Annotated in this window: 49 protein-coding genes, 1 pseudogene and 1 riboswitch (2 of these 51 running past the window's edge); of the genes and pseudogenes, 22 read left to right on the top strand and 28 right to left on the bottom strand. The window is 77.7% G+C overall.

What is annotated here, in order from left to right:
• Together ligD (BLS82_RS11170) and ligD (BLS82_RS11165) are read left to right on the top strand one after the other, a co-directional pair.
• Positions 1-719 carry the 3' portion of a non-homologous end-joining DNA ligase gene (gene ligD / locus BLS82_RS11170; RefSeq protein WP_369811088.1) on the top strand. 250 nt of this gene lie to the left of the window's left edge, so only the last 719 of its 969 coding nucleotides appear in the window; its start codon lies beyond the left edge, outside the window; its stop codon occupies positions 717-719.
• On the top strand, positions 716-1,681 hold the full coding sequence (gene ligD / locus BLS82_RS11165) for a non-homologous end-joining DNA ligase (protein ID WP_092865741.1): 966 nt from the start codon (positions 716-718) through the stop codon (positions 1,679-1,681). The genes ligD (BLS82_RS11170) and ligD (BLS82_RS11165) overlap by 4 nt, the downstream gene beginning before the upstream one ends.
• A gap of 88 nt (positions 1,682-1,769) precedes the next feature.
• Here the strand turns inward: ligD (BLS82_RS11165) and BLS82_RS11160 are convergent, their stop codons facing one another.
• The 3 genes from BLS82_RS11160 to BLS82_RS16625 form a co-directional block, all read right to left on the bottom strand.
• Positions 1,770-2,273: an HNH endonuclease gene (locus tag BLS82_RS11160; RefSeq protein WP_092865739.1), complete on the bottom strand. Its 504-nt coding sequence runs from the start codon at positions 2,271-2,273 to the stop codon at positions 1,770-1,772.
• A 210-nt stretch (positions 2,274-2,483) separates the two neighbouring features.
• Positions 2,484-3,362, bottom strand: a complete 879-nt coding sequence (locus tag BLS82_RS11155) for a C40 family peptidase (RefSeq protein ID WP_218123845.1) — start codon at positions 3,360-3,362, stop codon at positions 2,484-2,486.
• 80 nt (positions 3,363-3,442) lie between these two features.
• Positions 3,443-3,605, bottom strand: a riboswitch (cyclic di-AMP (ydaO/yuaA leader).
• Positions 3,606-3,738: 133 nt separating this feature from the next.
• Entirely contained in the window at positions 3,739-4,464 is a 726-nt protein-coding gene (locus tag BLS82_RS16625) for a metal-dependent transcriptional regulator (protein WP_092865735.1), read from the bottom strand.
• A gap of 93 nt (positions 4,465-4,557) precedes the next feature.
• Here BLS82_RS16625 and BLS82_RS11145 point away from each other — a divergent pair, with 93 nt between their 5' ends.
• The gene (locus BLS82_RS11145) at positions 4,558-5,922 is read left to right on the top strand and encodes a cryptochrome/photolyase family protein (RefSeq protein WP_092865733.1); all 1,365 of its coding nucleotides are present in this window, start codon (positions 4,558-4,560) and stop codon (positions 5,920-5,922) included.
• A 487-nt stretch (positions 5,923-6,409) separates the two neighbouring features.
• Entirely contained in the window at positions 6,410-7,840 is a 1,431-nt protein-coding gene (locus BLS82_RS11140; RefSeq protein WP_143028823.1) for an FAD-dependent oxidoreductase, read from the top strand.
• 24 nt (positions 7,841-7,864) lie between these two features.
• On the opposite strand, the gene pdxH is transcribed toward BLS82_RS11140, so the two are convergent.
• Positions 7,865-8,554 (bottom strand): pyridoxamine 5'-phosphate oxidase, encoded by a 690-nt coding sequence (gene pdxH, locus BLS82_RS11135; RefSeq protein ID WP_255378288.1) that lies wholly within the window; start codon positions 8,552-8,554, stop codon positions 7,865-7,867.
• A gap of 103 nt (positions 8,555-8,657) precedes the next feature.
• Here pdxH and serC point away from each other — a divergent pair, with 103 nt between their 5' ends.
• Entirely contained in the window at positions 8,658-9,785 is a 1,128-nt protein-coding gene (serC, locus tag BLS82_RS11130) for a phosphoserine transaminase (RefSeq protein ID WP_255378287.1), read from the top strand.
• An 11-nt stretch (positions 9,786-9,796) separates the two neighbouring features.
• On the opposite strand, the gene BLS82_RS11125 is transcribed toward serC, so the two are convergent.
• From BLS82_RS11125 to BLS82_RS11110, 4 genes are all read right to left on the bottom strand, one after another.
• Complete coding sequence (locus BLS82_RS11125) at positions 9,797-13,228, bottom strand: ATP-binding cassette domain-containing protein (protein ID WP_092865731.1); 3,432 nt, start codon at positions 13,226-13,228, stop codon at positions 9,797-9,799.
• A 207-nt stretch (positions 13,229-13,435) separates the two neighbouring features.
• Positions 13,436-14,659: a class I SAM-dependent methyltransferase gene (locus tag BLS82_RS11120; protein ID WP_092865729.1), complete on the bottom strand. Its 1,224-nt coding sequence runs from the start codon at positions 14,657-14,659 to the stop codon at positions 13,436-13,438.
• A gap of 3 nt (positions 14,660-14,662) precedes the next feature.
• Entirely contained in the window at positions 14,663-16,219 is a 1,557-nt protein-coding gene (locus BLS82_RS11115; RefSeq protein ID WP_092865726.1) for an MFS transporter, read from the bottom strand.
• A complete protein-coding gene (locus BLS82_RS11110) occupies positions 16,216-16,695 on the bottom strand; it encodes a MarR family transcriptional regulator (protein WP_092865723.1) in 480 nt (159 codons plus the stop codon). Before BLS82_RS11110 ends, BLS82_RS11115 begins: the two co-directional genes overlap by 4 nt.
• Positions 16,696-16,799: 104 nt before the next feature.
• Here BLS82_RS11110 and BLS82_RS11105 point away from each other — a divergent pair, with 104 nt between their 5' ends.
• Positions 16,800-17,048, top strand: coding sequence for a DUF2530 domain-containing protein (locus BLS82_RS11105; RefSeq protein ID WP_255378342.1), 249 nt, complete (start codon positions 16,800-16,802; stop codon positions 17,046-17,048).
• Here the strand turns inward: BLS82_RS11105 and BLS82_RS11100 are convergent.
• The 5 genes from BLS82_RS11100 to BLS82_RS16090 form a co-directional block, all read right to left on the bottom strand.
• The gene (locus BLS82_RS11100; RefSeq protein WP_092865717.1) at positions 17,045-20,245 is read right to left on the bottom strand and encodes a sacsin N-terminal ATP-binding-like domain-containing protein; all 3,201 of its coding nucleotides are present in this window, start codon (positions 20,243-20,245) and stop codon (positions 17,045-17,047) included. The genes BLS82_RS11105 and BLS82_RS11100 overlap by 4 nt on opposite strands.
• Before the next feature lie 68 nt (positions 20,246-20,313).
• Positions 20,314-21,075, bottom strand: coding sequence for a DUF3027 domain-containing protein (locus BLS82_RS11095; protein WP_092865714.1), 762 nt, complete (start codon positions 21,073-21,075; stop codon positions 20,314-20,316).
• Positions 21,076-21,078: 3 nt separating this feature from the next.
• The gene (locus BLS82_RS11090; protein ID WP_092865711.1) at positions 21,079-21,462 is read right to left on the bottom strand and encodes a cold-shock protein; all 384 of its coding nucleotides are present in this window, start codon (positions 21,460-21,462) and stop codon (positions 21,079-21,081) included.
• A gap of 157 nt (positions 21,463-21,619) precedes the next feature.
• A complete protein-coding gene (locus BLS82_RS11085) occupies positions 21,620-22,321 on the bottom strand; it encodes an HAD family hydrolase (protein WP_218123844.1) in 702 nt (233 codons plus the stop codon).
• Positions 22,318-22,500, bottom strand: a complete 183-nt coding sequence (locus tag BLS82_RS16090) for a hypothetical protein (protein WP_218123843.1) — start codon at positions 22,498-22,500, stop codon at positions 22,318-22,320. The genes BLS82_RS11085 and BLS82_RS16090 overlap by 4 nt, the downstream gene beginning before the upstream one ends.
• A 47-nt stretch (positions 22,501-22,547) precedes the next feature.
• Between BLS82_RS16090 and BLS82_RS11080 the strand changes: the two genes are divergently transcribed.
• The 4 genes from BLS82_RS11080 (at position 22,548) to BLS82_RS11065 (ending at position 28,673) form a co-directional block, all read left to right on the top strand.
• Positions 22,548-24,974, top strand: coding sequence for a helicase-associated domain-containing protein (locus BLS82_RS11080; protein WP_218123842.1), 2,427 nt, complete (start codon positions 22,548-22,550; stop codon positions 24,972-24,974).
• 55 nt (positions 24,975-25,029) lie between these two features.
• Positions 25,030-25,704 (top strand): hypothetical protein, encoded by a 675-nt coding sequence (locus tag BLS82_RS11075; protein ID WP_092865706.1) that lies wholly within the window; start codon positions 25,030-25,032, stop codon positions 25,702-25,704.
• 76 nt (positions 25,705-25,780) lie between these two features.
• Positions 25,781-27,436 carry a DNA repair helicase XPB gene (locus tag BLS82_RS11070; RefSeq protein ID WP_092865703.1) on the top strand — a complete coding sequence of 552 codons (1,656 nt, stop codon included), beginning with the start codon at positions 25,781-25,783 and terminating at the stop codon, positions 27,434-27,436.
• Between the two features lie 280 nt (positions 27,437-27,716).
• On the top strand, positions 27,717-28,673 hold the full coding sequence (locus BLS82_RS11065) for a type IV toxin-antitoxin system AbiEi family antitoxin domain-containing protein (RefSeq protein ID WP_092865700.1): 957 nt from the start codon (positions 27,717-27,719) through the stop codon (positions 28,671-28,673).
• A 156-nt stretch (positions 28,674-28,829) separates the two neighbouring features.
• Here the strand turns inward: BLS82_RS11065 and BLS82_RS11060 are convergent, their stop codons facing one another.
• Both BLS82_RS11060 and BLS82_RS11055 read right to left on the bottom strand, forming a co-directional pair.
• Positions 28,830-29,216 (bottom strand): TFIIB-type zinc ribbon-containing protein, encoded by a 387-nt coding sequence (locus tag BLS82_RS11060; RefSeq protein WP_092865697.1) that lies wholly within the window; start codon positions 29,214-29,216, stop codon positions 28,830-28,832.
• Between the two features lie 62 nt (positions 29,217-29,278).
• Positions 29,279-30,841, bottom strand: a complete 1,563-nt coding sequence (locus BLS82_RS11055; protein WP_255378286.1) for a gluconokinase — start codon at positions 30,839-30,841, stop codon at positions 29,279-29,281.
• A 139-nt stretch (positions 30,842-30,980) separates the two neighbouring features.
• On the opposite strand from BLS82_RS11055, the gene BLS82_RS11050 reads away from it, so the two are divergent.
• Positions 30,981-32,321 carry a S1C family serine protease gene (locus BLS82_RS11050; protein ID WP_176819058.1) on the top strand — a complete coding sequence of 447 codons (1,341 nt, stop codon included), beginning with the start codon at positions 30,981-30,983 and terminating at the stop codon, positions 32,319-32,321.
• A 75-nt stretch (positions 32,322-32,396) separates the two neighbouring features.
• Here the strand turns inward: BLS82_RS11050 and BLS82_RS11045 are convergent, their stop codons facing one another.
• Together BLS82_RS11045 and BLS82_RS11040 are read right to left on the bottom strand one after the other, a co-directional pair.
• A complete protein-coding gene (locus tag BLS82_RS11045) occupies positions 32,397-33,461 on the bottom strand; it encodes an NAD(P)-dependent alcohol dehydrogenase (protein WP_092865691.1) in 1,065 nt (354 codons plus the stop codon).
• A gap of 40 nt (positions 33,462-33,501) precedes the next feature.
• Positions 33,502-34,530 (bottom strand): LacI family DNA-binding transcriptional regulator, encoded by a 1,029-nt coding sequence (locus BLS82_RS11040; RefSeq protein ID WP_092865688.1) that lies wholly within the window; start codon positions 34,528-34,530, stop codon positions 33,502-33,504.
• A 203-nt stretch (positions 34,531-34,733) separates the two neighbouring features.
• On the opposite strand from BLS82_RS11040, the gene BLS82_RS11035 reads away from it, so the two are divergent.
• Positions 34,734-35,927: an endo-1,4-beta-xylanase gene (locus BLS82_RS11035; RefSeq protein WP_092865685.1), complete on the top strand. Its 1,194-nt coding sequence runs from the start codon at positions 34,734-34,736 to the stop codon at positions 35,925-35,927.
• 1 nt (position 35,928) lies between these two features.
• A complete protein-coding gene (locus BLS82_RS11030) occupies positions 35,929-36,723 on the top strand; it encodes a polysaccharide deacetylase family protein (protein WP_092865682.1) in 795 nt (264 codons plus the stop codon).
• 99 nt (positions 36,724-36,822) lie between these two features.
• Here the strand turns inward: BLS82_RS11030 and BLS82_RS11025 are convergent, their stop codons facing one another.
• Genes BLS82_RS11025 through BLS82_RS11010 form a run of 4 tightly spaced genes read right to left on the bottom strand, consistent with a single transcriptional unit; the run spans position 36,823 to position 42,449 of the window.
• Positions 36,823-39,171, bottom strand: a complete 2,349-nt coding sequence (locus BLS82_RS11025) for a beta-xylosidase/alpha-l-arabinosidase (protein WP_092865679.1) — start codon at positions 39,169-39,171, stop codon at positions 36,823-36,825.
• A gap of 53 nt (positions 39,172-39,224) precedes the next feature.
• On the bottom strand, positions 39,225-40,115 hold the full coding sequence (locus BLS82_RS11020; protein WP_092865677.1) for a carbohydrate ABC transporter permease: 891 nt from the start codon (positions 40,113-40,115) through the stop codon (positions 39,225-39,227).
• Complete coding sequence (locus tag BLS82_RS11015) at positions 40,112-41,146, bottom strand: carbohydrate ABC transporter permease (protein WP_092865674.1); 1,035 nt, start codon at positions 41,144-41,146, stop codon at positions 40,112-40,114. The genes BLS82_RS11020 and BLS82_RS11015 overlap by 4 nt, the downstream gene beginning before the upstream one ends.
• A 16-nt stretch (positions 41,147-41,162) precedes the next feature.
• Positions 41,163-42,449, bottom strand: a complete 1,287-nt coding sequence (locus BLS82_RS11010) for an ABC transporter substrate-binding protein (RefSeq protein WP_092865671.1) — start codon at positions 42,447-42,449, stop codon at positions 41,163-41,165.
• Positions 42,450-42,611: 162 nt separating this feature from the next.
• Here BLS82_RS11010 and BLS82_RS11005 point away from each other — a divergent pair, with 162 nt between their 5' ends.
• Together BLS82_RS11005 and BLS82_RS11000 are read left to right on the top strand one after the other, a co-directional pair.
• Positions 42,612-43,589 carry a LacI family DNA-binding transcriptional regulator gene (locus BLS82_RS11005; RefSeq protein WP_369811087.1) on the top strand — a complete coding sequence of 326 codons (978 nt, stop codon included), beginning with the start codon at positions 42,612-42,614 and terminating at the stop codon, positions 43,587-43,589.
• Between the two features lie 79 nt (positions 43,590-43,668).
• Positions 43,669-44,964 (top strand): endo-1,4-beta-xylanase, encoded by a 1,296-nt coding sequence (locus tag BLS82_RS11000; RefSeq protein WP_092865665.1) that lies wholly within the window; start codon positions 43,669-43,671, stop codon positions 44,962-44,964.
• On the opposite strand, the gene BLS82_RS10995 is transcribed toward BLS82_RS11000, so the two are convergent.
• Positions 44,961-46,199, bottom strand: a complete 1,239-nt coding sequence (locus BLS82_RS10995) for an ROK family transcriptional regulator (RefSeq protein ID WP_218123839.1) — start codon at positions 46,197-46,199, stop codon at positions 44,961-44,963. The two genes, BLS82_RS11000 and BLS82_RS10995, sit on opposite strands and share 4 nt — an antisense overlap.
• A 132-nt stretch (positions 46,200-46,331) precedes the next feature.
• On the opposite strand from BLS82_RS10995, the gene xylA reads away from it, so the two are divergent.
• Both xylA and xylB read left to right on the top strand, forming a co-directional pair.
• Positions 46,332-47,531, top strand: a complete 1,200-nt coding sequence (xylA, locus tag BLS82_RS10990; protein ID WP_092865662.1) for a xylose isomerase — start codon at positions 46,332-46,334, stop codon at positions 47,529-47,531.
• Positions 47,532-47,561: 30 nt separating this feature from the next.
• The gene (gene xylB, locus BLS82_RS10985) at positions 47,562-49,013 is read left to right on the top strand and encodes a xylulokinase (protein WP_092865661.1); all 1,452 of its coding nucleotides are present in this window, start codon (positions 47,562-47,564) and stop codon (positions 49,011-49,013) included.
• Between the two features lie 138 nt (positions 49,014-49,151).
• On the opposite strand, the gene BLS82_RS10980 is transcribed toward xylB, so the two are convergent.
• The gene (locus BLS82_RS10980) at positions 49,152-50,054 is read right to left on the bottom strand and encodes an endonuclease domain-containing protein (protein WP_092865658.1); all 903 of its coding nucleotides are present in this window, start codon (positions 50,052-50,054) and stop codon (positions 49,152-49,154) included.
• 310 nt (positions 50,055-50,364) lie between these two features.
• On the opposite strand from BLS82_RS10980, the gene BLS82_RS10975 reads away from it, so the two are divergent.
• From BLS82_RS10975 to BLS82_RS10955, 5 genes are all read left to right on the top strand, one after another.
• A complete protein-coding gene (locus tag BLS82_RS10975; RefSeq protein ID WP_092865655.1) occupies positions 50,365-51,099 on the top strand; it encodes a response regulator transcription factor in 735 nt (244 codons plus the stop codon).
• Complete coding sequence (locus tag BLS82_RS10970) at positions 51,096-52,631, top strand: sensor histidine kinase (RefSeq protein WP_218123838.1); 1,536 nt, start codon at positions 51,096-51,098, stop codon at positions 52,629-52,631. The genes BLS82_RS10975 and BLS82_RS10970 overlap by 4 nt, the downstream gene beginning before the upstream one ends.
• Before the next feature lie 187 nt (positions 52,632-52,818).
• Positions 52,819-53,109 carry a WXG100 family type VII secretion target gene (locus BLS82_RS10965; RefSeq protein ID WP_092865652.1) on the top strand — a complete coding sequence of 97 codons (291 nt, stop codon included), beginning with the start codon at positions 52,819-52,821 and terminating at the stop codon, positions 53,107-53,109.
• Between the two features lie 109 nt (positions 53,110-53,218).
• Positions 53,219-54,319, top strand: coding sequence for a GTP 3',8-cyclase MoaA (gene moaA, locus BLS82_RS10960; RefSeq protein ID WP_218123837.1), 1,101 nt, complete (start codon positions 53,219-53,221; stop codon positions 54,317-54,319).
• Positions 54,319-54,573: a MoaD/ThiS family protein gene (locus BLS82_RS10955; RefSeq protein ID WP_176819101.1), complete on the top strand. Its 255-nt coding sequence runs from the start codon at positions 54,319-54,321 to the stop codon at positions 54,571-54,573. The genes moaA and BLS82_RS10955 overlap by 1 nt, the downstream gene beginning before the upstream one ends.
• A gap of 54 nt (positions 54,574-54,627) precedes the next feature.
• Here the strand turns inward: BLS82_RS10955 and BLS82_RS10950 are convergent, their stop codons facing one another.
• The 5 genes and pseudogenes from BLS82_RS10950 to BLS82_RS10935 form a co-directional block, all read right to left on the bottom strand.
• Positions 54,628-55,020, bottom strand: a complete 393-nt coding sequence (locus BLS82_RS10950; RefSeq protein WP_092865646.1) for a VOC family protein — start codon at positions 55,018-55,020, stop codon at positions 54,628-54,630.
• 99 nt (positions 55,021-55,119) lie between these two features.
• Positions 55,120-55,575, bottom strand: a complete 456-nt coding sequence (locus BLS82_RS10945) for a molybdenum cofactor biosynthesis protein MoaE (protein ID WP_092865643.1) — start codon at positions 55,573-55,575, stop codon at positions 55,120-55,122.
• Entirely contained in the window at positions 55,572-56,150 is a 579-nt protein-coding gene (locus BLS82_RS15360; RefSeq protein ID WP_369811086.1) for a nucleotidyltransferase family protein, read from the bottom strand. The genes BLS82_RS10945 and BLS82_RS15360 overlap by 4 nt, the downstream gene beginning before the upstream one ends.
• A pseudogene (locus tag BLS82_RS16800) lies at positions 56,133-56,393 on the bottom strand (DUF4031 domain-containing protein); the annotation flags it as partial. The pseudogene BLS82_RS16800 and the gene BLS82_RS15360, both read right to left, overlap by 18 nt.
• Positions 56,394-56,467: 74 nt before the next feature.
• Positions 56,468-56,518: the end of a hypothetical protein gene (locus tag BLS82_RS10935; protein WP_143028821.1), read on the bottom strand. The gene runs 573 nt beyond the window's last position; only the last 51 of its 624 coding nucleotides appear in the window; the start codon falls outside the window, past its right edge; the stop codon is at positions 56,468-56,470.

The raw sequence follows: 56,518 nt of genomic DNA, 5'->3' as shown, positions 1-56,518 counted from the left end.
GGCCGTCCTTCCCCGTGCTGCAGGAGCGCCTGCACGTGCGCGACGCGGCCCGCGCCCGCGCGCTGGCGGGCGCGGTGCCGGTGGCGTACGTCGTCTTCGACGTCCTGCGCCTGTACGGCGCCGACCTCACGCGCCGCCCCCTGGAGGCGCGGCGCGCGGCCCTGGAGCAGCTGGACCTCGGCTGCGGCCGCTACGGGCCCCTGCAGGTCTCCTCCTGGCACGACGACGGCGCCGCGCTGCTGGCGGCCACGGCCGAGCAGGGCCTGGAGGGCGTGGTCGCCAAGCGCCGCTCCTCCGCCTACGCCCCCGGACGGCGCGCGCCGGCGTGGGTGAAGCAGGCGCACCGGCTCTCGCGCACCTGCGTCATCGGCGGGTGGCGCCCGGAGGTCGGGACGACGTCGCGGGTGGGCTCCCTGCTCGTGGGCGCCCCCGACGCCACGGGGGCGCTGCGCTACCTCGGCCGCGTCGGCAGCGGGGTGGCCGGGGCGGCCGCGACCGACCTGGGCCGGCTGCTGGGGCCGCTGCGCACCAACGCCTCCCCGTTCGCGGCGGCGGTGCCGCGCATCGACGCCGCGGGCGCCACGTGGGTCCACCCCACCCTGGCGGTGGAGGTGCGCCACCTCGGCTGGACGACGGGCGGGCGGCTGCGCCAGCCGTCCTACCGCGGACTGCGCCTGGACGCCGGTCCGGACGCCGTCGCCCGCGCCGCCTCGCCGTGACGCCGTCCGCGGGCCCGTCCGCGGGCACGGCGCAGGTCGTGGACGTCGGCGGGCGCCGGCTGCGGCTGACGTCGCTGGAGAAGGTGCTCTGGCCCGCGAGCGGCACCACGAAGGCCGAGCTCGTGCAGTACCTGGTCGCGGTCTCCGAGCCCCTGCTGGCCCAGCTGGCCGGGCGGCCGGTCACGCGCGTCCGCTGGCCGCACGGGGCGAGCTCCCCGCAGGGCTTCTACGAGAAGAACGCGCCCGCCGGGGCGCCGCCGTGGCTGCGCACCGTGCGCCTGCCGACGTCCGGCTCGCGCGCCGCCGCCGCGGGCTCGGCGAGCTCGCGCGAGGTGCTCGTGCAGCCGGTGCTCGAGGACGTCGCCGGGCTGGTGTGGGCGGCGAACCTCGCGGCCCTGGAGCTGCACACGCCGCAGTGGCGGGTGGGGCCGCGCGGCGCCGTCCGCTGCCCCGACCGGCTCGTCGTCGACCTCGACCCCGGCCCGGGCGCGGGGCTGGCGGAGTGCTCGACGCTCGCGCTGCTGGTGGCCGAGCGCCTCGGGGACGACGGGCTGCAGGCCGTGCCCGTCACGAGCGGCGGCAGGGGCCTGCAGCTGTACGCCCCCGTCTCCGGCCGGCAGGAGGCCGCGGTCGTCTCCGCCTACGCGCGGCGCCTGGCGCAGGGCCTGGCGCGCGACCACCCGCGCCTGGTGACCGCCGTCATGACGAAGGCGCTGCGGCCCGGGCGGGTGCTGCTGGACTGGAGCCAGAACTCGGCCGCCAAGACCACCGTCACGCCGTACTCCCCGCGCGGGCGCGAGCGCCCCACCGCGGCCGCCCCGCGGCGCTGGTCGGAGCTGGGCGAGCACCTGGTGCAGCTGGAGCTGGACGAGGTCGTCGCCCGACTGGCCGCGGACGGCGACCTGCTGGCCGCCGCCCTGCGGCCGGGCTCCCCGCCGGGCCCGCGCCTGCCGGAGCGCTGACCCGCCCGCTCCTCGTGGTGATCTTGCAGGTCCGGACCGCCGGCGGTCCGGACCTGCAAGATCACCACGAGGTGACGGGGTGGGCGGGTCAGGCGGCGTCCGGGACCTCGGGCAGGTAGTCCAGCCACAGCGGGCTGGAGTGCTCGGCGCCGCGCAGCAGCCACGCCGCGCCGCGGGGCGTGCGCGGGCGGTGGCGCAGCGACCAGCCCATCTCCTCCGGCGTCCGGTCGCCCTTGGCGCCGTTGCAGCGCAGGCAGCAGGCGACGAGGTTCTCCCAGGTGTCGGTGCCGCCGCGGCTGCGCGGCAGCACGTGGTCGACCGTGCTGGCGCTGCGGGCGCAGTAGGCGCAGCGGGAGCCGTCGCGGCGCAGCACCCCGCGGCGCGAGACGGGCACCGCGCGCCCGAACGGCACGCGCACGTACCGGGTCAGCACGATCACCGCCGGGCGGGGCACCTCGCCGCCGGGGGAGGTCACCGGCAGGTCCTCGGCGACGAGCACGCTGGCCTTGTCGGTGAGCACGAGCACGATCGCGCGGCGCAGCGGCACCACGGCCAGCGGCTCGTAGCCGGCGTTCAGCACCAGGGTGCGCACGGCGCCCTCCTCCCCCGCGCCGGGCCCGGGACGCCGACAGGCGCCGTCCCGGGCGGGACGGCGCCTGTCGGCGGTGCTGGGGAGGGCCGGCTCGGGGCCCCGGCATGCGCGCCGGGACCACCCCCGCGAGGGGCTGGCGAGGGTGGCACGACCACGGGCAGAGCGTACGACGCGCGGGAGCCGGCGATCATCCCCGTTCCCGCGGCGCCGTCAGCCGACGCGGGTGAACGTGACGTCCGAGGACCAGATGGAGCGGACGTCGATGCTCTTGCCGCTGCGCGGGGAGTCGATCATCATGCCGCCGCCGACGTAGATGCCGTTGTGGTAGACGCCGCCGGAGCCGGTGAAGGAGACGATGTCGCCCGGGCGCGCCGCGGCGGCGGACACGCGCGTGCCGGCGGCCTGCTGCGCGGAGGCCGTGCGCGGCAGGGAGACGCCGAGCTGGCCGTAGACGTACTGGATGAAGCCGGAGCAGTCGAAGCCGGCCGGCGTGGTGCCGCCGTAGCGGTACGGCGTGCCGATGTAGCGCTTGGCGAGGTCGACGGCGGCGCCGGCACCCGCGCCGGCGCCGGTCACCGCGGCGACGGTCTCGGCGCCGTCGTCCTCGGGCTCCTCCGCGGGCGCCTGCGAGGAGCGGCTGCTGCGGCTCGCGGTCTGCGCGGCGGCGCGCTCGCCGGAGGCGGCGGCCTCGCGCTCGGACTCGCGCTCCGCCTCCCGCGCGGCCTCCTGCTCGGCCTGGCGCCGCGCCTCGCGCTCGGCGGCGCGGGAGGCGCGGGCCTCGGCGGCCTCGCGCTCGGCCCGCTCCGCGGCCTGCTGGGCCTCGAACTGCGCGGTGTCGACGGTGGTCACGGCGCTCAGGGCGAGGCTGACCTGCGCGTCGGCGGGGACGCTGATCGGCGCGGCGGGCGCGGGCGGGGCCGGCGGCGCGGCGGGCACGGCGGCCAGCTGCTGCGTCGTCCCCGCGGCGGCGGGTGCGGACGCCTCGAAGACGGTGGCTCCCGCGGCCGGCAGCCCCATCGTCACCAGCAGCCCGGAGGAGGCGGCCAGGACGGCGGAGCGGCGGCTCACGTTCGTCGCGTTGGCGGACACCGCCTCACCGATGGTGGTGAGGGGGGTCTTCGGGCGGACCGCAGCGCGGTGCCGGCCGAGCGTCCGAGTCGTCACGTGGTCAGACCTCTCCAGTCGCCTGCGAGGTGAGCTGTCGGGTTCGGGCGGGGTCGCGCCCGGCGCCGTCCCGGCCGCCGAGCGGCCGTGCTGCGCGCTTCACCCCGAGGAGCTCCGCCTGTGGAGCCCCGGAAGTGGGTCCCCCGCCCCTGCCGGCGGTGTCGATCGGCCTCTCGCCGGCGGCAGGGCTAGGCGTCCGGCAGAGCGTCTCCGGAGGAGGGGCCCGAAGACGTCGCCGACACTAACGGAGCCCGACCCCGAACCAGCAAACAGACACAGGCCCGATGAAACGTGATCTGCATCACATGTCGTGGGAGGGCTGTGACGCTCCGGAGCCGTTGATGACGAACACGTGAGCAGCCACCTCGTCCGCCAGCTCCAGCGAGCCGCCGCCGTCCAGGGAGCTGACGACCACCGCCCCCCGCTCGGGGCGGTGCACGCGCACGCTGCGCCCCGGGCGCAGCCCCACGTGCGCCAGGCGGGCCATCGACGCCGGGTCGGTCTGCGCGGGCTCGCCCAGGCGCCGCACCCGCACCTCCTGCGGCTCGGTGGTCGCCGCCTGGGTCAAGGGGACCAGGCCGGCGCGGAAGTCCTCGACCTCGGCCTCCTCCCCGATCTCCCCCAGGCCCGGGATCGGGTTGCCGTAGGGGGACTCGACGGGGTGGTCCAGCAGCGCCACGATGCGCCGCTCGACGCGCTCGCTCATCACGTGCTCCCAGCGGCACGCCTCCTCGTGCACGTACTCCCACTCCAGGCCGATGAGGTCGGTGAGCAGGCGCTCGGCGAGGCGGTGCTTGCGCATCACCCGCGTCGCCTTGCTGCGCCCGTCCTCGGTCAGCTCCAGGTGGCGGTCGCCGCTGACGACGAGCAGGCCCGCGCGCTCCATGCGCGCCACGGTCTGGGAGACCGTCGGCCCCGACTGCCCGAGCCGCTGGGCGATGCGCGCCCGCAGCGGCACGACGCCCTCCTCCTCGAGCTCGTAGATCGTCCGCAGGTACATCTCCGTGGTGTCGATGAGGTCGCTCACGACCGCCGTCCTCTCCCTCGTGCCGGGGTGGTGGACCCTGTCGACACCGTATTGCGACGGGCCGCCGTCGGCACCGAGGACTAGCCTTCGCAGGTGCCGCCGACCGTGCTGTGGTTCCGCCGCGACCTGCGCCTGGGCGACCACCCCGCCCTGCTCGCCGCCGCGCGGGCCGGCGGGGACGGCGTCCTGGCGCTGTTCGTCCTCGACCCGGCGCTGCTCGACCCCGCCGGGGCGCCGCGCACCGCGTGGCTGTTCCGGTCGCTGAGGGCGCTGCGCGAGTCCCTCGGCGGGGCGCTGGTGGTGCGCTCGGGCGACCCGGCGCGCGTCGTCCCGGCCGTCGCGGAGGAGGTCGGCGCGCAGGAGGTGCACGTCACCGCGGACACCGGGCCGCACGGGCGCGCCCGCGACGAGCGCGTCGACGCCGCGCTGTCCGCCGCCGGCCGGCGGCTGGTGCGCACCGGCACGCCCTACGCCGTCGGTCCCGGCACGCTGCTGACCAGCAGCGGGACGCCGTTCAGCGTCTACACGCCCTTCTCCCGCGCCTGGGAGGAGCACGGCCGGCCCGCTCCCGCCCCGCGCCCGCAGGGCGTGCGCTGGCTGTCGGTGCCCGGCGAGGACGTCCCCCCCGACCCGGACCTGCAGGGGATCGTGCTGCCGCCCGTCGGCGAGGCGGCGGCGCTGGAGCGCTGGCGCGCGTTCTCGGGCTCGGTGGCCGGCTACGGCGACGCGCGCGACCGCCCGGACGTCGCCGGCAGCTCCCAGCTGTCGGCGCACCTGAAGTACGGGGAGGTCCACCCGCGCACGCTGCTGGCCGACCTCGACGCGGCCCCCGACCCCCGATCGCCGGGCGCGCAGGCCTACCGCCGCGAGCTGGCGTGGCGCGAGTTCAACGCCGACGTGCTGTGGCACCGCCCGGACGCCGCGCGCCGCTCCCTGCGCCCCCGCATGGACGCGATGCGGTTCGCGAGCGAGGCCGAGGCCGCGCGCGAGGTGGCGGCGTGGGAGGAGGGCCGCACGGGCTACCCGTTCGTCGACGCCGCGATGCGGCAGCTGCGCGCCGAGGCGTGGGTGCACAACCGGGCCCGCATGGTGGCGGCCAGCTTCCTCGTCAAGGACCTGCACGTGCACTGGCGGGTCGGGGCGCGGTACTTCATGCACTGGCTGCGCGACGGCGACCTGGCGAGCAACCAGCTCGGGTGGCAGTGGGTGGCCGGCACGGGCACGGACTCCGCGCCGTACTTCCGGGTCTTCAACCCCGTCACCCAGGGGGAGAAGTCCGACCCGGACGGCGAGTACGTGCGCCGCTACGTGCCCGAGCTGCGCCACCTGGCCGGGGCGGCGGTGCACGAGCCGTGGGCCGCGCCCGACGGGTACGCGCACGGGTACCCGCAGCGGATCGTCGACCACGCGGCCGAGCGGGCGGAGGCCCTCGCCCGCTACCAGGCCGTCAAGGACTGAGGCGCCGTCCGCCGTCCTGCGCTCCTCGCGCTGCACGTCGCGGGCGGAGTGCAGCGCGAGGGGCCTCCTGGAGTGCGCTTCGCCGGCGGAGTGCGCTCGGGAGGGCGTGCGGGCACGGGAACGCCCGCGGGCTCCCCTCCGCAGAGGGGGCGTCGCGCTGGACGAGGGCGCGACTCCCGCGGGCGCCGGTGACTGCCAGGGATTCACTGGCCGTCCGGGTGGCTCTCGCTGCCGGATCGGCTAGCGGGCAGTCACCTCACGAGTCCGAGAATCACACACTGTTCGGACCACCTCCTCTCCCGTGTGCATCGAGGGTACGTCGCGGCGCGGAGCCGGTCCACGGCTTTTCGCCCACGGCGTGACGGCGACGGCGCACCGGGTCCTTGGTCCCCTCTGCCCCCGCGGGGGTGTCCCTCGGCCCTCCTCCTCGGGATCATGGTCGCGCCCGGTGGCGGGAGGGCCACCGGCCGCGAGGAGCGGGGGCGAGATGGCGCAGCAGCAGGCCGTGGTCGTCGGGAGCGGACCGGGCGGGACCACCGCCGCCCTGGGCCTGGCCCGTCAGGGGTGGTCGGTCACCGTGGTCGAGCGGGACGCCTCGGGGCCGCCGCAGGGCGGGGACGTCGAGGCGTGGGAGCGCAGCGGCGTGGCGCAGTTCCACCACCCGCACGCCTTCCTCGCCCGGCTCTTCGCCGAGCTGCAGCGCGAGCTGCCCGACGTCCTCGACGCGCTGTCGGCGGCCGGGGCCGTCCCGGTGCCGCTGCCCGGACCCGTGAGGGCGGCCTGGTGCCGGCGCAGCACCCTGGAGCGGGTGCTGCGGGAGGTGCTCGCGGCCGAGCCCCGCGTGGGCCGGGTGGCCGGGAGCGCCGCCGCGGTGGTGCGCTCCGGCGGGCGGGTGACGGGCCTGCGGCTGCGCACCGGGGACGTGCTGCCGGCGCGGCTCGTCGTGGACGCGGGGGGCCGGCGCGGGCGGCTGACCGAGGACCTGGTCGGCGACGAGGTCGACGAGCCCTCGAACGAGGTCTACGCCTCCCGCCGCTACCGGCTGCGCCCGGGCGCCTGCGCGCCCCGGGCCAACCGGAGGATCATCGCCGTGGCCGAGAGCGACGGGTACGCCGTCCTCGTCTTCCCCCACGACGCCGGCACGTTCACCGCGGCCCTGGCCCGCCTGCCCGAGGACGACGAGCTGGCGCAGGCCCGCCACGGCGAGGTCTTCGACGCGGCGCTGGCCGCGGTGCCGATGGCGCTCGAGTGGATCGCTCCCCAGCAGGCCGAGCCGATCTCCGCGGTCCGGGTCATGGGCGGGCTGCGCAACACCCACCGGGTGCTGCGCGAGGACGCCCCGCTCGGCCTGCACCGGGTGGGGGACGTCGTGTGCACCACGAACCCCCACTTCGGGCGCGGGACGGCGCTGGCCGTGGCCTCGGCGCTGCGCCTGGCCTCCGCGGTGGCGGCCGACCCCGGCGACGCCCGCTCCTGGCGGGAGGCCACCGACGCGTGGGAGCGCGGGGAGCTGCGGGAGTGGTTCGAGGACGGCTGCGAGCTCGACCGCTCGCGCACCGCCGTGTGGCGGGCGGGGATCGCCGGGCGGCCCGCCGGCCCGGCCCTCCTGGCCTCCGTCCCGCCGGGGCAGCTGCCCCGGCTGGCGGTCCTGGCCGCGGCCGGCGCGGATCCGGTGATCGCGCGGACCGTCCTGCGCCACATGCACATGGTCGACGCGCCGCAGGCGCTGCTGACCGCGGCGCCGCGCGTGCAGGACCTGCTCGCCCGCGGCTGGCGACCCGGCGCCGACGCGGAGGGGGCTCCCGCCCCGGCCCGCGCCGACCTCGTCGAGCGGCTGCGCCGCCACGCGCGGGGCGCCGCGTCGTCCAGCGGCGCCGGCGTCAGCACCACGGCGACCCCGAGCACGTCCTCGTCCTGACACAGGGCCGAGGCGGACGGCGCGTCAGGGCTGGCGGCGGACGACGCGCCAGGCGCCCGCGTCGTCCAGCGGCGCCGCCGCCCCGGTGCGCGAGACGTAGACGAGCCGGTCGTGCAGCCGGGAGGAGCGCCCGACCCAGAACTCGACCTCGACCGGCCGCACGAGGTAGCCGCCCCAGTGCTCCGGCAGCGGCACCTGCGCCCCGCCGTCGGGCCAGCGGGCGGCGGCCGCGTCCCAGGCCGCCTCCAGCTCCCCGCGCGAGCCGACCTCCTGCGACTGCTGCGAGGCCCACGCCCCGATCCGCGACCCCCACGGGCGGGACGTGAAGTAGGCGGCGCTCTCCTCCCGCGGCACGTGCTCCACCGCCCCGCGCACGCGCACCTGCCGCTGCACGCCGTGCCAGGGCAGCACGAGCGCGGCCGCCGGCACGGCCGCGAGCTGGGCGCCCTTGGCCGAGCGGTGGTTGGTGTAGAAGGTGAACCCGCGGGCGTCGACGCCCTTGAGCAGCACGGTGCGCGCGTCGGGCAGCCCGGCGGCGTCGACCGTGGCCAGCACCACCGCGTTCGGCTCGGGCACGGCCGGGGCGTGCTCGACCTCGGCGTACCACGCCTCGAACTGGGCCAGCGGCGCGGCGGCGAGGTCGGACTCGAGCAGCCCGGCGTCCGGGCCGCGCCCGTAGTCCACGCGGCGGTCGGCCAGAGAGCGGGTGTCCACGGCCCGCACGCTACGTCCGCGCCGTCCCCGCCACCCGCGCCACCCGCTCCGTGCCCGCCGCCCGCGCCGCTCGCGCCGCCCGGGTGCGGGAGGATGGCCCGTCGTGAGCACCGTGCCCGCCATCACGATCCCGGTCGACCTGCTGCCTCGGGACGGGCGGTTCGGCTCCGGTCCCTCCAAGGTGCGCCCCGCGCAGGTCGAGGCGCTGGCCGCGGCGGGCACGACCCTGCTGGGCACCTCCCACCGGCAGGCGCCCGTCAAGGGCCTGGTGCGGCGCGCGCGCGAGGGGCTGCGCGCCCTGTTCGAGGCCCCCGACGGCTACGAGGTCGTCCTCGGCAACGGCGGGTCCACCGCCTTCTGGGACGTCGCGGCCCTGTGCCTGGTGCGCGAGCGCTCCCAGCACCTGGCGTTCGGGGAGTTCGGCGACCGCTTCGCCGCGGTCACCGCGGGGGCCCCGTTCCTCGCCGATCCCGACGTGCGCCGCGCCGAGCCGGGCACCCGGCCCTCGCCGTCCGCGGTGGCCGGCGTCGACGTGTACGCGTGGCCGCACAACGAGACCTCCACGGGCGTCGTGGCCCCGGTGCAGCGGGTGGCGGGCGCGGACGACGGCGCGCTCGTCGTCGTGGACGCCACCTCGGCGGCCGGCGGGCTGGCCGTGGACGTCGCCCAGACCGACGCGTACTACTTCGCGCCGCAGAAGTCCTTCGCCTCCGACGGCGGGCTGTGGCTCGCGCTGCTCTCCCCCGCCGCCGTCGAGCGCGTCGGGGCGCTGGCGGGCGCGCGGTGGGTGCCGCCGAGCCTGGACCTCGGCGTCGCGCTCGCGAACTCCCGCCGGGACCAGACGCTCAACACGCCCGCCGTCGCGACGCTGCTGCTCCTGGCCGAGCAGGTGGACTGGCTGCTCGAGCGCGGCGGCCTGGCGTGGGCGGCGGCCCGCACGGCGGACTCGGCCTCGCGGCTGTACGGCTGGGCCGAGGCCAGCGCGCACGCCCGGCCCTTCGTCGCCGATCCCGCGGCGCGCTCGAGCGTGGTCGGCACCATCGACCTGGACGCGTCGGTGGACGCCGCCGCGGTCGCCGCCGCGCTGCGCGCCAACGGCGTCGTCGACCTCGAGCCCTACCGCGGCCTGGCCCGCAACCAGCTGCGCGTGGGCATGTACCCGGCCGTCGAGCCGGACGACGTCTCCGCGCTGACCGCCTGCGTCGACTTCGTGCTCGAGCGCCTGGCCTGACCCCCTGCGGGTCAGCCGGCCAGGTGGCCCCAGGCCGGGGCGAGGTCCTCCCAGCGCCCGGTCGCGGCGACCCGCCCCTCGTCGAGGACGACGACGCAGTCGGCGCGCGCCAGGGCCGAGCGCTTGGAGCTGGCGCCGACGACGGTGGCGCCGCGGTGGCGCAGCGCCTCCCACAGCTCGATCTCGGTGCGCGCGTCGAGGGCGGAGGAGACGTCGTCGGCGACGATCAGCTCGGCGTCCGTGGCCAGGGCCCGGGCGAGGGCGACGCGCTGCACCTGCCCGCCGGACAGCCGCACCCCGCGGTGGCCCACCAGGGCGCCGTGGCCGCCGGCCTCCTCCACGTCGCGGCCCAGCCGCGCGTCCTCGACGGCGGCCTGCACGGCGCGGTCGTGGTCGAGGGCGATGTTGTCGACGAAGGAGCCCGACAGCACGCGCGGCACCTGCCCGACCCAGGCGACCTGGCCGGGGCGCAGGAACAGCTGCGGGTCCTCGACCTCGAGCTCGTTCCACCGGATCGAGCCCTCGTGGTCCACCAGCCCGGCCAGCGCCGCCAGCAGGCTCGACTTGCCCGACCCGACGCGCCCGACGAGCAGCACCAGCTCGCCGGCGTCGACGCTCAGGTCGACGTCCGCGACCCCGACGGTGCCGTCGTCGTGGACGGCGGTCACGCGCTCCAGCACCAGGCGCTCCAGCGGCACGCGCCCGGTGAGCGGCGGGGACGGCGCCGCGCCGGTGACGAGGTCGACGCCGTCCGGCGGCGCCACCAGGTCGGTGCCGCCGGCCAGCTCCGAGGACGCCTGCAGCCACCGCCGCGCCACGGGGGCCTCGGTGATGGCGGCGCCGGCGACCGTGCCGAACCAGTCCGACCCGCTGACCGCGGTCGTCACGAGCAGGGTCGTCGGAAGGTCCCACACCCCGGTCAGGTGGGCGGCCCACGCCGCGACCACGCCGGTCCGCACGAGCAGGTTCGGCACGCCCTCCAGCAGGGTCCGCACCCGGAACTCGCGCACGGACGCCGCGACCCGGCGCGCGTCGACCGCCGCCAGGTGCGCGAGCACGGCGGACGTCGCGGCCGCCAGCTTCACGGTGCGCGCGGCGTCCAGCGCCGAGACCAGGGAGCGCCCGAAGCGGGCCCGCTCGTCGCCGGCCTCGCGGGCGGAGGACCCGGCCAGCGGCGCGCCGGCCACGGACACCAGCGCCGAGAGCACCAGCACGCCGCCGACCACGGCACCGGCCAGCAGGCTCTGGCCGGCGACCGCGGTGGCGACCACGACGAGGACGCCGATGGTGACGTCCACCCAGCGGTCGACGTAGACGACGAGGCGGTCGGTGTCCAGGGCGCGGGCGGCGACCTCCCCGGGCGGGGTGCGCGCCAGGCGCCGCTGCATCGTCTGCCCGCGCAGCACGCCCAGGCGCAGCCGCAGCGTGACCGCCGACCACCACGGGAAGTAGGTGCGGAACGCCACGGCGAGCAGCAGCGGCGCGGTGAGCACCGCGGCGGCCAGCAGGCCCGCGGTGCTCCACGGGGCGCGCCCGGCCTCGAGCCCGCCGACCACGCGGCCCCACAGGTACCCGGTCACGGCGCCGTAGGCGCTCAGCAGCGACACGCCGAGGAAGCACAGCGCCCCGAGCAGCCCCCACTGCGGGTGCACGGCGATCAGCCGCACGACCGTGCGGGCCAGGCCCGGGGGCCGCACCGGCGGCGCGGGCGGCAGGGCGCGCCGCTCGGCGCGCACCGACAGCGCCCGCCCCGCGGCGGGGGCCGGCGGGGCGTGCCCGGCCGCGCGCAGCAGCTCGGCGAAGGGGCCGGGTGCGGCGGCGAGCTCCTCGCGCGGCCCGGACTGCACCACGCGGCCGCGCTCGAGCACCGCGACGGAGTCCGCGCGGCGCGTCGTCGACAGCCGGTGCGCGACGACGACGCCGGTGCGCCCGGCGAGCAGGCGCTCGGCGGCGCCGGTGACGAGCGCCTCCGTCTGCGGGTCCATCCGCGCGGTGGCCTCGTCGAGGACGACGACCGCGACGTCCCGCACGAGCAGCCGGGCGAAGGCGACCAGCTGCTCCTCCCCCGCCGACAGCGTCGTGCCCCCCGTGCCGAGCCGGGTGGCCAGGCCGTGCGGCAGGGAGGCGACCCAGTCGGGAAGGCCGAGCGCCTCGACCGCGTCCTGCACGGCGCCGGGCGGGACGTCGGCGAACAGGGTGATGTTCTCCTCCAGCGTCGCCGCGAGCAGCTCCGTGCGCTGGGTGACGACGCCGACCGTGCGGCGCAGGTCGTCCACCGCGGTCGCGGTGACGTCCTGCCCGCCGACGAAGACCGTGCCCGGCGGCGGCTCGACCGCGCGCGAGAGCAGCTTGGCGAGCGTGGACTTGCCCGCCCCGGTGCGCCCGACCAGCGCGCACGTCGCCCCCGCCGGCACGAGCAGGTCGACGTCGGAGAGCGCGAAGCCGCCCGGGTAGGCGAACGTCAGGTGCCGCACCTCGACGTCCGCGGGCCCGGGCGGCACCGGGGCGCCGCCGTCCGGCTCCTGCGGCGCGGACAGCAGGGACCGGATGCGGGCGAGCGCCCCGAGGCCCGCCTGCAGCTCCGGCAGGTGGTTCGTGACCTGGCTCAGCTGCCCCGCGAAGGCGGTGACCAGCAGCCACAGGGTCACCAGCTCGGCCGTGCCGAGGCGGCCGCCGCTGACCAGCCCCACGCCGGCCACCGCGAGCGCGGCCAGCATCGCGTGCACGACGAGCCCGGTGCGCAGGCTCACGGCGGTCGAGGCGCGGGCGGTGGCCTGCACCCGGCGCAGCACCTCGGCGGCCTGGCGGGCGTAGGTGCGGACGACGTGCGGCTGGCCGAGCGAGGAGCGCACGTCGTCGCGCCCGGCCACGGCCTCCTCCAGCTGGGCCGAGTGGTCGGACCAGGCGGCCTCCTCGGCGAGCTTGCGCTCGGCGACGACCCGCGCCAGGCGCCGGGAGACCGCCACCGCCGCGAACGCCACGAGGGGGAAGGCGAACCACGCCGGCCACCAGGTCAGCCCCGCCACCACCCACGCCAGCACCGAGCGCAGCACCGAGCGGCCGAGCTCCCAGCCGGTGCGCCGCAGCAGCTCCCCGACCTGGCGGGGGTCGTCGTCCACGCGGTCGAGGACCTCCCCGACCGCCTGCTCCTCCAGCACCGGCAGGGGCTGGCGCAGCGCGGCGCGCACCAGGTCGGTGCGCAGGCGGCCCTCGGCGCGGCCGACGACGCCGGAGAACGCGGTGCGCCCGGCGGTGTCGAGCAGGGTCGCGCCCAGCAGCAGCACGGCCAGGGCCGCGAGCAGGTCGGGGGTGGGGGCGTCGGCGAGGCGGCCGGCGACGACCGTGGCGAGGGTCTCGCCGACGGCGGCGACCGCGGCCGCGGCGACGGCGAGCGCGCTCGGGCGTCCGGCGAGCCGGCGCCAGGTCAGCGGCGCAGCGCGCACGGCACTCCTGTCCGCGCCGCGGGATCGCCGCGGCGGTGTGGTCCTGGGCGGGGGAGGGCCGACGCTAGCGCCGGGCACCGACGTCCCGCCCCCGGTTTTCGCCGCGCCCGGTGCCGCACCTGGCTCATCGCTGTCGTGCGCCCGATTGCGGTCCTACGGCGCCCAGGACCGCTGTCGTGCGCCCTATTGCGGTCGAGAGGGGGCGCCTCAGGCGGCGGGGACGGCGGCCAGCGCGGCGTCCAGCTCGGGGCGCAGGCGCTCGGCCAGGGCCGGGACGACGCCCCACGCCCGCGTCAGCTCCCGGTGCTCGGCCACCAGCGCGGGCGTCGGCGGGGCGCCGGTGCGCACCGCGCGCAGCAGCGCGTTGCGCGGCGTGTGCCGGGAGTCGACGAACTCGACGACGTCCACGCGGTAGCCGAGCAGGCGCAGCACCTGCGCGCGCAGGGCGTCGGTGAGCACGTCGGCGAAGCGCTCGCGCAGGATCGCGTGCCGCACCAGCGCCGCGTACGGCTCCGGCGCGCCGGAGGTGCCCGTGCCGATCTGCTGCTGCACGTCGTGGTGGCAGCACGGCGCCGCGAGCACCACGGGCGCGCCCCAGCGCACCGCGCGCGCCAGGGCGTCGTCGGTGGCGGTGTCGCAGGCGTGCAGGGCGAGGACGACGTCCGGGGCGCCGCCGAGGTCGGGCACCGGGTCGGCGTCCGCGATGGTGCCGGCGGTGAAGGACAGCCCCGCCAGGCCGGCCTCGCCGGCGCGCCCGGCGCTGCGGGCGACGAGGTCCTCGCGCAGCTCGACCCCGACGGTGCGGGCGCCGCGCGGCTGCTCGGCGAGCCAGCGGTGGGCGGCGAAGGTCAGGTAGGCGTTGCCGCAGCCGAGGTCGACGGCGCGCAGCGGGGCGTCGGCGTCGGGTGCGGCGGGCAGCCCGTCGCGGACGGCGGGGGCCAGCTGGCGCAGGAAGGCGTCGACCTGGCGGCGCTTGTCGGCGTCGGCGCCCAGGACGGCGAACAGCGGGTCGCCCGGGTCGAGCAGGCGGGCCCGGGCGCGGTCGTGGGCGCGCGGACCGGCGGAGACGTCGCGGCGGCTGGTGGCCGCCCGGTGCACCTGCGCCTGGCCGCGCTTGGTCACGCGCAGCTGCAGCACCTCGTCGGCGGTCTCCACGTGCCAGTTGCCGAACGGCAGCGCCAGCAGCGCGTCCACCGCGGCGGGCGCCGCCGCGGCGTCGTGGTTGTGCGTGCGCACGGCCGGCCCGGTGCGGTGCACGGCCTGCAGGTGGCGGCCGGCGCGCAGGTCGACCGGGCGCAGCTCCACCCGGTCCACCGCCGGCGGCTCGCAGCCGCGGCGGCGGCCGGTGCCCACGGCACGGACCAGGCGCTCGCCGTCCAGCAGGAGGGCGCGCACCTGCTCCAGCGCGGTCGCGAGGTCGGTGGTCGGCACGGCTCAGCCCACCCTCGCGCCGCTGCGGCGGCGCTCGCCGGGCGCCCGGGCGGCCGGCCGCGCTCCCGGACGGCGCTCCCCGCCCGACCGGGCGGCCGCCGGGCGCGGCGGGTCCGCCACCGGTCCGCGCGCGGGCGCCGGGGCGCCGTCCCCTGCACTCTCCCGAGAAGGTGCGACCGCCGGGACGCCGTCCCCCGCACTCTCCCGAACAAGTGCGGCAGGAGGGGCGGAGCGGGACACGTCGGGGCGCTCGGTCCCGAGGTCGGTGAGCTCCAGCTGCAGGTGCGGGCGCGCGTGCACGGAGGCGTGCACGGTGATCTCCTGGCGGCGGGCGACGACGGCGACCACCACGGCCGCGGCGAGCAGCGCCGCGACGCCGCCGACGGCGATCGACCAGCGCGGGCCGGCGACCTCCCCGACCCAGCCGACCAGCGGCGCCCCGATCGGCGCGGTGCCGGCGAAGACGGCCATGTACACCGCCATGACGCGCCCGCGCAGGGCCGGCTCGGTCGTCGTCTGCACCGTGGCGTTGGCGGCCGTCATGAGGGTCAGCGCCGAGAGGCCGACCGGCACGAGGGCGACGGCGAACAGCTCGTACGTCGGCATGGCCGAGGCCACCAGGGCCGAGACGCCGAACGCGACGGCGGCGCCGACGACCAGGCGCAGGCGCGGGCGCTCGCGCCGGGCGGCCAGCAGGGCGCCGGACAGCGACCCGATCGCCATCACCGAGCCGAGCAGGCCGTACTCGGTGGCGCCGCGGCCGAACTCCACGCGCGCCATGAGGGCCGTCGTCATCTGGAAGTTCATGCCGAAGGCCCCGACGAGGCCGACGACGACGAGGATCAGCAGGATGTCCGGCCGCCCGCGCACGTAGGCGAAGCCCTCGCGCGTGGCGCCCCGGCCCCGCGGAGCGCGCGGCAGCGGGTGCAGCTCGCGGGTGCGCAGGGCCAGCAGCGCGGCGAAGGTCGCGCCGAAGGAGGCGGCGTTGGCGAGGAAGACCGGGCCGGTGCCGAACGCGGCGATCATCAGGCCGGCGACGCCGGGGCCGACGAGGCGCGCCGCGTTGAACGAGGCGCTGTTGAGCCCCACGGCGTTCGCCAGCTGCGCCGGCGGCACCATCGAGGCGACGAACGTCTGGCGCACCGGCCCGTCGAAGGCCGAGGTGGCGCCGAGCAGGCCCGCGAGCACGTACACCTGCCACAGCTGCGCGTGCCCGCCGATCACCAGCAGGCCGAGCAGCAGCGCCCACAGGCCCGAGAGCAGCTGGGTGGCCATGAGCAGCCCGCGCTGCGGCAGGCGGTCGGCGACCAGCCCCGCGAGCGGGCCGAGCAGCAGGATCGGCCCGAACTGCAGGGCGGTGGTGATGCCGAGGGCGACGGCGGACTCGTCCGTGAGCTCGGTGAGCACCAGCCAGTCCTGGGCGACGCGCTGCATCCAGACGCCGACGTTGGAGACGATCGCGCCGGTGGCCCAGATGCGGTAGTTGCGCACGCCCAGGGAGCGGAACACCGGGCCGAACGCGGAGGTGAGCGCGGCTGCGGCCGTGCTGCCGGCGCTCATCGGGACGCCAGTCCCTGCAGCAGCACCACGGCGCGCGCGAGCACCTCGCGGTCGGCGGGCGCGAGCTCGGCCAGCCGCGCCGCCAGCCACGCGTCGCGGCGCCGGCGGGTCTCCCTCACGTGCCGGGCGCCGGCGTCGGTGAGGGCGACGAGCACCTGCCGCCGGTCGTCGGGGTGGTCGGTGCGCACGACGAGGCCGGCCTCGGCGAGGGCGTTGAGGGTTCGGGTCATGGACGGCGGCTGCACGCGCTCGGAGTCGGCGAGGGCGCGGGGGGTGGCGGGGCCGCCGCGGTCGAGGGCCGCGAGCACGGAGTGCTGCCCGTCGGTGATCTCCTCGCTGCTGCGCTCGCGGCGCAGCCGGCGCGCGGCGCGCAGGACGGCGACGCGCAGCTCGGCCGCCAGCGGCGCGGGGCGGCAGCGGGAGGCGGGGACGGCGGAGGTGACGGGGGCAGGGGCGGGCGCGGGAGCAGAAGTCATTACTCGTGCTAACGACTCCGGGAGCGCTGGTGTTCCCGCCCGCTCCCGTGGCGCGCCCGGGCGCCCCTGCGCCGCGCGACCGTAGGGTGGGCGCCGTGTGGCTGATGGTGCCCCCGGCCGAGCGGCGCCCCGACCCGGAGCCGCTCGCGACCGACGACCGCCGGGCGGTGGTGGTGGGCACGCTCGTGTGGGCGGTGCTCGCCGTGGCCTGCGTCGTGGCCCGCGACCGCCTGGCGGCCCAGGGCACCGGCTGGTGGCTGGAGGTGTGCGTGGCCGGCGCGCTGCTGGGCCTGGCCGGGCTGGCGCACCTGCAGCGGCGCGAGGGCCTGAAGCGGCGCGGCCTGCGCCGCTAGCTCTCGGCGGCGTCCTCGACGAGGACCCCCTCGGCCGCCGCTCCGCCCAGCAGCGCCTCCACCAGCCAGCGCCGCGACCACGTCCCCGCCGCCTGCGCCAGCCCGCGCGCCAGGCCCGCCGCCGTCGCCGCGTGCACGACGGCGTCCGGGCCGGCGCCGTGCACCCACCAGTGCGCAGCGACGCCGTCCACGCGCAGCTCGTCGTGGGCGCGCCACGTCGCCGGCGCCCCGGGAGCGGCCGCGAGCACGGCCGGCGCGACGGGCTCGACCGACCCGCGCCCGGCGACGCGCCCGGGCGCCCGCTCGGAGGCGAGGTCGAGCTCGAGGACGTCGGCGAGCGCCTCCGCCCGCGCGGCGCCGGGCACGAGGCGGGCGCCGAGGTCGGTGCGCTGCAGCCACATCGGGGCGTCCACCACGAGCGCGTCGTCGGCGTCGGCGAGGGCGGGTGCGCCGTCCGGGCCGAGCGCCGCCACCCGCGCCGGCGGCTCGAGCAGCGGCGCGACGTCGTCGGCGGCGTCGGCGAGGGCCCGCCACAGGGCGAGCAGGTCCGTCACCGCGGGCAGGGCGCGGCGCCCGTCCGCCAGGGCGTCCAGGAGGCGCTGCCAGGCGGCGGGCGGCACCTGCTCCCACGCCGCGACGAGCCCGAGCGCCGAGGCCAGCTCGGGGTCGAGGTCGCGCGCGGCCGGCGGCGCCGGGCCGAGGAGGGCGGCCAGGCCCGGCGGGGCCGCGGGCGCGGGCCGGCCGGCCAGGCCCAGGCGGTGGCGCAGCCACCAGGCGGCGTGCCCGGGACCCGTCGCGCTCGCGCCGGTGGGGCCGGCGAGCACCACGGGCGCGACGACGGCCTCGCGCAGGGCGGGGTCGGCGCGCACGGCGGCCAGCAGCGCCTCCCGCCGGTCCTCGCGCACCAGGTCGAGGTCGCGGACGGCGACGACCTCCGCCGCCCGCGCCCCGGGGGCGCCGGCGCGCCGCGCGGTGGTCGCCAGCTCCTCGAGCCAGGCGTGCGCGCCGTCGAGGTCGGCGAGGACGTCGGGCGGGTCGTCGGGGTCGACGTCCTGGGCGCGCACCAGCGCCAGGGAGCGCGCCACGCCCACCGCCTCGAGCACCGCCGGGCCCTCCCGCCGCAGCAGCGCGGGCGCGACGACGTCGACCTCGTCGGGGTCGAGCAGGTCGGCGGCGGGCGAGCCGGGCAGCACGAGCCCGGCGGCGGGCAGGTGCTCCCCCGAGGCCCCGGGCAGCTCCAGGTCCGCCAGCGCCGGCAGGTCCCCGGCCCGCAGGTCCCCGTCCGCGACGGCCACGGCCACGAGGGCCAGGACGGCGTCCGCGAGCTCGCCGGTGCCGCCTCGCTCCGCCGCCTCCTCGTCGACGGCCCGGGCCGGGTCCTCGAACGCCTCCTGCAGCGCCTCCTCGTCCTCGTCGGCGTCCGCCGCGAGCGCCGCGGCGACCGCGGGGTGCGCCAGGAGCGCGCGCGGGCCGGCGGGGCGGGCGCCCAGCCGCTCGAGCAGGGCGGCGGCGCGGGGGTCGGCGGCCACCGCACCCGCGACGGCGGGCAGCCCCCGCCGCGCCAGCACGGCCACGGCCGCCGGCGGGCATGCCGGGGCGGGCAGCAGCAGGCCGCGCGCGCCGCGGGCCGTGCGCCCGTCGGCCAGCGGCACCGGGAGGGCGCCCAGCTGCTCGCGCGCGCTCGGGTCGGCGGCGGCGGCCTCGAAGGCGGCGGCCCGCACGAGCCACGCGGCGGCGTCGGGCGGCGGGGGCAGCGCGTCGACGAGGTCGGCGAGGAGCAGCTCGCGCACGCCGAGGGCCCGCAGCGCCGCGCGCCCGGAGCGCGGCGCCGCCACCAGGCCGGCGACGAGCGGGCCGAGCGCCGCCAGGGCCGCGGGGTCGTCGGCCAGGGGGCCGTCGAGGACGACGGCGTCGCGCGGGCGCACCGGCGCGCCGTCCTCGGCGGAGCGCAGCACCGGCGCGCCGGGCAGCCGGGCGAGCACCGCCTCCCGCAGCGCGGCGTCCACGGGCCCGGCGGGCAGGCCCGTGGGCACGAGGGGCAGCGCGTCCTCGCCCGCCGCGGCCCGCCCGGCGAGCAGGTCGGCGTAGGCGCGGGCGGCCTGCGCCAGCACCACGTCGGTCGCGGGCCCGGCGGCCACGGCGCGGCGGCCGGGGTCGAGCGGCAGGGAGGCGACGAGGAGGGCCGGCCACGGCAGCGGCTCGCCCGTCGGGGTGGGCGCGTGCACGACCGGCTCGACGCCGGGGGGCAGGTCCGCGCGCCCGCGCGGCAGGGCCCAGGTCAGCGACCAGCCGGTGCGGGCGAGCCGCTGCCGCTCCTCGACGGGCCGGCCGGCCAGCGCGCCGTCCGGGAAGGCGCCGGTGCGGCGCAGCAGGTGCCAGCGCCCACCGGCGTCGGCCAGGCGCCGCGCGGGCGCGCCGGGGCGCTCGACGACCACCTCGGCGAGGGCGGGCAGCGCCAGGAGCAGGGCGTCGTCGAGGCCGGCGAGCTGGCGCTCCACCGCGGCGGCCGCGGCCTCGTCGCGCAGCGGCAGCACCACGGCGGTGTCCCAGCCGCCCGGGATGTCCCAGCCGCCCGGGATGTCCCAGCCGCCCGGGATGTCCCAGCCGCCCGGCACGAGGCCACCCGGCGCGACGGGGGGCGCACCGGCGGACGCCGGCCACGGCAGCCGCAGCACCGGCACGGCGCCGCCGCGGCGCGCGACCTCGGCGGCCAGCTCGGGCGCTCCTGGCGCGGCCCGCGCCAGCGCCGCGGCCGTCGCCGACCGCGAGAAGCGCACGCCGGGGCCTGCCGCGGTCAGCACGGCCGGCTCGTCGGTGACGGAGCGCACCGCGGCGAACCCGACCCCGAAGCGGCCCGCCGCGGCGGCGTCGTCCCGCTTGGCGGAGGCCCGCAGCGACGCCAGCGCCCGCACCCCGGCGGCGTCCAGGGCCGCGCCGGTGTTGGCGGCGAGCAGCACCGCGCCACCCGGCCCGGGAGCCAGCCGCAGCAGCAGCCGGCCCGGTGCGCCCGCGCGGGCCGCGGCGTCCGCGGCGTTCTGCGCCAGCTCGACGACGACGCGCTCGCGATAGGCGCCGAGCGCGAGGTCCTCCTCGGCGTTGGCGTCCTCGCGGAACCGGTCCGGGTTCGCCGTCCACGCGGCGAGCACCGCCGCCCGCAGCGCCGCGGTGCCGAACGGGTCGTCCCCGCCGCCCGTCACCCCGCGGTGATCATGCACTCCAGGACCGCCCGGTCCGGACGCGCGCGACCACCACGAGAGGCGGGGGCTCAGTCGCGCACGCGGACCGGCTCGTAGCCGGTCTCGTCGAGGATCGGGCGGGGCAGCGGCTCCGGCTCCGCGCGCGCGTCGGTCTCGCTGTGCGCGCCGCAGCCGTGGTCGCGGCTGACGACGCGGCCGTCGTCCGGGGACCACTCGTTGGCGCACACCCCGAACACCTGCCGCAGGCTGCCCGCCAGCGGCACGAAGAAGCCGCAGGTGGTGCAGGGCGCCGCGGCGGCCCGGGCGCTCTCCGCCTCCGGGCCGGAGCCGCCCTCGTACCAGCGGGTCGCGGCCTCGCTGCGCCCCACCCACGAGAGCACCCGCGGACGCCCCAGCCCGAGCTCCCACAGGGCGACGGCGTCGACGTCCTCGTCCCCGGTGGCCGAGTAGCCGGGCTCCAGGCGCGGGTCGTCCTCGATGCGCGGCAGGACGTCGGTGGGCCCGACGTCGCCCGGGCGCAGCCGCTCGCTCCACGGCAGCCACGCGGGCGCGAGGACGGCGTCGTCCGCGGGCAGCAGCGCGGTCTCCGAGACGGTCGCCGCCCGGGCGCGCGGAGCGCGCGCGACGACGACCGACCAGACCCAGCCGCGGTAGCCCGGCGCGGTGCACGCGAAGCGGTGCGTGACCACGCGGTCGCCGTCGGCCGTGGCGCCGAGGTGGTCCCCGACCTGGCCGGGGCCCGCGACCTCCTGCGCCGCGGCCAGCGCGAGGTCGACGGCGGCCGCGCAGACGGCGTCCAGGACGGGACGGCGGGCGCGCGTGGCGGGCACGGGTCAGCCCTCCAGGTCGTCGGCGACCTTGCGGAGCACGGCCGCGACCTTGCCCGTGGCGGAGCGGTCGGGGTAGCGGCCCCGGCGCAGCTGGCCGGAGAGGCCCTCGAGCACCTTGATCAGGTCCTCGACGATGCGGACCATGTCCTCCGGGTCCTTGCGGTGTGCGGCCACCACGGAGTGCGAGGGCTCGAGCAGGCGCACCGACAGCGCCTGCTTGCCCTTGCGGCCGTCGGCGACGCCGAACTCCAGGCGCGCGCCCTGCTTGACCGTCGAGGTGCCCGGCGGCAGCGCCGAGGCGTGCAGGAACACCTCCTCACCGTCGTCGGTGGCGAGGAAGCCGAAGCCGCGCTCGGCGTCGAACCACTTGACCTTGCCAGTGGGCACGGGAGGACCTCAGGACCTTCGTCTCGGAGCTCGTCGAGCTCGTGCGGAGTGCTGCTGCGGAGTGCTGCTGCGGAGTGCTGGCGGGACCGGTGCGCCAGCGCGCGGGCGGCTGCGCCGGTGCGCGGGCGGGCGCGGCGCGCCAGGGTATCCGCTGGGGTCAACGCCCGTCGCCCACCGCACCTTCCCGCAGCCGCGCCGTGTGGCCCTCCAGCCAGCCCGGCAGCGCGGTCAGGTCGGCCAGCACCGTGGTCGCGCCCGCGGCGCGCAGCTGCGCCTCGGGCACCGGGCCGGTCAGCACCGCCACCTGCTCGACCCCCGCCGTGCGGGCGGCGACGACGTCCCCCGGGTGGTCCCCGACGTACGCCGTGGCGCCCAGCCGCACGAGCACCTCGCCCTTCGCCTCGGCGAAGCGGCCGCCGACGACGACGTCCACCAGGTGCGCCAGGCCGGCCTCCGCCAGCACCAGGGCGACAGCCCGATCGACCTTCGCGGAGACCACGAGCGTGCGCCCGCCGGCGGCGCGCACGGCGGCCAGCGCGTCGGCCGCGCCGGGCAGGGCCGGCACCGGCGGCGCCGAGGGCGCGTCGTGGCGGGCCCGGTAGTCGGCGGCCACGGCGGCGCGCACGGCCTCGCCCGCGCCGGGCGCCAGCTGCCGCAGCGCGACCTCGAGCGGGACGCCGATGGTCGGCCACACCTGCGCGGGCGTGACCGCCACCCCCTGCGCCGCCAGCGCCGCCGCCAGGCAGGTGCCGATGCGCGTCGAGGAGTCGACGAGGGTCATGTCCAGGTCGAAGCCGACGACGGGCACGCGCGCCGCCGGGGCGCCGTCCGGCGCCGGCGCGGCTCCGGCCCCGCTCACAGGGCCCTCAGCTGCGGCGGGCGCGCGGCGACCTCCTCGAGCGCCGCCTCGTCCCCCGCGCAGACGCCCCGGGCGCGCGGCCGGTGCGCGACGACCTCCGTGGACCCCGCCTCGGCGGCGCGAGCGACGGCGTCCTCGCGCCAGCGGGGCTGGGGCAGGAGCACGATCCCGATGCGCACGGCCGGTCACGCTAGCCCGCCGCGCGGGCGCGCGTACCGTGGAGCGGATGCCCGCCCGCACCTCCTCCCCCCGGTCGCTGGCCGAGGACCTGCGCTCGCGGGACGACGCCGCGCTCGGCGCGCTGCTGCGCTCCCGCCCCGACCTGGCGACGCCCGTGCCGGCGGACACCGCCTCCCTGGCCGCCCGGGCGAGCACCCGGGTCAGCGTGCAGCGGGCCCTGGACCGGCTGCCGACGCCGGCGCTGCAGGTGCTGCAGGCGCTCGCGGCGCTGCCCGAGCCGGTGCCCCTGGCCGACCTGGCGCGCGCCTGCGACGCGCCGCTGCCCGCCGTCCGGCGCGTCGTGGAGGACCTGCGGGTGCGCGCGCTGGTGTGGGGCGGTGAGCGGGCGCTGCACGTGGTGCGCGCCGTTCCGGACGTGCTGGGGCCGGCGCCCGCCGGGCTCGGCCCGCCGCTGCGCGACGCGCTCGGCACCCGCTCCCCCGCCCGCGTCGCGGCCCTCGCCGCCGACCTCGGGCTCGAGCCCAGCGGCGACCCGGTGGCCGACCTGGACGCCGTCGCCGCCCTGCTCGGCGACCCGCAGCGGCTCGAGCGGCTGCTCGCCGACGCGCCGCCGGCCGCGCGCGAGCTGCTGGACCGGCTCGCGTGGGGCCCGCCGACCGGCGCCGTCGAGCACGCCGAGCGCCCGGTGAGCACCGCGCGGGCGAGCACGCCGCTGGAGTGGCTGCTCGCCCGCGGCCTGCTCGCGGCCGCGGGCCCGAGCTCCGTGGTGCTGCCGCGCGAGGTCGCCGTGGCGCTGCGCGGCGGGCGCGTGCTGGCGGGCCTGGACGACGAGCCGCCGCCGCTGGCGACGACGTCCCGGCGCCCCGACCTCGTCGACGGCACGGCCGCCGGCGCCGCCGCCGAGGCGGTGCGCCTGGTCGAGGAGCTGCTGCAGGGCTGGAGCGCCGCCCCGCCGCCGGTGCTGCGCGCCGGCGGGCTGGGGGTGCGCGAGCTGCGCCGCGTCGCCGACCGCCTCGAGGTGGACGCCGAGCAGGCGGCCTTCGTCGTCGAGCTCGCCCGCTTCGCCGGGCTGGCCGCCGACGACGGCGAGGCCGACGCCGCCTGGGCGCCGACGCCCGCCTTCGACGACTGGCGCGCGCAGGAGGTGCCGCAGCGGTGGGGACTGCTCGCGAGCAGCTGGCTGCGCACCTCCCGCGTGCCGGCCCTGGTCGGGGAGAAGGACGCCCGCGGCGTCGCGCGCACCGCGCTGGCCGACGACCTGGACCGCACCTCCGCCCCGCTGGTGCGCCGGGTCGTCCTGGACGAGCTGGCGCAGCTGCCGCCGGGCGCGGCCGCGGACGCCGAGGGGCTGGCCGCTCGGGTGCGCTGGCGCGCGCCGCGGCGGGCCGGGGCCCTGGCGGGGCGCCTGGTCGGCTGGACCCTGCGCGAGGCGGCGTGGCTGGGGGTCACGGGCGCGGGCGCGCTGTCGACCGCGGGCCGGCACGTCGTCGCCGAGGACGCCGACGCCGCGGCCGCGGCGCTCGCGGCCGTGCTGCCGGCGCCGGTCGAGGCGGTGCTGCTGCAGGCGGACCTGACCGCCGTGGCCCCCGGGCCCCTCGTGCCCGCGCTCGCCGCGCAGATGGCGCTGGTCGCGGACGTCGACAGCCGCGGCGGCGCCACGGTCTACCGCTTCACACCGGCCTCGGTGCGCCGGGCCCTGGACGCCGGGCGCGGCGCCGCGGACGTCCTGGCCTTCCTCGCCGCGCACTCCTCCACGCCGGTGCCGCAGCCGCTGGAGTACCTCGTGGCCGACGTCGCGCGCCGCCACGGGCGCGTGCGGGTCGGCGTGGCGGGCTCGTACCTGCGCAGCGACGACGAGGCGCAGCTGGCGGAGGTGGTCGCCGACCGGCGCGCGGCGCCGCTGCGGCTGCGCCTCCTCGCGCCCACCGTGGCGGCGGCGCAGGCCGACCCTCCCGCCGTGCTGGAGGCGCTGCGGGCGATGGGGCTGGCCCCGGCGGTCGAGGGCGCGGACGCCGACCTGGTGCTGCGCCGTCCCCGCGAGCACCGCTCGCCGCCGCGCGAGCGGCCGCGCCCGGTCACCGGGGAGCCGCCCGCGGCGCTGCCGACGCTCGTCGACGCCGTCGTGCGCGCCCTGCGGGCCGGCGACGCCGGGGACGAGCCGGCCGGCGCCGGGCGCGGGGGCGCCGGCGGCCGGGACGGCGGCAGCGGCCGGTCCGCGCGAGACGGCGGGGGCCGCGGCGGTCCGCCGGTGCTCGCGGCGACCGAGCCCGCGGTGGCCCTGGAGGCGCTGCGGGAGGCGGCCGCCTCGCACCGGTCGCTGTGGGTGGGCCTGACCGACCGCACGGGGCGCACGAGCGTGCGCCTGGTCGAGCCGGTCACCGTCGAGGGCGGCATGGTCACGGCCCTGGACGCCGCGTCCGGTCAGGTGCGCACCATGTCGGTGCACCGCGTCACGGGCGTCGCGCCGGCCTGAGCGCCGGTAGCGTGCTGCCCAGCGCTGCGGCACCGCCGCAGGAGGGAGAGGACCGATGAGCCACCCGTCGCAGGACCCCTCGGGCTACCCGTGGGGCCCGCCGTCCGGTGAGCAGCGGGACGCCGGGACGCCGCAGGGCGGGCCGTCCCGGGGCGGGCCGTCGCAGGGCGGGACGTCCCAGGGTGCGGCGCCGCAGGGCGCGGCGCCGCAGGACGACCGCTACGGCGGCGGGCAGTACCGCGGCCCGTGGGCCCAGCAGGGCGAGCAGGCGCAGCAGCCGCACGCCGGCCGTCCGGCGGCGGTCCCGGCGTCCTCCGCCGGCGGCTCCTCCACCGGCACCCCGTACACCGGCGGCCCGTACACCGGCACCCCTTACACCGGTGGCCCGTACACCGGCGGTCCCGGTGGCGGAGAGGGCGTGCCGGCGTCCACCGTCGTGCTGCTGGTGGTCAGCGGCCTGTCGGTGATCAGCGGGTTCCTGTTCCTCGCCGGCGTCGCGCCGCTGGTCCTGGCGATCCTCGCCCTGGTGCGGGCCGGCCAGGACCGCGAGGGCGCCCGCCGCCTGACCCGCATCGGCTGGATCGTCTACGCCGTCGTGGCCGCGCTCTCCGTCGTGCTGGTCGTCGTGGGCGTCGTGCTCCTCGTCACCCTCGGAGCCCAGGGCACCGCGGCGGGGATCTCCGCGGCCTTCCCGCTGGCCTGGCTCGACGCGCCGGGCGGTCTCGTCTGAGGGAAGCCCTGCGCCGTGCGCGCCGTTGCACCCGCAGCCGGCTCCTGCCCGCCGGCGCCCACCCGTGAGGAGTCCCGTGAGCGACGGCCCGCTGATCGTCCAGAGCGACAAGACGCTGCTGCTGGAGGTCGACCACCCCGCGGCGGCCGCGGCGCGCAAGGCGATCGCCCCGTTCGCCGAGCTCGAGCGGGCGCCCGAGCACGTCCACACCTACCGGGTCACCCCGCTGGGCCTGTGGAACGCGCGCGCCGCCGGGCACGACGCCGAGCAGGTCGTCGACGCGCTGCTGGAGCACTCGCGCTACCCGGTGCCGCACGCGCTGCTCGTCGACGTCGCGGACACCATGGACCGCTACGGGCGCCTGCAGCTGCTCAAGCACCCGGCGCACGGGCTGGTGCTGCACGCCCTCGACGTCCCGGTGCTCGAGGAGGTGCTGCGCTCGAAGAAGGTCGCGCCCCTGGTCGGCGCGCGCCTCGGCGCCGAGGCGGTCGTCGTCCACCCCTCCGAGCGCGGCACGCTGAAGCAGGTGCTGCTCAAGCTCGGCTGGCCCGCCGAGGACCTCGCCGGCCACGTGGACGGCGAGGCGCACCCGATCGACCTGGTCGAGGACGGGTGGGCGATGCGCCCGTACCAGGCCGAGGCCGTCGAGGGGTTCTGGCACGGCGGCTCCGGGGTCGTCGTCCTGCCCTGCGGTGCGGGCAAGACGATCGTCGGGGCCGGGGCGATGGCGCGGGCGAGGGCGACGACGCTGATCCTCGTCACGAACACCGTCAGCGCGCGGCAGTGGCGCGAGGAGCTGCTGCGCCGCACGTCGCTGACGGAGGACGAGATCGGGGAGTACTCCGGTTCCCGCAAGGAGGTCCGCCCCGTCACCATCGCGACCTACCAGGTGGTGACGACGAAGCGGAAGGGCGCGTACCCGCACCTGGAGCTGTTCGACGCCCGCGACTGGGGCCTGATCGTCTACGACGAGGTGCACCTGCTGCCCGCCCCGATCTTCCGGATGACGGCCGACCTGCAGGCCCGCCGCCGCCTCGGCCTGACCGCCACCCTGGTGCGCGAGGACGGGCGCGAGGGCGAGGTGTTCTCCCTGATCGGGCCCAAGCGCTACGACGCGCCGTGGAAGGACATCGAGGCGCAGGGCTGGATCGCGCCCGCCGACTGCGTCGAGGTGCGCGTGACGCTGCCGGACTCCGAGCGGCTGCTGTACGCGACCGCCGAGCCGGAGGAGCGCTACCGCCTGTGCTCGACGTCGGAGTCGAAGTCGCGCGTCGTCGAGCAGGTCGTCGCCGCGCACGCCGGGCAGCAGGTGCTCGTCATCGGCCAGTACCTCGACCAGCTCGCCGACCTCGGCTCGCGCCTGGACGCGCCCGTGATCACCGGTGAGACGACGGTGGCGGAGCGCCAGCGGCTGTTCGCGGCGTTCCGCGCGGGCGAGCTGCCGGTGCTCGTGGTCTCGAAGGTCGCGAACTTCTCCATCGACCTGCCCGAGGCGTCGGTGGCGGTGCAGGTCTCCGGCTCCTTCGGCTCGCGCCAGGAGGAGGCCCAGCGCCTCGGCCGCGTGCTGCGCCCGAAGTCCGACGGCCGCACCGCCCGCTTCTACACCGTGGTCGCGCGCGACACCCTCGACCAGGACTTCGCGGCGCACCGGCAGCGCTTCCTGGCCGAGCAGGGCTACGCGTACCGCATCGTCGACGCGGACGACGTCCTGGCCGGCTCGGCGGACCTCTAGCCCCTGCCCCCGGCGCGCGGGACCCTCCTGCCACCTGCACGGCCCCGCCCGCTCGCCGCCCGTCGTCGTCGATCATGGGGTTGCGGGGCCCTGCGGCGGCGTGTCGGCGCGCGCAGGCCCACGGGGACGTGCGCTGGACGCGCTGAGCCCCATGGCGGTGCAGCCGCAGCGTCGGCCGCGGCCCGTCCCCCGTCCGCCCACAGGCGCCGGTACAGCCCCGCCGTCCACAGGCGCTGCGCGGGCACCTCCGCAGGCGCCCGCGCGGCCCCAGGCTGCCGGCGTGCCCGCTCCGCTCCTGCTGCTCCCGCCGAGCCATCCCCCGCAGGTCCCGGCCGCCCTCGCCGCGCTGGCCGCGGAGCAGGACGCCGTCGTCACGGCGGCACAGGCGCGGGCGGCGGGCGTCGCGCCGCACGTGGTGAGGTCCCTGGTCGCGCAGGGCGAGTGGACCGTCCCCCTGCGGGGCGCCTACCTCACCGATCCGCTGCGCGCGGGCCGTGACCTGGCGAGGTCCTGGGCGCGAGCGGCGTCGATGGCCGTGCCGGGTGCGGTGATCGGCCTGGGCAGCGCCGCGGTGCTCCACGGCGTGGACGGCGTGCCGCGCCGCGGAGCCGTGCAGGTGGTCGTGCAGCGGGGCGCCGAGAAGGCGCGGCGCCGGTTCCTCGAGCCGCACGCCTTCCTGCTCGGGGCCGGGGACGTCGTCGACCTGGGTGGCATCCCGGCCACGGGCGTCGTGCGCACCCTCGCCGACCTCGTGCCGCGGCTGGAGCGGCCGGACGCCCTCGCCGTCCTCGACTCCGCGCTGCGCAGGGGGCTGGTCGACCGCGCCGGGCTGCTCCGCGCGGCGGACGGCTCGCGGCGACGTCCCGGCTGCCGGCGCGCGGCGGACCTGTGGGCGCTCGCCGACCCGCGGGCGGAGTCGCCCCTGGAGAGCCGCGCACGGCTGCGCTGCATCGAGGACGACCTCGCTCCGGACGACCTGCAGGTGGAGGTCCGCGACGAGCGCGGCCACCTCGTCGCCCGCGCCGACATGGTGTTCCGCCGGCGCACCCGGCCCGGCGCCCTGCCGCTGCTGCTCGAGGCGGACGGCCGCGGCCCCCACGACCTGCCCGAGGCGGTGCACCGCGACCGGTGGCGCGCCAACGCCCTGGTGGCGCTCGGCTACGACGTCCTGCGGTGCACGTGGGCCGACACGACGTCCCCGCTGCGCATCCCGACGATGGTGCGCGCAGCGCTGTGACGACGCCGGGCAGCGTCCGCCGCCATGGGGCTCAGCGCGTCCGGCGCACGTCCCCATGGGCCTGCGCGCGCCGACACGCCGCCGCAGGACGCCGCACCCCCATGATCGACGACGACGGGCGGTGAGGGACGGCGAGAAGCGGGCAGCCGCCGGCGGTCAGCCGAACAGCTCGTCCAGGAAGGACTTCTTGCGCCTGGACTGCCCGTACCCGCTCTGCCCGTACCCGCTGGAGCTGCCGTGGCCCGAGCCGGACGAGCGCGTGCCCGCCTGGCGCAGCACCTCGCCGACCACCGCGCCCAGCCCCCCGGCCGCCGCGCCGCCGTGCCCCGACGCCCCGTGCCCCGAGGACCCCTGCGCGTACCCGGCCGCGCCCTGCGCGGAGGACGGCTCGTGCTCGTGCCAGCGGTTCTCCGCGTCGACGAGGCGCTCCAGCTCACCGCGGTCGAGGAAGATGCCGCGGCACTCGGTGCACTGGTCGACGGTGACGCCGTTGCGCTCGTAGCTGCGCATCGAGCCGTGGCACTTCGGGCAGGTCAGGTCCATGCCCGCAGGATCCTCGCCCGCGCGGTCGGGCGCACCCGCGGGCCGGCGCAGCACCCGCGGAGTCAGCGCAGGTCGACGGGCAGGGACGGCGCGAGCCGGCGCAGCGACGCGTAGGTCGGCGCGAGCGCGTCGTACAGCTCGCCGAACACCGGCAGCAGCGAGGCGTAGACGGCCGAGTCCGCCGGGTGCGGGCGCGCGGTCTCGCCCGTCCGGACCAGGTCGGCCGCCACGTCGATCGAGCCGACGAGGCCGAGGGCCTCCATGCCGAGCAGCGCCGCGCCGAACCCGGAGCCCTCGTGGCCGCGCGCGAACCGCACCTCCATCCCCAGGGCGTCGGCCAGCAGCTGCCGCCACCACGGGCTGCGCGCGAAGCCGCCCGTGGCGCGCAGCTCGCGCACCTGGAGGCCCGCCGAGCGCATCGAGTGCAGCACCAGCGCCAGCTGCAGGCACACCCCCTCGACCGCCGCCCGCACCAGGTGCTCGCGCCGGTGCGCCCGGGTCAGGCCGACGTAGGCGCCGCGGGGCAGCGAGCTCCAGTGCGGCGCCCGCTCGCCGAGCAGGTACGGCAGCATCACCAGCCCTCCGGAGCCGGCCGGCGCGCGGGCGGCGAGGGCCAGCAGCTCCTCCTCCGCCCCCTCCCCCAGGTCCGGCGCGAGGGCGTCGCCGGCCCACTGCAGCACGACCCCGCCGTTGTTGACAGCCCCGCCGACGACCCACCGCCCCGGCGTGAGGGCGTAGCAGAACACCCGGCCCAGGGGGTCCACGGCCGGCCGGTCGACGACGACGCGCAGCGCGCCGCTCGTGCCGATCGAGCACGCCGCCACGCCCGGGCGCACGGCCCCGAGGCCGAGGTTGGCCAGCGGCCCGTCGCTGGCGCCGACCACCACGGGAGTGCGCTGCGGCAGCCCGGTCGCGGCGGCGCCCTCGGGCGTCAGGCCCGGCAGGACGTGCGTCGTGGGCACCAGCTCGGGCAGCTGGTCGGCCAGCACCCCGGCCAGGGCGAGGGCCTCGCCGTCCCAGGCCAGCGCCTCCAGGTCCATCAGGCCGGTCGCCGAGGCCACCGAGTGGTCCACCACGAGCGCGCCGCACAGGCGCCAGAGCACGAGCTCCTTGATCCCGACCCAGAACCCCACCCGCTCGCACAGCTTCGGCTCCTGCTCGGAGAACCACACGAGCTTGGCCAGGGGCGACATCGGGTGCAGCGGGGTGCCGGTGCGCCGGTGCAGCGCCAGGCCGCCCGTGCTCGCGCGCAGCCGCTCGGCCTGCCGGCCGGCGCGGGTGTCGGCCCACGTGACGAGCGGCGTCAGCGGCTCGCCCGTCGGGGAGAGCCCGACCAGGGCGTGCATGGCCGCGCTGAACGACAGCCCGGCCACCCGCGCCGCCCCCACCTCGGCGACGGCGGCGCGGACGGCGTCCAGCACGGCCCGCAGCACCAGCTGCGGGTCCTGGACGGCGTGGCCCGGGTGCGGCTCCTCCAGCGGGTACCCGGCCGAGTGCGCGGCGAGCAGCCGCCCCGCCGCGTCGAAGGCCACCGCCTTCGTGCTCGTCGTGCCGATGTCGACGCCGATCACCACCGGCCCCGCACCAGCTTCGTCCCGCCCGGCGGGGCCTTCGCGACGGTCCACGCCCCCAGCGTGGCCCTCTCCGTCCGGCCCGCGGAAGCGGCTCCCAGGGAACGCACAGCCGGCGCCGAGCAGGGCCCCAGCCGCGGGCGCTCGACTAGGGACACCGAAGACCCGCCCTCCTGCTCGGAAGGTCGCCGCCATGACCCAGCTCCACGGCTCGCACACCGCCCCCCCGGCCCCGCAGCAGCCGCCCCACGCCTGGTCGCCTCCCGGCGCGGGCTGGGTCGGTCAGACGGGCGCCCCCCAGCCCGGCGCCCTCCAGCAGGGCACCCCCCAGCCCGGTGGCCCCTACGCCGGCGGCCCGCAGGGCCCCGGCGGGAGCGGCGGCGGCCGGCGCCGGGGCCCGGGCTGGGCCGGCGTGCTCGTCGCCGCGGGCCTGGCGGCCGTGCTCGCCGGCGGCGGTGCGGCCGCGGCCGTCACCGCGCTGCAGGACGACGGCGCCGCCGGCACCAGCGCCGCCGCCGCGACGGGGTCGACCGCGGGCGGCTCGACGGCCTCCGTGCCGCTCACCGAGGCCGTCGACTGGGCCTCGCTGGCCGAGACCGTGGCGCCCAGCGTCGTCACCATCCAGGTCTCCGACGGCGCCACCGGTGGCGAGGGCACCGGCGTCGTCCTGGACGCCGAGGGCCGGGTGCTGACCAACAACCACGTCGCGACGGCCGCGGGCAGCGACGCCGAGATCCGGATCGTCCTCTCCGACGGGCGCGTGCACTCGGCCTCGGTCGTCGGCACCGACCCGTCCACCGACCTGGCCGTGCTGCAGGTCGAGGACGCTCCCGACGACCTCGTGCCCGCCACCTTCGGCGACTCGGAGCAGGTCGTCGTCGGGCAGCAGGTGATGGCGCTCGGCAACCCCCTGGGCCTGTCCGACACCGTGACCACGGGCATCGTCTCCGCGCTCGACCGCCCGGTGACCACGCAGGCGGAGACCTCGAGCACCGACCCGTTCGACCGCTCCGGGCAGACCCCGTCGCAGACGGAGCCGGTGGTGACCAACGCCATCCAGACCGACGCCGCCATCAACCCCGGCAACTCCGGCGGCCCGCTCGTGGACGCCGCGGGCCAGGTGATCGGCATCAACTCCTCGATCGCCTCCAGCACGGGCGGCTCCGTCGGGCTCGGCTTCGCCATCCCCGGCGACGAGGCGTCCCGCATCGCGAGCGAGCTCATCGCCGACGGCGCCGCCGACCACGCGTGGCTCGGCGTCCAGCTCGGCGACGCCACGGCGAGCGCGGACGGCGCCACGCGCCAGGCCGCCGAGGTCTCGCAGGTCGTCGACGGCACCCCCGCCGAGGAGGCGGGCCTGCAGGACGGCGACGCGGTCGTCGCGGTGGACGGCGAGGGCGTCTCCGGTGCGGAGTCCCTGACCGCCCGCGTGCGCGCCGAGGCCCCCGGCACCGAGGTCGTGCTGACCGTCGTGCGCGACGGCGGGAGCCTCGAGGTGCCGGTGACCCTGGGCACGCGCCCCGCCGAGGACTGATCCAGCCCCTCCTTCGCGGTGATCTTGCACGTCCGGGCGACCGGACGTGCAAGATCACCGCGAAGGACTGATCCCTCAGCGACCGGGGTGGACGACGGCCTTCAGCGAGCGCGGGTCGGTGCGGCCCTTGCGCAGGGCGCCCTCCACGTCGTCCAGGCCGTGGTGGGAGGTCACCAGCGGGGCGAGCCGCACCTTCCCCGACGCCGCCAGCTCGATCGCCGTCGGGTAGACGTGCCGGTAGCGGAAGACCCCGGTGAGCGTGATCTCGCGGGCCTGCAGCTGGTCGACGGGCAGCGGCACCGGCGCCCCCATGCCGATGAGCACGATCGTGCCGGCCGGGGCCGTGCGGCGCAGGCACCACAGCGTCGCGCTCGGGAACCCGCTGCACTCCAGGACGACGTCGAACAGCGCCTCCTGCGGCCCGGCCGGCTCCTGCGCGCTCGCGCCGGTCACGTCCACCACGCCGGTGGCGCCGAGCTCGCGGGCGACCGAGAGCCGGTGCGCGTTGACGTCGGTGACGACGACCTCGCTCGCCCCGTGCGCGAGCGCCACCTGCAGGCACAGCAGCCCGACGGGGCCCGCGCCGCTGACGAGCACCCGCGCGCCGGGGCGCACCGGCGCCTTGCGGCACGCGTGCACCGCCACCGCGAGCGGCTCCACGAGCGCGGCCTCCTCGTCGGAGAGCGCGTCCGGCACCGGGTGCACCTGGACGGCGTCGACGACGACCTCCTCGGTGAAGGCGCCGTCCACGGGCGGGGTCGCGAAGAAGACGACGTGCGGGCACAGGTTGTAGCGGCCCTGGCGGCACTGCTCGCAGCGCCCGCAGGTGGTCTGCGGCTCGATCGCCACGCGGCGCCCCACCAGCGAGGCGTCCACGCCCTCCCCGGCGGCGGTCACCGTGCCGGAGGCCTCGTGCCCGAGCACGAGCGGCCCCTCGACGACGTAGTCGCCGATCCGCCCGTGCTCGAAGTAGTGCACGTCCGAACCGCAGATGCCGACCGCCGCGACCCGCACGGCCACCTGCCCCGGCCCGGGCGCCGGCACCGGGCGCCGCTCCAGGACGATCGAGCCCGGCGCGTCCAGCACCGCCACCCGCTGCGTGCCCGCTCCCGCCGTCCCGGCCTGCGCGCTGCTGCTCATCGAGGTCCTCCTCCGCCGTTCGCCTGCGTCCCCGGGCCCGTCACCGCGGGGCTGTGGAGCTGTCGCGGACGACGAGCTCGGTGGCCATCTCCACCCGCGGGCTCTCCACGCGCTCGCCGTGCACCAGCCGCAGCACCGTGCGCGCCGCGAGCATGCCCATCTCCGCCAGCGGCTGGCGCACCGTCGTCAGCGGCGGGGAGGACCAGCGGGCCTCGGGCAGGTCGTCGAACCCGACCACGCTGACGTCCTGCGGCACCCGCAGCCCGGCGCGGCGCACGGCCTCGTAGACCCCGAGCGCCATCTGGTCGCTGGCCGCGAAGACGGCCGTGGGGGGCTGCGCCAGCTCGAGCAGGCGCGCCCCGGCGCGGGAGCCGGACTCGTAGTCGAAGTCCCCCTCGGCCACGAGCGCGGGGTCGAAGGGCAGGCCCGCGGCGGCCAGCCCGGCGCGGTAGCCGTCCAGGCGCGCGCGGCTGCACCACAGGGAGGGCCGCCCGGCGACGAAGGCGACGCGCCGGTGTCCGAGCGAGGCCAGGTGCTCCGTGGCGCTGACCCCGCCGGCCCAGTTGGTCGCGCCGATGGTCGGCACGTCGAGGTCGGGGACGCCGGCGGGGTCGATGACGACGGCGGGCACCTGCAGCCGCCGCAGCTCCGAGCGCAGGGCCGGGTCCAGGTCGGTCGTGACGAGGACGGCCCCGTCGCTGGCGCGGGCGCCGAGGTTGTCCAGCCACGCGCGGGTGGCGCTGGCGCGGCGGTGGATGGCGGAGACGACGGTGCCGACGCCGAGCGCGTGCGCGGCGTCCTCGACACCGCGGATGATCTCCACCGCCCACGGGCTGTCGAGGTCGTTGAAGACCAGGTCGATCAGCCCCGCCCGCCCGGGCGGGCGGCCGCCGCGGCGCTGGTAGCCGGAGTCGCGCAGCAGCTGCTCGACCCGCTCGCGGGTGCGCGGGGCGACGTCCGAGCGGCCGTTGAGCACCCGGGAGACGGTGGGCACGGACACCCCGGCCTCCGCGGCGATGGCCGCGATCGTGACCGTGCGACCGTCAGTGCGGTCCTCGGTGTGGGGCACGGGCTCCTCCTCGTCGGGCCGCCAGCCTACGGCCCGCGCCCCGCCGGACGGCGGCGCCACCTGCGGCGCCGTCCGCTGCCCCGCTTGCGGCGCCGTCCGCGGCGCCGGGACCCCTTGACGCTCTCCGGGCACGCTTCGTAACCTCTTCGTCACCTGTTCCGGAAACTACCGGAAACGGCGACGGAGCCGACGAAAGGCGAGAGATGCGCTCATCCAGGTCCCACTCGAAGGTCGCGCGGAGCGCGGTGGCGGCGGGTCTGCTGCCCCTGCTGCTCGCCACGGCGGCGGCGCCCGCGACGGCGGCGCCGCCCGCGAAGGCGCAGGAGGACGCCTCCTACGGCCAGGCGAAGAAGAACGGCCTGCGCACGGTCGCCCCGGACGACCTCGTCATCGGCACGGCGGCGGCCGGCGGCGGCCACCACCTGACCGCGGGCTACCCCGACCCGTTCACCTACGACAAGCAGTACCGCAAGATCCTCAACGCGGAGTTCAACTCGGTCTCCCCGGAGAACCAGATGAAGTGGGACTTCATCCACCCCGAGGAGGGCGTCTACGACTTCGCCGCTGCCGACGCCATCGTGGCCAACGCGCAGGCGAACGGCCAGGTCGTGCGGGGGCACACCCTGCTGTGGCACAGCCAGCTGCCGGCGTGGGTGACCGAGGGCGACCACACCGACGCCGAGCTCGAGGCCATCCTCAAGGACCACATCCAGACGGTGGTCGGGCGCTACAAGGGCCGCATCCAGCAGTGGGACGTCGCCAACGAGATCTTCGCCGACACGTGGGACGCGGGCGGCGTGCGGCTGCGGGACGACCCCGAGCTCGCGGCGTCCAACATCTTCATCGAGCGGCTGGGCCCGGAGATCATCGGCAAGGCCTTCCGCTGGGCCCACGAGGCCGACCCCGAGGCGAAGCTCTTCCTCAACGACTACGCCGTCGAGGACGTGAACACCAAGAGCACCGCGTACTACGAGCTCGCGAAGGAGCTGCTCGCCGAGGGCGTGCCGCTGCACGGCTTCGCCTTCCAGGCCCACCTGGACCTGCAGTACCCGTTCCCGGCGTCGCTCGAGGCGAACATGCAGCGCTTCGACGACCTGGGTCTGGAGACCGCGGTCACCGAGCTGGACGTCCGGTTCACCCTCCCCGAGAGCGGCGTGCCCACGGCGGAGCAGCTGGCCGAGCAGGCGGACACCTACCAGGGCGTCCTCGAGGCCTGCCTCTCGGTCGAGGACTGCAACTCGTTCACCATCTGGGGCTTCACCGACAAGTACTCGTGGGTCCCGAGCTTCTCGCCCGGTCAGGGGGCGGCGACCGTGATGTTCGAGGACTACGAGCGCAAGCCCGCCTACTACGCGCTGCACGAGACGCTCGCGCAGGCGAGCGGCGAGGAGGGCTGACGTGGCGACCCGCCGCACCCGCGCGCTGCGCCGCCTGGCGGCGCCCCTCCTCTTCGGCGCGGCCGTGCTCGGCGCGACCGCTCCCGCCCAGGCCGCCGGCGCCGGTTCCGGCGCCGGTCCGGGCCAGGGCGGGAAGGCGACCGCCGAGATCGTCACCACCGCCGAGCACCAGGGGAACGTCGCCGCCCTGACCTTCGACGACGGCCCGAACCCCGTCGACACCCCGCGCCTGCTGCAGGTGCTGCGGGAGAACCGGGTCAAGGCGGTGTTCTGCCTCTGGGGCGAGTACGTCGAGCGCCACCCCGACGTCGTCCGGCAGATCGCCGCGGCGGGCCACACCCTGTGCAACCACACCATGCACCACGACAATCTCGCCGGGTGGACGCCGGACCAGGCCTTCACGGAGGAGGAGGTGCGCGCGGACCTCGAGGCGACCAGCGCCCTGATCCGCGAGGTCGTGCCCGGTGCGCGGATCCCGTACTTCCGCGCCCCCTACGGCGCCTGGGGCGAGCACAGCCCGCAGGTCGCCGCCGACCTGGGCATGCAGCCCCTGGGCTGGGCGGTCACCATCGAGGACTGGGAGACCCAGGACGCCGACGTGCTCGCCCAGCGCCTGGAGGAGCGGATCCGGGCCAACCCCGGCGGCGTCGTCCTGCTGCACGACGGTCCCGTCGTCTACGACGAGGCGGGTCAGCCGCAGTCCTTCCGCGCCGGCACGGTCGAGGCCGTCGCCCGCGTCGTCCCGGAGCTGAAGGCCGAGGGCTGGCGCTTCACCAAGCCCGCGCGCCGCGGCTGACCCGCAGCCCGCAGCACGAGAGGGGCCCGACGCGCTCGGCGTCGGGCCCCTCTCGTGCGCGCTGCCGCGCGAGGCGTCAGCACCGGGGCGCAGCGGCGGTCACCGCTGCGGGGCGTCGGGCAGCACGGTGACGTCGACGAGGCGGCGGTCCGCCGTCGTGACCTCGTGCACGGGGCCGACGAGCTCGACGCCGGCCTCGAGCACGGGGTCCTGGCAGGACGTGCCGATCGCCAGCTCGATCGTCCCGGGCTCGACCACGCGCACCGTGCGGCGGTCGGAGAACGCCAGCCGCGTCGTCGGCACGTCGAAGGCGACCTGCGCGCTCTGCCCCGCCTCCAGGGGCACGCGCGCGTAGCCGAGCAGCTGCACCACGGGGCGGGTGACCGACGCCACGGGGTCGGTGGCGTACAGCTGGACGACGTCCGCCCCGGCGCGCTCGCCGGTGTTCGCCACCCGCACCGAGACCCGGATCGACCCGTCGGTGGGCACCTCGGCGTCCGCGACGCGCAGGTCGGTGTGCTCGAAGGTCGTGTAGGACAGCCCGTGCCCGAACGGGAGCACCGGCGCGGTGTCGAGGTTGCTCACCGAGCTGGCCCCGCCGAGCCGAGGGTGCAGGTAGCTGTACGGCTGGGCTCCCACGGAGCGGGGCAGGCTGACCGGCAGCCGGCCGGAGGGGTTGACCCGCCCGGAGAGCACCCCCGCGATCGCCCCGGCGCCCTCCTGGCCGGGGAAGAACGCCTGCACGACCGCGGCGCAGCGCGCCAGCGCCCAGTCCACGGCGTAGGGGCGCCCGGTGAGCAGCACCAGCACCACGGGGGTGCCGGTCTCCAGCAGGGCCTCCACCAGCTGGCGCTGCACGCCGGGCAGGTCCAGGTCGTCGGCGTCGCAGCCCTCGCCGGAGGTGCCGCGGCCGAACAGGCCGGCCCGGTCGCCGACCACCGCGACGCACAGGTCGGCCCCGCGGGCGGCCGCCACGGCGGCCTCGAGGCCGCTGGTGTCGTCGGTGTCCACGTCGCAGCCGCGCACGTGCTCCACCTGCGCGGACGGCAGCTCGGCCCGCAGCGCCTCCAGGACGGTGGGGGCCCGCAGGCCCAGCTCCACGCCCGGGTGCTGCGCGAGCACGTGGTTGGCGAAGCTGTAGCACCCGAACAGGGCGGAGCTGTCGTCGGCGTTCGGCCCGACGACAGCGACCCGTCCGGTCGGCCCCTGCGCCCCGGTGCCGAGCGGCAGGGTGGCGTCGTTGCTCAGCAGCACCACGCCCTCCTCGGCGAGGACGCGGGCCAGCTCCCGGTGCTCCGGCGGGTCGAGGTCGATCGGCCCCACGGCGTCGGGGTCGAAGGCGGCGTCCAGCAGCCCGAGGCGGGCCTTCTGCTCCAGCACCCGGCGCAGCGCCCGGTCCACGACCTCCTCGGGCAGCTGCCCGGAGCGCACCTGCTCGGCCAGGGGCTCCAGGTACGCCGTGCCGGTGGGCAGCTCGACGTCGATGCCGGCGCTGATCGCCTGCGACGCGGCGTCCCCGAGGTCGGCGGCCACCCCGTGCAGGGTCTGCAAGAACGCGACGGAGAAGTAGTCCGCGACGACGGTGCCCGTGAAGCCCCAGCGCTCGCGCAGGACGCCCGTGAGCAGCGAGGCGTCGGCGGCGACGGGCAGGCCGTCGACCTCGGCGTAGGAGTTCATCACCGAGTCCACGCCGCCGTCGAGCACGGCCATCTCGAACGGGAGCATCAGCACGTCGGCCACCTCGCGGGGGCCGGCGTGCACGGGAGCGAGGTTGCGGCCCGCGCGGGAGTTCGAGTACCCGACGAAGTGCTTGAGCGTGGCCACCACCCCGGTGGACTGCACGCCGCGCACGTAGGCGGTGGCCACGGTGCCGACGACGTACGGGTCCTCGGAGATGCACTCCTCCACCCGGCCCCAGCGGGCGTCGCGGACGACGTCCAGCACGGGAGCGAGGCCCTGGTGGACGCCCAGGGAGGCCATCGAGGCGCCGATGGCGGCGCCCACGCGCTCCACCAGCTCGGGGTGGAAGCTCGCGCCCCAGGTCAGCGGCGCGGGGAACGTGGTCGCCCGCCACGCGGCCAGCCCGGTCAGGCACTCCTCGTGCACGAGCGCGGGGACGCCGAGGCGCGTGTTCTGCGTCAGCCACCGCTGCTTGGCCGCCAGCCGGCGCGCGCCCTCGACCGGGTCGACCGGGGCGGTGCCGAAGGGCCGGGTCAGCTGGCCGAGCCCCCGTGCGGCGAACGCCTCGAACTCGGCGTCCTCGGACTGCATCGCGTCCTGCATCGGCGCGACGTCACCGCCCTCGCCGTCGCCGCCGCGGCCCTCCCACAGCCCGACCAGCTGGGCCAGCTTCTCCTCCAGCGTCATCGACGCCAGCAGCTCCTCCACCCGTGCCGTGGCGCCCTCGGGGCGGCGCAGGCCGGTGGACGGGGACAGGTCGGTGCTCATGGGGTCCTTCCGGAGGTGGTCTCCCGCGACCGGCGGCCGCGGGAGCGCGGGGCTCAGCCCTTGACGGCGCCCTGCAGGCCGTTGACGATCCGCTTCTCCATGGCGAGGAAGAAGACCAGGGCCGGGATCATCGCCAGCGAGGTGAAGGCCAGCACGCCGGCCGTGTCCTGGGCGTACTGGCTTGAGAAGCTCGCCACGCCCAGCGGCAGCGTCTGCGACGCGGGGTCGGCGAGGATGAGCAGCGGCAGCAGGTAGGAGTTCCACGAGGCCACGAAGGCCAGCACGCCGACCGTGACGAGGCCGGGGCCCGACAGCGGCAGCAGGATCCGCCAGAAGAAGCCGATGCGGGAGGTGCCGTCGAGCATGGCCGCCTCCTCCAGCTCCTTGGGCAGCGCCATGAGGAACGGGCGCAGGATGACGACGGTCAGGGGCAGCGCGAACGCCGCCTGCGGCAGCGCCACGCCCCAGACCGAGTTCGTCAGGTCCAGGTCCCGGATCATGAGGAACAGCGGGATGATCGCCACGGTCAGCGGGAAGAGCAGGCCGAGGGTGAAGACCATCGCGAGCGCCTCGCGGCCCCTGAACCGGTACCGGGCCAGCGGGTACGCCGCCATGATCCCGAACACGGCCGTGATCGCCGTGGTGAGCAGGGCGATCACCGTCGAGTTCAGCGTGTAGCGCCAGAAGCTCGCCGAGGTCACGACGTTGACGTAGTTGGACGTGACCCACGGGTCCGGCAGGCCCACGGGCTCCGCGGCCAGCTGCGCGTTGGAGCGGAAGCCGCCCAGGAACGCGTAGACCACCGGCGCCAGCGTGGCGACGACCACGAGCAGCGCGCACGCGTAGACGACCGGGCCGCCGCCGGCGAAGGTCCTGCGCCGGCGGCGCGGGGACTCCAGGAGCACGGGCCGGCCCGGCGCCGGCGTCGTGGTGGGGGCGCTCATCGCGCGGCCGCCTTCCGCGGTCGAGGGGCGTCCTCGTTGTCACGGCGGAGGACGAAGAACTGGTAGACGACCGCCAGCACCAGCGAGATGCCGAACAGGACCACGGCCACCGCGGAGGCGTAGCCGTACAGGCTCCGGTCGGTGCCCTGGTTGATGAGGTAGGTCGCCATCGTCATGGTCGAGTTCGCCGGGCCGCCGCCGGTGAGGATCCACACCATGTCGAACAGCTGCAGCGACCCGATCATGGACAGGAAGCCCCAGGTGCGGATGGTCGGCCCGAGCAGCGGGATGGTGACCCGGCGCTGCACCTGCCACCAGCTGGCGCCGTCGAGCTGCGCGGCCTCGTACAGGTCCTCCGGCACCCCCTGCAGGCCGGCGAGGAAGAGCAGGACCGCCAGGCCGAGGTACTTCCAGGTCAGGACGACCATCACGGTGTAGAGCGCGATCTCCGGGTCGCCCAGCCACAGCTGCGTCAGCCCGCCCAGGCCCACGCCGTCGACGACGGCGTCGACCAGGCCGCCCGGCTGCAGCAGCAGCACCCACACCACGCCGGCCACGACCTCGGCCAGGACGTAGGGCACGAAGATGATGACGCGCAGCGCCGAGCGGCCCCGGATCTCCCGGTTGAGGAGCAGGGCGATGGCCAGGCCCAGCGGCAGCTGGACGGCGATGGACAGGACGATGATGACCAGGTTGTGCACCACGGCGTCGGTGAACACCTGGTCGCGCAGGGCGGTGGCGTAGTTCTCGAGCCCCACGAAGTCGTCCAGCGGGCCCAGGCCGTTCCACGAGTACGTCGAGTAGCGCACGGCCTGCAGCACCGGCACCACCACGAAGACGGCGAGCAGCGCCAGCGCCGGTGCCACGAAGAAGGCGATCTCCAGGCGCTTGCGCCACGCCGGGGAGAGCGGAGCGCGCCGCTGCGGGCCGCTCGCGGGGCGTGCCGCCGACCGGGCCGGAGCCCGGTCGGCGGCACGCGCGGGATCGCGGAGGGTGGCAGCGACGTCCGCGCTCGTCGCGCGTGCTGTCACGTCGTTCGCCTCCCCGTCACTCGCTGTCGGCCGCGGCCTGGGTCGCGTCGACGACGTCCTGCGGGCTCGCCTGGCCGGCGAACATCAGGGCGATCGCGTCGTTCATGGCGCCGCCGACGTTCTCGCCGAACGCGGTGTCGAAGTACAGCTGCACGTAGGGCGCCGAGTCGCGGAAGGAGATCAGCTCCGCGAGCGCCGGGTTGGCGACCGCCCCGGTCGCGGCGGGGTTCGTCGGCAGGCCCATGTCCCGCTCGGCGAACCCGGTCTGCACATCGTCGCTGAGGAGGTGGTCCACGAAGGCCGCGCACTCCGGCGGGGCCTCCGCCGAGCACGCCCACGCGTCGCCGCCGCCGAGCGCGGCGGCCGGGTCGCCGGCGCCGCCCTCGATCGCCGGGAACGGGAACCAGCCGGTCTTCTCGCCCAGGCCCTGGTTGTCCTCGGTCAGGCCCTGCATGACGCCGGGCTCCCAGTGACCGGCCAGCTCCATGGCGACCTGCCCGGTCGCGAGCAGGCCGGAGGCGCTGGTGGGGCCGGTCTGGGCCGCGGTGGCCAGGAAGCCCTCGTTGAACGGCTCCGTGGCGATGAACGCCTCGAGCTCCTCGCCGGCCTCGACGAAGCAGGGGTCGGAGAAGTCCAGGGAGGTCTCGACCTCCTCCAGCACGTCCTGGCCGCACTCGCGCAGCGCGGTGTAGTACCAGTAGTGGGCGGCGGGCCACTTGTCGCCGGCGCCCACGGAGATCGGCTGGATGCCCGCAGCCTTGAGGGCGTCGGTCGCGGCGACGAGCTCGTCCACGGTCGTGGGCGGCTGGGTGATGCCCGCCTGGGCGAAGAGGTCCTTGTTGTACCAGAAGCCGACCACGCCGACGGAGAACGGCAGCGCGTAGGTCTGGCCCTCCACCTGCCAGCCCTCGACGACGGGGCCGAGCTTCTCGACCGTCTCGGCGGCGTCCTCGGAGAGGTCCTTGACCAGGCCGGCCTCGACGTGGTCGGCGAGCTCGCCGCCGCCGCGCTCCATGAAGACGTCGGGGGTGTCGCCGGTCTGGAACGCGGCGTCGAGGCGGGTGAGCATGTCCTCGTGCGCCAGGGCGCTGATCTCCACGGTCACGCCCGGGTTCTGCGCCTCGAAGTCCGCGGCCACCTGCTCGTAGTAGCCCTTGCCCGGGTCGCTGTTGGAGTTGTGCCACCACGTCAGGGTGGTCCCGCTGCCCCCGCCGGACTCGCTCTCGGAGCCGCCGCCGCAGGCGGCCAGCACGGACGCGGTCGCGAAGACCGCGACGGCGGAGAGGGCTCGATTCCTCGCCATGTCCAGTGTCCTTGTCGTCGTCGACTGGTGAACGCGGCGAGGATGCCAACCCGCTCGCCGCGATGTCAATCGTTGTCGATAACGTTTTCGCAGCGATACGGTCGGCCCGTGACCGATCTGCGCGAGCCGGCGACGACGCCTCCCGATGTCCAGCGCGTGACCATCACCGACGTCGCGCGCGAGGCCGGCGTCTCCGTCGCGACGGTCTCGAAGGTCGTCAACGGGCGCTACGGGGTGGCCGCTCGCACGACCGCGCACGTGCAGCGCGTCATCGAGGAGCTCGGTTACGAGTCCAGCCTGGTCGCGCGCAGCCTGCGCAGCCACCGCACCAACGTCCTCGGGATCCTCGTCGCGGACTTCGAGCCGTTCAGCACCGAGATCCTCAAGGGCGTCTCGCGCGCCATCGCCGGCACCGGGTACGAGCTCCTCGCCTACTCCGGCGGCGGCCGCGCCGGGCAGGCGGGCTGGGAGCGCCGGTCCCTCTCCCGCCTGGGCGGCACCCTGGTCGACGGCGCGATCCTCGTCACGCCGACCGTGGTGGCCACCGGGGGGTCCGTGCCCGTCATCGCCGTCGACCCGCACGCCGGCCCGGCCGACACGCCCACCGTCGACGCCGACAACCTCACCGGGGCGCTGCGGGCCACCGAGCACCTCCTGCGGCTCGGCCACCGCCGGATCGCCTTCCTGGGCGGGCGCCCGGACCTGGAGTCGGCCCGGCTGCGGGAGGAGGGGTACCGCACCGCGCTGCGCGCGGCCGGCGTCGAGGTCGACCCCGCCCTCGTCCGGGTCGCGGAGTACCGGCGCGAGCTCGCGGCCGGCCCCGCGCGCGAGCTGCTGACGCTGCCCGAGCGCCCCACCGCGATCTTCGCCGCCAACGACCTGTCCGCGATCGGGACGATGGAGGTCGCCGTCGAGCTCGGGCTGTCGGTGCCGCAGGACCTGTCGGTGGTCGGCTTCGACGACGTCCCCGAGTCCGCCCTGACCACCCCGCCGCTGACCACGGTGCGCCAGCCCCTGCAGGAGATGGGCGCCGAGGCCGTGCGCCTGCTGGTCGGTCTCCTCGACGGGCGCGGGGACGGCGGCACGCACGTGCGGCTGCCCACCGAGCTCGTCGTGCGCGGGTCCACCCGCGCCCCCTAGCACCGCCCGTCGGCCCGCGTCGCGCAGCCCGTCGGCCCCGCAGTCCAGACGTCCTGACGCCCCACGACCAGGGAGGACCATGTCCCCGCAGCACCGCTCGCCGGCCCCGGACCCGCAGCTGGGCCACCGCACCGCGCAGGCCGCCGTCACCGTCACCGGCCCCGACGGGCGGGTGCTGGCGGACGCCGACGTCGTCGTCGAGCAGACCCGCCACGCGATCGCGTTCGGCAACATCGGCTTCGACTTCATCGGCTACGCGAACGGCGAGACCGAGGCCGACCCCGACAGCCCGTTCGGCGGCGCCCCGCCCTCGCTCGGGCAGCGGCTGGCGGAGCTGTACGTCGGCCTCTTCGACACCGCGACGCTGCCCTTCTACTGGGGCGGCTTCGAGCCGGAGCGCGGCCGGCCGGACACCGCGCGCCTGCTGCGCACCGCGCGGTGGTTCGCCGAGCGGGGCGTGCGGCTCAAGGGCCACCCGCTCGTGTGGCACACCGTGACCGCGGACTGGCTGCGCGAGCTGCCCACGGACGAGGTCGAGGCGGCGGTGCGCGCCCGCGTCCGGCGCGAGGTGGGCGACTTCGCGGGCGTGGTCGACACCTGGGACGCCATCAACGAGGTCGTCATCATGCCCGTCTTCGCCAACGAGGAGCGCACCAACGGCATCACCCGCCTGTGCCGCGAGCGCGGGCGGATCGCCACCATCCGGACGGCGTTCGAGGAGGCGCGCGCCACCAACCCGCGCGCCACCCTGCTGCTCAACGACTTCGACACGTCCACCGCCTACGAGTGCTTGATCGAGGGCGTGCTCGAGGCGGGCGTGCAGGTCGACGCGCTCGGCCTGCAGAGCCACATGCACCAGGGCTACTGGGGCGAGGAGAAGACGCTGCGGGTCCTCGAGCGGTTCTCCCGGTACGGCCTGCCCATCCACTTCACCGAGAGCAGCCTGGTCTCCGGGCACCTGATGCCGCCGGAGGTCGAGGACCTCAACGACTACCGGATCCCCTCCTGGCCCTCGACGCCCGAGGGCGAGGAGCGGCAGGCCGAGGAGGTGGTGCGGCACTACCGCACCCTGCTCTCCCACCCGTCCGTGCAGGCGATCACGTACTGGGGCCTGACCGACGAGGGCGCCTGGCTCGGAGCGCCGATCGGCCTCGTGCGCGCCGACGGCACGCCCAAGCCGTCCTACGACGCGCTGCGCGGGCTGGTCCGGGGCGAGTGGTGGCTCCCTCCGACGACGCTGCGCACGGACGCCGAGGGGCGGGTGCGGGTCCGCGGCTTCCTCGGGGACTACCGCGTCACCGCCGGCGGCGCGAGCGCGCCCTTCGCGCTCGCCCAGCCCGGCGAGGTCTCGGTCGAGGTGGCGCTGGGGCGCTAGGACGCCGGCGCGAGCAGCTCGGCGGGCCGCTCGAGCACGCGCTGCAGCACCACGGCGGCCGCGCCGAGCATCGCGGCGTCCGGCCCCCGGGAGGAGACGAGGACCCGCACCGGGTCCAGGCGCGCGCGCAGCACGCGCAGGGCCAGCTCGCGCTCGACGTGCTCGCACAGCCACGGCGCCAGGGGGGCGTAGATGCCGCCGAGGACGACGGCGCCCACGTCGAGGACGTTGACCGCCGCCGAGGTCGCCAGCCCCAGCGCGCGCCCGGCCCGCGCCAGCGCGGCCAGCGTCGCGGCGTCGCCCGCCTCGGCGGCGGCGAGCAGCGCCGCCAGCGCCCCCGAGCCGCCCAGCGCGGTGGCCGCGCGCGCCTGCAGGCCGGCCGCGCGCAGCAGCGCCTCCTGGCCGGCGTAGACCTCCAGGCAGCCGCGCGAGCCGCACGAGCACTCCGGGCCGTCGGCGACGACGCTGACGTGGCCCAGCTCCCCGCTCCACCCGCGCGCGCCGGTGACCGGGCGCCCGCCGAGGACGAGGCCCGCGCCGATGCCGACCTCGCCGGTGACGAGCACGAAGTCGCTCGCGCCCGCACCCGCGCCGTCCGCGGCCCCGATGCCCGGGGGCCCCAGCTCGGCGACGGCGGCCAGCGCGGCCTCGTTCCCCACCGCCACGGGCAGCCCGGCCAGGTCAGCCGCGGCGCCCAGCAGCGCGACGGCGTCGACGTCGCGCCACCCGAGGTTCGGCGCCAGCAGCACCCGGCCGCTCCCGCGCTCCACCAGGCCCGGCACGGCCCAGGTGGCGCCGACGACCGCGAGCCCCTCCCGCCCGGCCTCCGCCACGAGGTCGGCGGCCAGGGCGGCCGAGCGCGCCAGGACCTGCGGGGCCGGGCTCCCCCGGTGCTCCGCGGGCTGCACGCGCCGCAGCCGGACGGCGCCGGACAGGTCGCGCACGCAGGCGGCCAGGTGGTCCACCCCCACCTCCACGCCGAGCGCGGCCACCCGCTCCCCGGACAGGTGCAGCCCCACCGCCGGCCGGCCGGCCCCCGTGGGGGGCGGCGGCGCGGACTCCGCGAGCAGGCCGCCGTCCAGGAGGACCTCGACGAGCGCGGAGACGGTGGCGCGGGTCAGGCCGGTGCGCGCGGCGAGCGCGGCGCGCGAGACCGGTGCCGCCGAGCCGGCCACCGACCCGAGCACCGTGGCGAGGTTCCGGGCGCGCAGGTCGCTCTGGCGGGCCGGTCGCACCCGTTGACAGTGGCACGGGCCCCGAATAAGTTCAACGACTGCACCTAATCACCGGCGACCGGACGCGGCCCTCCGCACCCCGACCTCGCCGACGTCCTCCGGACCCCGACCTCGACGACGAGGAGCGCCCCCATGGCCCTCGAGCCCACCCGCGACGACCAGTTCTCCTTCGGCCTGTGGACCGTCGGCTGGCCCGCCGCCGACCCCTTCGGCGCCGCCACCCGCCCGCCCATCGACCCGGTGGAGTCGATCCACCGCCTCTCCGAGCTGGGCGCGTACGGCATCACCTTCCACGACGACGACGTCGTCCCCTTCGAGGTCGGCCTCTCCGACGCCGCCGAGCGCGACCGGATCCTGGGCCGCCTGCGCACCGCCCTCGACGAGACCGGCATGAGCGTGCCGATGGTGACGACCAACCTGTTCACCCACCCGGTGTTCAAGGAGGGCGCGTTCACCGCCAACGACCGCGGCGTGCGCCGGTTCGCCCTGCGCAAGGCCTTCCGCCAGCTGCAGCTGGGCGCCGAGCTCGGCGCGCGGACGTTCGTGATGTGGGGCGGGCGCGAGGGCACCGAGGTCGACGCCGCCAAGGACCTGGGCGCCGCGCTGGAGCGCTACCGCGAGGCCGTGGACCTGCTGACGACGTACATCACCGAGCAGGGCCTCGACATGCGGATCGCGATCGAGCCGAAGCCGAACGAGCCCCGCGGCGACATCCTGCTGCCGACCGTGGGCCACGCCATCGCCTTCACCTACACCCTCGAGCACCCGCACCTGGTGGGCGTGAACCCCGAGGTCGGGCACGAGCAGATGTCCAACCTCAACTTCACCCACGGCATCGCGCAGGCGCTGGCCCAGGAGAAGCTCTTCCACGTCGACCTCAACGGCCAGAACGGGCCGAAGTTCGACCAGGACCTGATCTTCGGGCACGGGAACGTGCTCAGCGCGTTCTCCACCGTCGACCTGCTGGAGAACGGCTTCCCCGGCGGCGGCCCGACCTACGACGGCCCGCGCCACTTCGACTACAAGCCGCTGCGCGTGGAGGACGTGGACGGCGTCTGGGAGTCCGCCCGCGCCAACATGCGCACCTACCTGGCGCTCAAGGAGCGGGCGGCGGCCTTCCGCGCCGACCCGCGGGTGCAGGAGGCGCTGGCCACGGCGAAGGTCACCGAGCTCGCGCAGCCCACGCTGGGCGAGGGCGAGACCCTGGCCGACCTGGCCGCCGACCGCAGCGCCTTCGAGGACTTCGACGCCGAGAAGGCCGGCTCCTACGGCTACGGCCACGTCGCCCTGGCGCAGCTGGCGCTCGAGCACCTGCTCGGCGTCGGCGCCTGACCCGGCGACCGGATCTGGCAGCCTGAGCCGATGGCGCTGGTGGCGGGGGTCGACAGCTCGACCCAGTCGTGCAAGGTCGTCGTCCGCGACGCGGAGTCCGGCGAGCTCGTCCGGGAGGGGCGCGCGCCCCACCCGGACGGCACCGAGGTCGACCCCTCGGCGTGGGAGGCCGCGCTGCGCGTCGCCGTGGCGGACGCGGGCGGCCTGGACGACGTCGCCGCCGTCGCCGTCGGGGGCCAGCAGCACGGCATGGTCTGCCTCGACGAGGCTGGCGAGGTCGTGCGCCCGGCGCTGCTGTGGAACGACACCCGCTCCGCCGACGCCGCCCGCCAGCTCATCGCCGACCTCGGCGGCGGTGAGCGCGGGCGGACGGCGTGGGCGGAGGCCGTGGGCCTGGTGCCGGTGGCCTCCTTCACCGTCACCAAGCTGCGCTGGCTCGCCGACGCCGAGCCGGAGCACGCCGCCCGCACCGCCGCGGTGTGCCTGCCGCACGACTGGCTGACCTGGCGCCTGGCGGGCGGCCTCGGGCTGGAGGCGCTGGTCACCGACCGCGGCGACGCCAGCGGCACCGGGTACTGGTCCCCCGCCACGGGCGCCTACCGCGACGACCTGCTCGAGCTCGGCACGCGGGGGCGGCGCCCGCGCACCCCCCGCGTGGCCGCGCCGTCCGAGCGGGTCGGCGAGGCGGCGGGGGCGTGGTCCTCGGCGTCACCCGTCCTCGGCCCGGGCACCGGGGACAACGCCGCCGCGGCCCTGGCCCTGGACGCCCGCCCCGGGGACGTCGTCGTCTCCCTCGGCACGTCCGGGGTGGTCTCGGCGGTGTCCACCGCGCCCACCGCCGACGCGTCCGGCTACGTGGCCGGCTTCGCCGACGCCACCGGGCACTTCCTGCCGCTGGTGTGCACCCTCAACGCCGCCCGGGTGCTGGACGCGACCGCCCGGCTGCTGGGCGTGGACCACGCCGAGCTGTCGCGCCTGGCGCTCTCGGCGCCGTCCGGGGCCGACGGCCTGGTCCTCGTGCCCTACCTCGAGGGCGAGCGCACCCCCGACCGGCCGCTGGCCACCGGGGCCGTGCACGGCCTGACGCTGCGCACCGCCACCCCCGCGCACCTGGCGCGCGCCGCGGTGGAGGGCCTGCTGTGCGGGCTCGCCGACGGCCTCGACGCGCTGCTCGCCCAGGGCGTCGCGGTCGAGCGCGTGCTGCTCGTCGGCGGCGGGGCCCGCTCGGAGGCGGTGCAGCAGCTGGCGCCGGGCGTCCTCGGCCGCCCCGTCGTCGTCCCGGTGCCAGGCGAGTACGTCGCGGACGGCGCGGCCCGCCAGGCGGCGTGGGCGCTGGCCGGGGGCGGGGCGCCGCCCGCGTGGCCGCAGCCGCCGGCGCGCGAGCTGGACGCCGCGCCGGTCGCCGGGGTGCGCGAGCGCTACGCCCAGGTGCGCGACCTGACGGACGGCGTCGGCGAGGCCCCGGTCACGCCGGCCCTCTGACCCCCGCGCGCCCGCCTCCCGCGCACCCGCCCCTTCGCCGTGATCATGGGCGAGGTGCAGGTCGATCGGTCATCGACCTGCACCTCGCCCGTGATCAGCGGATGTTCGCCCATGATCACGCGGCGGTCGCCCTGTCCGTCAGAGCCGCACCCCGCGGCGCGCCAGGGCGTCCTGCACCCGCGCCACCGTCCGCGCGGGGTGCTGCAGGTCATCGGCCGTGACGACGAGGACGGTCCAGCCCGCCGCCTCCAGCAGCTCGCGGCGCCGGATGTCGGCGGCCCACTGCCGCGGGTCGGTGCGGTGGTGCTCGCCGTCGTACTCGGCCGCGACCTTCGCCGCGGGCCACGACAGGTCCGGCCGGGCGATCCAGCCCGACGCGTCGACGACGTCCCGACCGCAGCACGGCTCCGGCAGCCCGGCGCCGCGCAGCAGCAGCCGCACCTGCGTCTCGGGAGGCGAGTCGACGCCGTCGCGCACGTCGGCCAGCGCCTCGCGCAGGCGCACCACCCCACGGCGCCCGTGCTGGGCGCGCACGGCCTCGGCCATCTGATGACCGTCCGCCCAGCGGCGCCGGACGGCGTCCCCCAGGGCGACGGCATCGACGTGGCCGAGGTGGGGCGCGAGCTCGACCCAGGTGTGCAGCGGGTGCAGCACGCGCAGCCCTCGCGCGTGCCGCCGCACGGCGTCCGGGACCAGCCCCTCGCCGGAGCGGACGCCGGGCAGGTGCGGCACGCCGCCCGGGTCGGGCACGCGCACGTGCAGGGGCGCTCGCAGGTGCGCCGGCAGCCGGCGCGGGAGCGGGAGGTCGCACAGCAGCGCCGCGGTCGGGCCGCAGAAGGCCGCCTCGCCGGGGAGGACCAGGGCCGCGGCGAGGCAGCGGGTGAGGACGTCGTCCGGCAGGTGCGCCGGCACCCGCACGCCGCGGAACGGGCGCCGGTACCCGCGCCCGCGCAGGGACGACGCGGGCACGCCGGCGGCCCGCGCCTCCGCGACCGCGAACGGGCGGTCGCGCAGGTGCGGCGGCAGCAGCGTGCGGGACACCCGTGCACTCTGGAGCGCCCCGGGACGCCGCCGCTCGCGCCGTCCACAGCCCCGCCGTCCACGGCGGACACGACCAGGACCCGACTCGCCGCTGATCATGGGCGAGGTGCAGGTGGATCGGACGAACACCTGCACCTCGCCCATGATCAGCGGACGTCGGCCCATGATCACGCCGACCGGGGACGGCGGGGAGGGCGAGCCACGGGGCCCGCGCGGCGGAGGGAGGAGCAGGGCTGGCCGTGGCCGGCGAGCGCAGGAGGCGGGGCGCGCTCACAGCAGGCTCCCAGGGTGCGCCAGCACACTGGGGCCCATGGCCACCACCGCCACCGAGGCGCGCCTGCTCGTGGTCGACGACGAGCCCGGCATCCGCGACCTGCTGTCCACCTCCCTGCGCTACGCCGGGTTCGAGGTGCACACCGCCGCGGACGGCGCGGAGGCGCTGTCGCAGGCCGAGCGCACCCGGCCCGACCTCGTCGTCCTCGACGTGATGCTCCCCGACCTCGACGGCTTCGCCGTCACCCGAAAGCTGCGCGAGCGCGGCCGCGACGTGCCGGTGCTGTTCCTGACCGCCAAGGACGACGTCGCCGACCGCGTCGCGGGCCTGACGGTCGGCGGCGACGACTACGTGACGAAGCCGTTCAGCCTCGAGGAGGTCGTCGCGCGCATCCGCGCGGTGCTGCGCCGCACGGGCGCGGGCGCCGACCCGGCCACCGGGCGGCTCGTGTTCGCGGACCTGGAGCTCGACGAGGACTCCCACGAGGTCCGCCGCGCGGGGCACCCGGTCGAGCTGTCGCCCACCGAGTTCAAGCTGCTGCGCTACCTCATGCTCAACCCGAACCGGGTGCTGTCGAAGACGCAGATCCTCGACCACGTGTGGAACTACGACTTCGGCGGTGACGCCGGCATCGTCGAGTCCTACATCTCCTACCTGCGCCGCAAGGTCGACGCGCCCGTCGAGGGCCCCGACGGGCGGCCCGTCGAGCCGCTGATCCACACCCGGCGCGGCGTCGGCTACGTGCTGCGGCTGCCTCCCGCAGCTCCGTGAGGGCCGCCCTGCGGCCCGCCGCCCGGCCGCTGCGTCCCGTCCTCGCCCCCGTGCTGGGCCCCGTGCTGGGCCCCGTGGCGACGCCGGTGCGCGAGCACCTGCACCAGCTGTCGCTGCGCGCGCGCCTGGTCGCCGTCGTCACGGGCCTGCTCGTGGTCGCCCTCGCCCTGACCGGCGTGGTCACCGTGCTGCTGCTGCAACGGGTGCTGGTCGCCCAGGTCGACGAGGACCTGCGCGCCGTCGTCTCCGACGAGGGCGTGCTCAACGCCGTCGTCGGCGCCAGCCAGCGCACGGGCGAGGACGACTACCCCAGCGACTACGTCTCCCAGGTCTCGGACGCCGAGGGGCGGGTGCTGGCGGCGAGCTCGCCGCCGAACCAGCACGGGCCCGCCCTGCGCGTGGAGGGCATGGACCTGCAGGACGTCGTCGCCCGCGAGCGCGAGCCGTTCACCCACGAGGCCGACGGGCGCGCGTGGCGGCTGGTCGCCGTGCGCGTGCAGCTGCCGGGCGGCGCGGACGGGTCCGTGGTGCTCGCCCGCCCCCTGGACGCCGTCCACCAGAGCCTGCGCGAGGTGGCGGCGTGGTTCGTACTCGTGGGGATCCTCGTCGTCACCGCCTGCGCCCTGCTCGGCGCGGCCCTGGTGCGCCGCGCGTTCCGGCCCCTGCGCGAGGTCGAGGCCGTCGCCACGGCCTTCGGCGACGGCGACACCAGCCGCCGCGTGCGCGGGGCGCCGCCCGGCACCGAGGTGGGCCGCCTGGGCGGGGCGGTCAACGCCATGCTCGACCGCATCGAGACCTCCCTGGCCGCCCGGGAGGCCTCCGAGACGCGCATGCGGCGCTTCGTCGCGGACGCCAGCCACGAGCTGCGCACGCCGCTGGCCACCGTGCGCGGGTTCGCCGAGCTGCACCGCCAGGGGGCCGTGCGCGAGCCCGAGGACGTCACCGCGGCCTTCCGCCGCATCGAGACCGAGGCTGTGCGCATGGGCGGCCTCGTGGAGGACCTGCTGCTGCTCGCCCGCCTCGACGAGCAGCGGCCGCTGCGCTCGGACCCGGTGGACCTGCTGGTCCTCGCCGCCGACGCGCAGCACGACGCCCGGGCGCTGGCCCCGGACCGCACGGTGGCGCTCGTGGGCCTGTCCGACGGCGCCGGGCCCGCGGGGCCGCCCGCGCCGGCGACCGTGCGCGGCGACGAGGCCCGCCTGCGCCAGGTGCTGGCCAACCTGCTCGCCAACGCCCTGCGCCACACCCCCGCCGGCACGCCGGTGGAGATCGGCGTCGGCGCGCGCGACGGCTGGGGCGTGTGGCAGGTCGTCGACCACGGGCCGGGCATCCCTCCCGAGGACGCCGAGCGGGTCTTCGAGCGCTTCTTCCGCGCCGACACCTCCCGCGCCCGCGGCGGGGGCGGCGGGGCGGGCCTCGGGCTGGCCATCGTCACCGCGATCGTGCGCGCGCACTCCGGCGCCGTGCGCGTCGTGCCGACGCCCGGCGGTGGCGCGACGGTCGAGGTGGCCATCCCCGCCCACCCCGCGTGACCCGCGTGGCCTGCTCGCCCCGCGCGACCTCGCGGCCCGCCGGCCCTGCGGACGACGCCGGCCCTGCGGACGACGCCGGCCCTGTGGACGACGCCGGCGGCGCCCGCGCCCGTCCGCCTAGCGTCGGCGACGGCTCCTCCGGGTGGCGCCGGGCGCCCGTCCGGCACCGGAGGGCGGAGGAGGACCCATGACCCGCTTCGAGGTCGACAGCGCCCAGGTCGCGCAGGCGAGCACCGCTGTGCAGGCGTCGATCGGCACCATCAGCGCGGAGGTCGACCGCATGATGCGCCACCTGCTCGACCTGCAGGGCAGCTGGCAGGGGCAGGCGGCGGCGTCGTTCCAGGGCGTGATCGGCGACTGGCGGGCGACGCAGGAGCGGGTGCGCGCGTGCCTGGAGGACATCGGCCGGGCGCTGGCCGCCGCCGGGCAGTCCTACGCGGACGTCGAGTCCGACGCGGTGCGGATGTTCAGCCGCTGAGCCGCCCGGGGAGGCCGGGGCCGCGGCCTCCCCGGACCCGGGCCCGGGCCCGCGAGGGGGTCCTGGCCCGCGAGCGCGGGGGGCGCGGGCCTCGACGTAGGCTGGGCGGGTGCCGGTCCAGCTGGGTCTCCCCCGTCGCCGCGGCGCCGCCGGGCCGGTCCCGCTCCCCGGCGACCGCCCCGCGGTGGCGGGCCTCGTCGACCGCCAGGGCCGCCTGGCGACCGACCTGCGGGTGTCCCTGACCGACCGCTGCAACCTGCGCTGCACCTACTGCATGCCGCCGGAGGGGCTCGACTGGCTGCCCGCCTCGCGCCTGCTCAGCGACGACGAGGTCATCCGGCTCGTCACGGTCGCGGTGCAGCGGCTCGGGGTGACGGAGGTGCGGTTCACCGGCGGCGAGCCGCTGCTGCGCAAGGGCCTCGAGGGGATCGTCGCGGCCACCGCCGCCCTGCGCACGGTCGCCGGCGAGGCGCCGGAGACGTCGCTGACCACCAACGCGCTCGGCCTGGCCCGGCGCGCCGAGGCGCTGGCGGCCGCGGGCCTGACGCGCGTCAACGTCTCCCTCGACACCCTGCGGGCCGAGCGCTTCGCGCGGATCACCCACCGGGACCGCCTGCACGACGTCCTCGCGGGCCTGCGGGCCGCGACGGCCGCGGGCCTCGGGCCGGTGAAGGTCAACACCGTGCTGCTGCGCGGCGTCAACGACGACGAGGCGCCCGACCTGCTGCGCTGGGCGCTGCGGGAGGGCTACCAGCTGCGGTTCATCGAGCAGATGCCGCTGGAGCCCCACGGGGCCTGGGACCGCTCGAAGATGGTCGACGCGCAGGAGGTCCTCGACGCGCTGCGCCCCCACGTCATCCTCACCGAGGAGGCGCCGGGCAGCCGCGGCGCCGCACCGGCGGAGACCTGGCGGGTGCAGTGGGACGACGACGGCACGGTGCGCACCGGGGTGGTGGGCATCGTCGCCTCCGTGACGCGGCCGTTCTGCGCCGACTGCGACCGCACGCGCCTGACCGCGGACGGCCAGGTGCGCGACTGCCTCTTCGCCACCCGCGAGCACGACCTGCGCGGCATGCTGCGCGACGGCGCGAGCGACGAGCAGCTCGCCGACGCGTGGCGCACCGCGATGTGGGGCAAGCTGCCCGGCCACGGCATCGACGACCCGGCGTTCGCCCGGCCCACGCGGCCGATGAGCGCGATCGGCGGCTGATCCGCGTGGGCGTGGAGGTCCGCTACTTCGCGGGCGCGGCGGCCGCCGCCGGCACGGAGGCCGAGCGGGTCGACCTCGTGGACGGCGCGAGCGTCGGCGCGCTGCTGGCCGGCCTCGCCGGCCGGCGCCCGGCCCTCGTGCCGGTGCTCGAGGTCGCCAGCGTCCTCGTGGACGAGGTGGTGGTGCGCGACCGCTCGCAGGCGCTGCGCGACGGCGCGCAGGTCGACGTCCTGCCGCCCTTCGCCGGCGGCTGAGCGGACGGTCGAGCCGGCGGTCGACCCGGCGCGCAGCGGCTGCCCGCCGCCGGGTCAGGCGAGCGGCACCACCGTGCCGTCCAGCACGCAGAACTCGTTGCCCTCCGGGTCGGCCAGCACCACCCACGTCACCTCGCCCGCGTCGAGCGGCGCCTGGCCGACGTCGGCGCGGCGCGCGCCGAGGGCGACCAGCCGCTCGACCTCCTCGTCGCGGCTGCGGTCGGTGGCCGTCAGGTCCAGGTGCAGGCGGTTCTTGACCCTCTTGCCCTCCGGCACCGCGATCAGCCCGATGGTGGGCATCGCCGGGCGCGCCGGCTCCGGGGGCACGAGCTCGACGTAGCCCTCCTCCTGCGAGCCCACCTCGTAGCCGAGGACCGCCGTCCAGAAGCGCGCGAGGGCGTGCGGGTCGGTGCAGTCGATCGCGATCTCGGTGATGCGGTTCGCCATGACGCCAGCATGCTCGCCCGGCCCCGGAGCGCAAGATCACGGCGGGAGGGGGACCGGGGCGCTGCACCCGGGGAGGAGGGGGCCGCCCGTCTCGGCCCGCTAGGGGCAGGCGACCCACTCGTCGGTGCCGTCGGGGAACTCCTGGCGCTTCCAGACCGGCAGCCGCGCCTTGACCTCGTCGACGAGGGCCGCCGCGGCCGCGAAGGCCTCCTGGCGGTGCGCCGCGGAGACCGCCACCGCCAGGGCGACGTCCCCGACGGCGAGGGCGCCGAGGCGGTGGGAGACCGCCACGGCGTCCACCGGGTGGGCGGCGGCCACGTCGGCGGCGACCTCCGCCAGCAGCCGTCCGGCCGTGGGGTGGCCGACGTACTCGATGCCGGTCACGGGGCGCCCGCCGTCGTGGTCGCGCACGACCCCGGCGAAGGTCACCACCGCCCCCGCGGCGGCGTCGTCGACGGCGCGGGCGTGCGCGTCGACGTCCAGGCCGGCGCGGGTGACCTCGGCCAGGACGACGCGGCGCGCCGGGGCGGCCAGGCGGGAGGTGTCGGCGCTCACCGCTCCAGCGTAGGCGCGCCGGCTGCGACGGCGCCGAGCTGGTCGGCGCACTCCACGAGCGGCGTCCCGGCCCGGCGCAGGTACGGCCCGGCGCCGCGGTCCCCGCTCGCGGCGGCAGCGGCGGCCGACCAGTGCTCGCGGCCGAGGAGCACCGGGTGGCCGGGGGCGCCGTCGTAGCCGGCGCGGGCCAGCGCCCGCACGCCGCGCCCGTGCACCTCGTCCCGCACGCGGCGGATGCCCGCGGCGCCCAGCGGGGGCAGGTCCGGCAGGGCCACGAGGACGGCGTCCACCCCCGGCTCGAGCGTCGTCGCGGCGCGCAGCCCGGCCTGCAGCCGCGTGCTCAGCCGAGACGGCCCGTGCTCGAGGACCAGCGCGAGGGCGCTCGCGGGCAGGTCGGCGCGCCGGCCGGGGTCGAGGACGACCAGCACCGGCGCGCACCCGCCGGCCTCCAGGGCGGCGACCCGCTCGGCCACGACCGGCGCGGGCGCGCCGCCGGCGAGCAGCAGCCCGGCCACCCGCGGCGGGTGGGGCTCGGTGTCCGGGCTGGTCTTCGGCGGCTTGTCCTTCTGGCGCACGCGCAGGCCGCTGGCGACCAGCCGGGCGAGCAGCTCGCGGGCGCTGACCGGCTGGGCGCCGGCCGCCACCAGGTCGGGCACGAGCGCGTCGGGGACGTCGTAGTGGTCGGCGTCGAAGCTGCGCGGGGAGACGCGGTTGCGCCGGGCGAAGGCGTGCAGCTCCTCCAGGGAGGTGTCGCTGACCAGGTGCGACCACAGCCGCCCGTGGGCCGGCCAGCGCGGGGGGTCGACGAGCACGGCCACCGCCGCACCCTACGACCCGCGCGCTGCCCGCACCCCGCCCGCGACGAGCGGGCGAGGCAGCACCCAGGCGCCGGTCAGTCGACGCAGAAGGGCGATACCTGCGCGGTGCCGACGACCCCGGGCTC

Origin of the sequence: Quadrisphaera sp. DSM 44207, from assembly GCF_900101335.1 — a bacterium.
GTDB lineage: Bacteria > Actinomycetota > Actinomycetes > Actinomycetales > Quadrisphaeraceae > DSM-44207.
This window is presented reverse-complemented; position numbering and strand designations above follow the sequence as displayed.

What these genes read in the sequence shown, in the direction of transcription:
- BLS82_RS11140 (WP_143028823.1), top strand. Translation starts at nt 6,410, where the DNA reads ATGGCGCAGCAGCAGGCCGTGGTCGTCGGGAGCGGACCGGGCGGGACC.
- BLS82_RS10975 (WP_092865655.1), top strand. Translation starts at nt 50,365, where the DNA reads ATGGCCACCACCGCCACCGAGGCGCGCCTGCTCGTGGTCGACGACGAG.
- xylB (WP_092865661.1), top strand. Translation starts at nt 47,562, where the DNA reads ATGGCGCTGGTGGCGGGGGTCGACAGCTCGACCCAGTCGTGCAAGGTC.
- BLS82_RS11080 (WP_218123842.1), top strand. Translation starts at nt 22,548, where the DNA reads ATGCCCGCCCGCACCTCCTCCCCCCGGTCGCTGGCCGAGGACCTGCGC.
- BLS82_RS11075 (WP_092865706.1), top strand. Translation starts at nt 25,030, where the DNA reads ATGAGCCACCCGTCGCAGGACCCCTCGGGCTACCCGTGGGGCCCGCCG.
- BLS82_RS11010 (WP_092865671.1), bottom strand. Translation starts at nt 42,449, where the DNA reads ATGGCGAGGAATCGAGCCCTCTCCGCCGTCGCGGTCTTCGCGACCGCG.
- BLS82_RS11025 (WP_092865679.1), bottom strand. Translation starts at nt 39,171, where the DNA reads ATGAGCACCGACCTGTCCCCGTCCACCGGCCTGCGCCGCCCCGAGGGC.
- BLS82_RS10950 (WP_092865646.1), bottom strand. Translation starts at nt 55,020, where the DNA reads ATGGCGAACCGCATCACCGAGATCGCGATCGACTGCACCGACCCGCAC.
- BLS82_RS11060 (WP_092865697.1), bottom strand. Translation starts at nt 29,216, where the DNA reads ATGGACCTGACCTGCCCGAAGTGCCACGGCTCGATGCGCAGCTACGAG.
- BLS82_RS10965 (WP_092865652.1), top strand. Translation starts at nt 52,819, where the DNA reads ATGACCCGCTTCGAGGTCGACAGCGCCCAGGTCGCGCAGGCGAGCACC.
- BLS82_RS11000 (WP_092865665.1), top strand. Translation starts at nt 43,669, where the DNA reads ATGTCCCCGCAGCACCGCTCGCCGGCCCCGGACCCGCAGCTGGGCCAC.
- BLS82_RS11115 (WP_092865726.1), bottom strand. Translation starts at nt 16,219, where the DNA reads ATGAGCGCCGGCAGCACGGCCGCAGCCGCGCTCACCTCCGCGTTCGGC.
- BLS82_RS11045 (WP_092865691.1), bottom strand. Translation starts at nt 33,461, where the DNA reads ATGAGCAGCAGCGCGCAGGCCGGGACGGCGGGAGCGGGCACGCAGCGG.
- BLS82_RS11105 (WP_255378342.1), top strand. Translation starts at nt 16,800, where the DNA reads ATGGTGCCCCCGGCCGAGCGGCGCCCCGACCCGGAGCCGCTCGCGACC.
- BLS82_RS11035 (WP_092865685.1), top strand. Translation starts at nt 34,734, where the DNA reads ATGCGCTCATCCAGGTCCCACTCGAAGGTCGCGCGGAGCGCGGTGGCG.
- BLS82_RS11050 (WP_176819058.1), top strand. Translation starts at nt 30,981, where the DNA reads ATGACCCAGCTCCACGGCTCGCACACCGCCCCCCCGGCCCCGCAGCAG.
- BLS82_RS11020 (WP_092865677.1), bottom strand. Translation starts at nt 40,115, where the DNA reads ATGAGCGCCCCCACCACGACGCCGGCGCCGGGCCGGCCCGTGCTCCTG.
- BLS82_RS11110 (WP_092865723.1), bottom strand. Translation starts at nt 16,695, where the DNA reads ATGACTTCTGCTCCCGCGCCCGCCCCTGCCCCCGTCACCTCCGCCGTC.
- xylA (WP_092865662.1), top strand. Translation starts at nt 46,332, where the DNA reads ATGGCCCTCGAGCCCACCCGCGACGACCAGTTCTCCTTCGGCCTGTGG.